The sequence below is a fragment of the Brevundimonas sp. LjRoot202 genome (genome assembly GCF_964253355.1).
Taxonomy (GTDB): Bacteria; Pseudomonadota; Alphaproteobacteria; order Caulobacterales; family Caulobacteraceae; genus Brevundimonas.
This window is the reverse complement of sequence record NZ_CAXUQW020000003.1, coordinates 273,416-315,456: the sequence shown is the minus strand read 5'-3', so window position 1 is coordinate 315,456 and position 42,041 is coordinate 273,416. Positions and strand designations below refer to the sequence as shown.

The 42,041-nt window shown below is 70.4% G+C and carries 40 protein-coding genes (1 of these 40 cut by a window edge); 20 read left to right on the top strand and 20 right to left on the bottom strand.

The window, feature by feature from the left end:
- Positions 1-398: hypothetical protein (locus ACSQ1L_RS09400; protein ID WP_435994240.1), on the top strand; the 398-nt coding region annotated here is incomplete at its 5' end.
- On the opposite strand, the gene ACSQ1L_RS09395 is transcribed toward ACSQ1L_RS09400, so the two are convergent.
- A complete protein-coding gene (locus ACSQ1L_RS09395; protein WP_435994238.1) occupies positions 395-1,483 on the bottom strand; it encodes a phosphotransferase family protein in 1,089 nt (362 codons plus the stop codon). The genes ACSQ1L_RS09400 and ACSQ1L_RS09395 overlap by 4 nt on opposite strands.
- Positions 1,480-2,973, bottom strand: coding sequence for a glycerol kinase GlpK (gene glpK / locus ACSQ1L_RS09390; protein ID WP_435994236.1), 1,494 nt, complete (start codon positions 2,971-2,973; stop codon positions 1,480-1,482). The genes ACSQ1L_RS09395 and glpK overlap by 4 nt, the downstream gene beginning before the upstream one ends.
- A gap of 45 nt (positions 2,974-3,018) precedes the next feature.
- Here glpK and ACSQ1L_RS09385 point away from each other — a divergent pair, with 45 nt between their 5' ends.
- Positions 3,019-4,026 carry a threonine ammonia-lyase gene (locus ACSQ1L_RS09385; RefSeq protein WP_435994234.1) on the top strand — a complete coding sequence of 336 codons (1,008 nt, stop codon included), beginning with the start codon at positions 3,019-3,021 and terminating at the stop codon, positions 4,024-4,026.
- Complete coding sequence (locus ACSQ1L_RS09380; RefSeq protein ID WP_435994231.1) at positions 4,023-4,502, top strand: MaoC family dehydratase; 480 nt, start codon at positions 4,023-4,025, stop codon at positions 4,500-4,502. The genes ACSQ1L_RS09385 and ACSQ1L_RS09380 overlap by 4 nt, the downstream gene beginning before the upstream one ends.
- Before the next feature lie 11 nt (positions 4,503-4,513).
- Here the strand turns inward: ACSQ1L_RS09380 and ACSQ1L_RS09375 are convergent, their stop codons facing one another.
- From ACSQ1L_RS09375 to ACSQ1L_RS09365, 3 genes are read right to left on the bottom strand one after another with little or no spacing between them, the layout of a single operon-like run.
- On the bottom strand, positions 4,514-4,684 hold the full coding sequence (locus ACSQ1L_RS09375; protein ID WP_435994229.1) for a hypothetical protein: 171 nt from the start codon (positions 4,682-4,684) through the stop codon (positions 4,514-4,516).
- Positions 4,685-4,715: 31 nt separating this feature from the next.
- Entirely contained in the window at positions 4,716-5,651 is a 936-nt protein-coding gene (locus tag ACSQ1L_RS09370; protein ID WP_435994227.1) for a Gfo/Idh/MocA family protein, read from the bottom strand.
- Positions 5,652-5,656: 5 nt separating this feature from the next.
- A complete protein-coding gene (locus ACSQ1L_RS09365) occupies positions 5,657-6,817 on the bottom strand; it encodes a DegT/DnrJ/EryC1/StrS family aminotransferase (RefSeq protein WP_435994226.1) in 1,161 nt (386 codons plus the stop codon).
- Between the two features lie 166 nt (positions 6,818-6,983).
- On the opposite strand from ACSQ1L_RS09365, the gene ACSQ1L_RS09360 reads away from it, so the two are divergent.
- The gene (locus ACSQ1L_RS09360; protein WP_435994224.1) at positions 6,984-7,496 is read left to right on the top strand and encodes a D-glycero-alpha-D-manno-heptose-1,7-bisphosphate 7-phosphatase; all 513 of its coding nucleotides are present in this window, start codon (positions 6,984-6,986) and stop codon (positions 7,494-7,496) included.
- Positions 7,497-7,547: 51 nt separating this feature from the next.
- Positions 7,548-8,423, top strand: a complete 876-nt coding sequence (locus ACSQ1L_RS09355) for an alpha/beta fold hydrolase (protein WP_435994223.1) — start codon at positions 7,548-7,550, stop codon at positions 8,421-8,423.
- Here the strand turns inward: ACSQ1L_RS09355 and ACSQ1L_RS09350 are convergent.
- Positions 8,420-10,519: an NAD(+) synthase gene (locus tag ACSQ1L_RS09350; RefSeq protein WP_435994221.1), complete on the bottom strand. Its 2,100-nt coding sequence runs from the start codon at positions 10,517-10,519 to the stop codon at positions 8,420-8,422. The genes ACSQ1L_RS09355 and ACSQ1L_RS09350 overlap by 4 nt on opposite strands.
- 194 nt (positions 10,520-10,713) lie before the next feature.
- Between ACSQ1L_RS09350 and ftsY the strand changes: the two genes are divergently transcribed.
- The 3 genes from ftsY (at position 10,714) to ACSQ1L_RS09335 (ending at position 12,993) form a co-directional block, all read left to right on the top strand.
- The gene (gene ftsY, locus ACSQ1L_RS09345) at positions 10,714-11,649 is read left to right on the top strand and encodes a signal recognition particle-docking protein FtsY (RefSeq protein WP_435994219.1); all 936 of its coding nucleotides are present in this window, start codon (positions 10,714-10,716) and stop codon (positions 11,647-11,649) included.
- A 3-nt stretch (positions 11,650-11,652) separates the two neighbouring features.
- Entirely contained in the window at positions 11,653-12,345 is a 693-nt protein-coding gene (locus ACSQ1L_RS09340; RefSeq protein WP_435994217.1) for an inner membrane-spanning protein YciB, read from the top strand.
- Positions 12,346-12,420: 75 nt separating this feature from the next.
- Positions 12,421-12,993: a MarR family winged helix-turn-helix transcriptional regulator gene (locus ACSQ1L_RS09335; protein ID WP_435994215.1), complete on the top strand. Its 573-nt coding sequence runs from the start codon at positions 12,421-12,423 to the stop codon at positions 12,991-12,993.
- A gap of 17 nt (positions 12,994-13,010) precedes the next feature.
- Here ACSQ1L_RS09335 and ACSQ1L_RS09330 read toward each other — a convergent pair whose 3' ends face one another.
- From ACSQ1L_RS09330 to ACSQ1L_RS09320, 3 genes are all read right to left on the bottom strand, one after another.
- On the bottom strand, positions 13,011-15,200 hold the full coding sequence (locus ACSQ1L_RS09330; protein ID WP_435994214.1) for a prolyl oligopeptidase family serine peptidase: 2,190 nt from the start codon (positions 15,198-15,200) through the stop codon (positions 13,011-13,013).
- Positions 15,201-15,205: 5 nt separating this feature from the next.
- A complete protein-coding gene (locus tag ACSQ1L_RS09325) occupies positions 15,206-17,404 on the bottom strand; it encodes a prolyl oligopeptidase family serine peptidase (RefSeq protein ID WP_435994212.1) in 2,199 nt (732 codons plus the stop codon).
- Positions 17,405-17,551: 147 nt separating this feature from the next.
- Positions 17,552-18,367: a potassium channel family protein gene (locus tag ACSQ1L_RS09320; RefSeq protein ID WP_435994211.1), complete on the bottom strand. Its 816-nt coding sequence runs from the start codon at positions 18,365-18,367 to the stop codon at positions 17,552-17,554.
- A gap of 59 nt (positions 18,368-18,426) precedes the next feature.
- On the opposite strand from ACSQ1L_RS09320, the gene dapF reads away from it, so the two are divergent.
- Positions 18,427-19,257 carry a diaminopimelate epimerase gene (gene dapF / locus ACSQ1L_RS09315; RefSeq protein WP_435994210.1) on the top strand — a complete coding sequence of 277 codons (831 nt, stop codon included), beginning with the start codon at positions 18,427-18,429 and terminating at the stop codon, positions 19,255-19,257.
- A gap of 235 nt (positions 19,258-19,492) precedes the next feature.
- Positions 19,493-21,775: an NADP-dependent malic enzyme gene (locus ACSQ1L_RS09310; protein ID WP_435994209.1), complete on the top strand. Its 2,283-nt coding sequence runs from the start codon at positions 19,493-19,495 to the stop codon at positions 21,773-21,775.
- Positions 21,776-21,782: 7 nt separating this feature from the next.
- Here ACSQ1L_RS09310 and ACSQ1L_RS09305 read toward each other — a convergent pair whose 3' ends face one another.
- The 9 genes from ACSQ1L_RS09305 to rdgB all read right to left on the bottom strand — a co-directional run bounded on the left by ACSQ1L_RS09305 (position 21,783) and on the right by rdgB (position 31,824).
- Complete coding sequence (locus ACSQ1L_RS09305) at positions 21,783-23,528, bottom strand: AmpG family muropeptide MFS transporter (RefSeq protein ID WP_435994208.1); 1,746 nt, start codon at positions 23,526-23,528, stop codon at positions 21,783-21,785.
- A 34-nt stretch (positions 23,529-23,562) separates the two neighbouring features.
- Positions 23,563-25,110 carry a response regulator gene (locus ACSQ1L_RS09300; RefSeq protein ID WP_435994207.1) on the bottom strand — a complete coding sequence of 516 codons (1,548 nt, stop codon included), beginning with the start codon at positions 25,108-25,110 and terminating at the stop codon, positions 23,563-23,565.
- Positions 25,111-25,194: 84 nt separating this feature from the next.
- On the bottom strand, positions 25,195-26,781 hold the full coding sequence (locus ACSQ1L_RS09295) for a YifB family Mg chelatase-like AAA ATPase (protein ID WP_435994205.1): 1,587 nt from the start codon (positions 26,779-26,781) through the stop codon (positions 25,195-25,197).
- A 65-nt stretch (positions 26,782-26,846) separates the two neighbouring features.
- Positions 26,847-27,800, bottom strand: a complete 954-nt coding sequence (gene gshB, locus ACSQ1L_RS09290; RefSeq protein ID WP_435994204.1) for a glutathione synthase — start codon at positions 27,798-27,800, stop codon at positions 26,847-26,849.
- A gap of 61 nt (positions 27,801-27,861) precedes the next feature.
- Positions 27,862-28,677 (bottom strand): SirB1 family protein, encoded by an 816-nt coding sequence (locus ACSQ1L_RS09285; protein ID WP_435994203.1) that lies wholly within the window; start codon positions 28,675-28,677, stop codon positions 27,862-27,864.
- Positions 28,674-29,129 (bottom strand): YraN family protein, encoded by a 456-nt coding sequence (locus ACSQ1L_RS09280; protein WP_435994201.1) that lies wholly within the window; start codon positions 29,127-29,129, stop codon positions 28,674-28,676. The genes ACSQ1L_RS09285 and ACSQ1L_RS09280 overlap by 4 nt, the downstream gene beginning before the upstream one ends.
- On the bottom strand, positions 29,126-29,998 hold the full coding sequence (rsmI, locus tag ACSQ1L_RS09275; protein WP_435994199.1) for a 16S rRNA (cytidine(1402)-2'-O)-methyltransferase: 873 nt from the start codon (positions 29,996-29,998) through the stop codon (positions 29,126-29,128). The genes ACSQ1L_RS09280 and rsmI overlap by 4 nt, the downstream gene beginning before the upstream one ends.
- 67 nt (positions 29,999-30,065) lie before the next feature.
- Positions 30,066-31,229: a radical SAM family heme chaperone HemW gene (gene hemW, locus ACSQ1L_RS09270; protein ID WP_435994198.1), complete on the bottom strand. Its 1,164-nt coding sequence runs from the start codon at positions 31,227-31,229 to the stop codon at positions 30,066-30,068.
- Positions 31,222-31,824 carry an RdgB/HAM1 family non-canonical purine NTP pyrophosphatase gene (rdgB, locus tag ACSQ1L_RS09265; RefSeq protein WP_435994196.1) on the bottom strand — a complete coding sequence of 201 codons (603 nt, stop codon included), beginning with the start codon at positions 31,822-31,824 and terminating at the stop codon, positions 31,222-31,224. The genes hemW and rdgB overlap by 8 nt, the downstream gene beginning before the upstream one ends.
- A 481-nt stretch (positions 31,825-32,305) precedes the next feature.
- On the opposite strand from rdgB, the gene ACSQ1L_RS09260 reads away from it, so the two are divergent.
- From ACSQ1L_RS09260 to ACSQ1L_RS09250, 3 genes are all read left to right on the top strand, one after another.
- Complete coding sequence (locus tag ACSQ1L_RS09260) at positions 32,306-32,848, top strand: DUF2975 domain-containing protein (protein WP_435994195.1); 543 nt, start codon at positions 32,306-32,308, stop codon at positions 32,846-32,848.
- Between the two features lie 147 nt (positions 32,849-32,995).
- Positions 32,996-33,256 carry a helix-turn-helix domain-containing protein gene (locus tag ACSQ1L_RS09255; protein WP_435994193.1) on the top strand — a complete coding sequence of 87 codons (261 nt, stop codon included), beginning with the start codon at positions 32,996-32,998 and terminating at the stop codon, positions 33,254-33,256.
- Complete coding sequence (locus ACSQ1L_RS09250; RefSeq protein WP_435994191.1) at positions 33,253-33,798, top strand: Smr/MutS family protein; 546 nt, start codon at positions 33,253-33,255, stop codon at positions 33,796-33,798. Before ACSQ1L_RS09255 ends, ACSQ1L_RS09250 begins: the two co-directional genes overlap by 4 nt.
- Before the next feature lie 9 nt (positions 33,799-33,807).
- On the opposite strand, the gene ACSQ1L_RS09245 is transcribed toward ACSQ1L_RS09250, so the two are convergent.
- Entirely contained in the window at positions 33,808-34,830 is a 1,023-nt protein-coding gene (locus tag ACSQ1L_RS09245; RefSeq protein WP_435994189.1) for an adenosine kinase, read from the bottom strand.
- Between the two features lie 116 nt (positions 34,831-34,946).
- On the opposite strand from ACSQ1L_RS09245, the gene ACSQ1L_RS09240 reads away from it, so the two are divergent.
- Together ACSQ1L_RS09240 and ACSQ1L_RS09235 are read left to right on the top strand one after the other, a co-directional pair.
- Complete coding sequence (locus ACSQ1L_RS09240; RefSeq protein ID WP_435994187.1) at positions 34,947-35,672, top strand: DUF3108 domain-containing protein; 726 nt, start codon at positions 34,947-34,949, stop codon at positions 35,670-35,672.
- The gene (locus ACSQ1L_RS09235; protein WP_435994186.1) at positions 35,669-36,538 is read left to right on the top strand and encodes an ATP-grasp domain-containing protein; all 870 of its coding nucleotides are present in this window, start codon (positions 35,669-35,671) and stop codon (positions 36,536-36,538) included. Before ACSQ1L_RS09240 ends, ACSQ1L_RS09235 begins: the two co-directional genes overlap by 4 nt.
- On the opposite strand, the gene nth is transcribed toward ACSQ1L_RS09235, so the two are convergent.
- A complete protein-coding gene (gene nth / locus ACSQ1L_RS09230) occupies positions 36,535-37,287 on the bottom strand; it encodes an endonuclease III (protein WP_435994184.1) in 753 nt (250 codons plus the stop codon). The genes ACSQ1L_RS09235 and nth overlap by 4 nt on opposite strands.
- Positions 37,288-37,472: 185 nt before the next feature.
- On the opposite strand from nth, the gene ACSQ1L_RS09225 reads away from it, so the two are divergent.
- The 5 genes from ACSQ1L_RS09225 to ACSQ1L_RS09205 all read left to right on the top strand — a co-directional run.
- Positions 37,473-38,579 (top strand): HlyD family secretion protein, encoded by a 1,107-nt coding sequence (locus ACSQ1L_RS09225; RefSeq protein ID WP_435994182.1) that lies wholly within the window; start codon positions 37,473-37,475, stop codon positions 38,577-38,579.
- Positions 38,579-40,171, top strand: coding sequence for a DHA2 family efflux MFS transporter permease subunit (locus tag ACSQ1L_RS09220; RefSeq protein ID WP_435994180.1), 1,593 nt, complete (start codon positions 38,579-38,581; stop codon positions 40,169-40,171). Before ACSQ1L_RS09225 ends, ACSQ1L_RS09220 begins: the two co-directional genes overlap by 1 nt.
- Entirely contained in the window at positions 40,171-40,764 is a 594-nt protein-coding gene (locus ACSQ1L_RS09215) for a TetR/AcrR family transcriptional regulator (RefSeq protein WP_435994178.1), read from the top strand. Before ACSQ1L_RS09220 ends, ACSQ1L_RS09215 begins: the two co-directional genes overlap by 1 nt.
- A gap of 68 nt (positions 40,765-40,832) precedes the next feature.
- On the top strand, positions 40,833-41,582 hold the full coding sequence (locus tag ACSQ1L_RS09210; RefSeq protein ID WP_435994176.1) for a creatininase family protein: 750 nt from the start codon (positions 40,833-40,835) through the stop codon (positions 41,580-41,582).
- 26 nt (positions 41,583-41,608) lie between these two features.
- A protein-coding gene (locus ACSQ1L_RS09205; protein WP_435994174.1) for a phasin family protein crosses the window boundary here: on the top strand, positions 41,609-42,041 show its 5' portion. Its footprint extends 29 nt past the window's final position; only the first 433 of its 462 coding nucleotides appear in the window; its start codon is at positions 41,609-41,611; its stop codon lies beyond the right edge, outside the window.

The following is a 42,041-nucleotide window of genomic DNA, read 5'->3' as shown; positions in this document are numbered from 1 at the left end:
GTCAGCCGGTCCCGGTTCCCGCGCCTCCGCCTCCGGCTCCGCCACCCCCGCCGCCGCCGCCGCCGCCGCCGCCGCCGCCGCCCGCGATGGTCGGGGTGCAGTCATCGCCGTTCGGCGACGGGCCGGTGTCGACGGTGAAGCGATTGGGCTCGCGGGAGAGCTGGAGTTTCGAGATCGACGCCCGCGGCGCCGAAATCCTGCGCGTGGCGGCGATCGGCGACGGCGACACCGACGTCGACCTCACCGTCCGCGACGCCTCCGGCAAGCTGCTCTGCGCCGACGGCTTCGGCGACCACTATCCGGTCTGCACCCTCGCGCCCGGCGCCCCGGCCCGGCTGCGGGTCCATGTCGTCAACCGCGGCGCGCTGTGGACCCGGGTTCAGGTGCTGACCAACTAGGCTCCGGCCTTCTTCGCGAAGGACAGCGCGCCTTCGGCCAGCATCGGGACCTGCGCCGCCATGGTCCTGGCATGGGCCGAGGCGGCGGTGCCGTCGCGCACCCGCCCGGCGATGCCCTGGCAGATGGCGCCCAGCCGGAACAGATTGTAGGCGAACAGCCAGTCGAGGTCCGCCGGCGCCGCTCCGGTCAGGCCGGCGTAGCGCTCGACCATCTGCTCGATGGTGGGGATGCCCAGCGCCGCGATGTCGGCGCCCGCCAGTCCGTTGCGCGCGGTGGCGGGGATCACCCAGGCGATCAGCAGATAGGAGAAGTCGGCCATCGGATCGCCCAGCGTCGACAGCTCCCAGTCCAGCACCGCCCGCACTCTCGGCGCGTCGGGCGCCAGGATCAGGTTGTCGAGCCGGAAGTCGCCGTGGACGATCCGCGTCGGCCCCTCGGGCGGCAGGGTCGCCGGCAGGAATTCGATCAGCCGGTCCATAGCCGGGATCGGCTCGATCTCCGACGCCCGGTACTGTTTGGTCCAGCGCCCGACCTGCCGCTCGAAATAATTGCCGGGGCGGCCGTAATCGCCCAGCCCGATGGCGGCGGGATCGAAGGCGTGCAGCGCCGCCAGGGCGTCCACCTGGGCGTCATAGATGGCGCGCCGCTGGTCCGGGCTCAGGCCGGGCAGCTTGAGGTCCCACAGCACCCGGCCCTCGACCTTGTCCATGACGTAGAACATCGAGCCGATCACGGCCTCGTCCGTGCACAGGGCCCAGGGCCGGGCCACCGGATAGCCCTGGGCGTGCAGGGCCGAGATGACCCGGAACTCGCGGTCCACGGCATGGGCCGAGGCCAGCAGCGTCCCCGGCGGCTTGCGACGCAGCACATAGGTGCGGCCCGGCGTGGTCAGCTCATAGGTCGGGTTGGACTGACCGCCCTTGAACTGGCGCACCCCCAGCGGGCCGGCGTAGCCCTCCACATTGGCCGCCAGCCACTCGCCCAGCCGCGCCTCGTCGAGGGCGTAGCGGGGATCGACCTCGCGCGTCCCGGAGAAGGTCGCCTGCGGATCGGCTTGGGCGTCGGCGGGGTCGGGCTGGCTCATTGCGCGGCGATGATGGCGGCCTTCACCGCGCCGCGCCACCCCTTCAGCAGCCGCTCGCGCTCGCCCGCCTCCATGCGCGGCGTCCACCGCGCCGGGGCCTCCACCGGATGGTCCTCGAGGTCGCCGATCAGGCCGACGCCCAGCGCCGCCAGCTTGGCCGCGCCCAGCGCGGTCATCTCCTGGAAGGCCGGCCGCTCCACCGTCACCTCGCAGATGTCGGCCACGAACTGCATGGCGAAGGCGTTGGCGGTGACGCCGCCGTCGACCTTCAGCACCTGGAGCTTCGGCGCCCCGTCCGCCGCCAGGGCGTCGAGCAGGTCGCGGGTCTGGTAGGCCAGCGATTCCAGCGCCGCCCGCACCATCTGAGCCGGGCCGCTGTCACGGGTCAGGCCGGTGATGGTCCCGCGCGCCTCCGGCTCCCACCACGGCGCCCCGAGTCCGGTGAAGCCGGGCACCAGATAGACGCCGCCGTTGTCGGCCAGCCCCTGGGCCATGGCCTCGGACTGGCGGGATTCGGTGATCACCTTCAGGCCGTCGCGCAGCCACTGGATCGCCGACCCCGCCGAGAAGATCGACCCCTCCAGCGCGTAGGCGACCTGGCCGTCCGCCGCATAGCCGAGCGTGCCCAGCAGGCGGCTGGTCGAGGCGACCGGCGTCGGGCCGACATTGGCCACCAGGAAGGCCCCGGTGCCATAGGTGATCTTGGCGTCGCCCGCCTTGAGCGCGCCATGTCCCACCAGCGCGGCCTGCTGGTCGCCCGCCGAACCGTGGATCGGCAGGGCCGCCCCCAGCACGCTCGGCTCGCAGTCGCCCAGATGATCGGCGCAGCCCCGGATCTCCGGCAGTCCCGCCAGCGGGACGTTAAACAGCGCCGCCAGATCCTCCCGCCACGCGCGGGTGGCGAGGTCCATCAGCGAGGTGCGGCTGGCGTTGGTGGCGTCGGTGACATGGCTGGCCCCGCCGGTCAGCTTCCAGATCAGCCAGGTCTCGATGGTGCCGAGCTTGACCTCGCCCCGCGCCGCCCGCTCGCGCGCGCCCGGAACCGCATCCAGCAGCCAGGCGAATTTGGAGGCGGAGAAATAGGGGTCGAGGATCAGCCCCGTCGCCGCCTGCACCCTCGGCTCATGCCCCGCCGCCGCCAGTCTCGCGGTCGCGTCCGCCGTGCGCCGGTCCTGCCAGACGATGGCGGTGTGCAGCGGCTCGCCCGTCGCGGCGTCCCAGATCACCGAGGTCTCACGCTGGTTGGTGATGCCGACGGCCGCGAACCGGCCGACCCCGCCGGCCTTGCGAATGACCTCGCGGCAGGTCTGCAGCGTCGCCGCCCAGATTTCAGCCGCATCGTGCTCGACCCAGCCGGGGCGCGGGAAATGCTGCGCCAGTTCGATCTGGCTGACCGCGACGGGCCGCAGGCCGCCCTCCGGCGCCGTCTCGAAGGCGATGGCCCGGGTCGAGGTCGTGCCCTGGTCGATGGCGAGGATCAGAGACTTCATGGGGGCCACCTTACGCAAGAACGAGCGATGCGGTTAAGTGCGCTCATGCACACCGCCTCCTTCGCCGGCGTTCAGGACGCCGCCCGCCAGATCGCCGGCCACGCCGTGCGCACCCCGCTGATCGAGAGCCCGGCCCTCAACGCCCGCCTCGGCGGCCGGATCCTGATGAAGGCGGAAACCCTGCAGGTGGCTGGCGCCTTCAAGTTCCGCGGCGCCTACAACCGCATCAGCCGGCTGACCGACGAGGAGAAAGCGCGCGGCGTGGTGGCCTATTCCTCGGGCAACCACGCCCAGGCGGTGGCGGCGGCGGCGCGCATGGTGGGAACCACCGCCATAATCGTCATGCCCGCCGACAGCCCGAAGGTGAAAGTCGAGGGCGTCATCGCCTTTGGCGGCGAGGTCCGCATGTACGACCGCTATGCGGAGAGCCGGGAGGCCATCGGCGAGGAGATCGCCGCCTCGAAGGGCTCGGTGCTGGTCCGCCCCTTCGACGATCCGTTCGTGATCGAGGGCCAGGGCACCATCGGGCTGGAGATCGTCGACCAGGCCAAGGCCGTCGGCGTCGCCCCGCTGGATCAGCTGATCTGCGGCGCCTCGGGCGGCGGCCTGATCGCCGGCGTCAACCTGACCATGGCCGCCCTGGCCCCGCACGCGCCGGTGATCGGGGTCGAGCCGCAGTATTACAACGACACCCAGTTGTCGCTCGCCGCCGGCGAACGCCGCACTCATGCGTCCGCGCCCGGCACCATCTGCGACGCCCTGATGACCGACCGGCCGGGCGAACTGACCTTCCCGATCAACCGCCGCCTCGACCGGGTCGAGACCGTCTCCGACGCCGAGGTGGCCGACGCGGTGCGCTACGCCTTCCGGGTCCTCAAGCTGGTGGTGGAGCCCGGGGGCGCGGTGTCGCTGGCCGCCCTGCTGGCGGGCAAGGTCGAGACCCGCGGCCGCGCCACGGCCATCGTCCTGTCCGGCGGCAACGTCGATCCGGCCCTGTTCTCGGCCATCATCGAGGATCGGTTCGATCCGGAAACCTGGGGGAAGACCGCATGAGCCGCACCGAACGCAAGGGCACGCCCACCCCCGTCGCCGACCTGCCCGGGCTGATCGGCCGGGAGATCGGCGTCAGCCGCTGGATCACCGTCGACCAGGCCCGCATCGACGCCTTCGCCGAGGTCACTGAGGATCGCCAGTTCATCCATATCGACCCGGAGGCGGCGAAGGCCACGCCGTTCGGGGGCACGATCGCGCAGGGGTTCCTGACCCTCAGCCTGCTGTCGGCCATGACCTATGACGCCGTGCCGCCGCTGGAAGGCGTGGTCATGGGCGTCAACTACGGCTTCGACAAACTCCGCTTCCTCGCCCCGGTGATGTCCGGGTCGCAGGTCCGCGGGCGGTTCAGACTGCTCTCGGCCGAGGACAAGGGCGGCGGCCGCTGGCTGCTCAATCACGAGGTCACCGTCGAGATCGACGGCGCCGAGAAGCCGGCGCTGATCGCCGAGTGGCTGGGCATGCAGGTGGTGGGTTAGGGGGAACGGGCCTATCCGCCGCCGATGCCCTCGACCACCCGGCCGGAGCCTTCGCACGTTGGACACGGCCGGTCGCCGACCAGACCCGTGCCGTTGCAGCCGGGGCAGATGTTCTCACCGGTCCCGGGCGTGCCGGGCTCGGCCTCGTCGCCGGGGGCGGGGGTGATGGGGACCTCGGTCATGCGACGGTAACGCGCAGACGCGGAGCCGGGTTCAGCCCTCGCCGAGACACCTCAGCGCCACTTCCAGGTTCCGCAGGCCGTCTTCGCCCGTCACCGCCGGCGGTTCGCCGGTGCGGATGGCGTGGGCGAAGGCTTCCAGCTCCTTCTTCAGCGGCTCGGCGGGCCAGCTGTTGACCGCCCGCGTCTGGTAGGAGCCGTCGGGCTGCTGGCCGAAATATTCCGTGACCTGCCGGGTGATCAGGTCGGCGACGACGAACCGGTTCAGGGTGGCCACCTGCAGGGTGCGGACCTTGTACGGGGTCACCCAGTTGGTGGTGATGTGGGCGATGGTGCCGTTCTCCAGCCGGAACTGCAGCAGGGCGGTGTCCTCGCGTTCAGCCTTGGTGCGGGCCAGCTGGGGCTGGACCTCAGCGATCTCGGAGTCCGTCAGGTGGCGGATGATGTCGATGTCGTGCACCGCCAGGTCGATGACCACCCCGACCTCGCCCATGCGCGGCGGGAAGGGGCCGACGCGGGTAATCTGGATCGAGATGATGTCGTCGCCGTCGATGGCCCGCTTGACCGCGTCCACCGCCGGATTGAAGCGCTCGACCTGACCGACCATCAGCACCCGGCCGTTGGCCTTCGCCGCGTCGATGATGCGCTGGGCGTCGGCCACGGTGGCCGCGATGGGCTTCTCGACCAGCACATGGACGCCCTTTTCCAGCAGGGCCACGGACAGGTCGGCGTGGGTGCGGTTCGGTGTCGCCACCACGGCGGCGTCGAGACCCGCCTCGACGAAGGCCTGCGCCGTCGTCACCGCCGCCGCGCCATAGGCGGCCGCGACACCCTCGGCCGTCACCGCGTCGGGGTCGAAGACATGAGTCAGCTCGACATCGCGGATGTCGGTCAGCACACGGGCGTGGTTGCGGCCCATGACGCCGACGCCGGCGACGCCGAACTTGAGGACGGGCTCGTGAGTGGTCATGCGGGTCAGGCCTTGAAGGAGGCGACGGCGGCGATGATGCGGTCCTGCGTCGCCTCGTCCAGATCGGAATGCATCGGCAGGCTGACGACCCGGTCCTTGAGCCGCTCGGTGACCGGCAGGCCCTGCGGGCCGCGGGGATACATCTCATAGGCCGGCTGCAGGTGCAGCGGGATCGGATAGTAGACCGCCGTCGGCACGCCCTGCTCTTTCAGATGGGCGGCCAGACCGTCGCGGTCGTCATGCTCGATGGTGTACTGGGCCCAGTTGGAGACATTGCCCTCCGGCACGTCCGGGACCGCCGCCACATGGGGCCGCAGGCCGTCGTTGTAGCGGGCCGCGATGCGGTTGCGCATGCCGATCTCGTCGCCGAACACCTTCAGCTTCTCGATCAGCACCGCCGCCTGGATGGTGTCGAGGCGGCTGTTCAGGCCGATGCGCATGTTCAGGTATTTGGGGTCGTGGTCGAAGGTCTTGCCCTCCAGGTCCCGCGCCACCGCCTTGCCATGCACGCGGATGGAATCGATCAGCTGGGCGAGATCGTCGTCATTGGTCAGCACCGCCCCGCCGTCGCCGTAGCAGCCCAGCGGCTTGGCCGGGAAGAAGCTGGTGGTGGTGATGTCGGCCCACTTCAGCGGATGCTCGCCGCCGATGGTGCAGCCGAAGCCCTGCGCCGAATCCGAGATCAGCTTCAGCCCGTGTTTGTCGCAGATGGCCTTGATCGCCGGATAGTCGGCCGGCTGGCCGAACAGGTCGACGGCGATGACCACGCGCGGCTTGAGCCGGCCTTCCTTCAGCGTCGTCTCGATGGCCGCCTCCAGATGGCCGGGATCCATGTTGTAGGTCCTGGCGTCGACGTCGATGAACACAGGCTCGGCGTCGAACCACGGCACGATCTCGGCGGTGGCGGCGAAGGTGAAGCTGGGCACGAAGACCGCGTCGCCGCGCCCGATTCCCCACGCCATCAGCGGCAGGGCCAGGGCGTCGGTGCCGTTGGCGCAGCCGAGGGCGTGCTTCGCCCGCCCGAAGGCGGCGAGGTCGGCCTCGAACTGGCGCACCTGCGGCCCCATCACCCAGGCGCCCCCGACCACGGCCGCCTGCACGGCCGCCTCGATGGCGCCGTTCAGGCGCAGGCGCTGGGCCTGCAGATCGATGAAGGGGATGGTCATCCGGGGCGGTCTCCGATCATGCGCGCGGGCGCCGGCGATGCGGGATCAACGCCTCGCCGAAGGTGGCGCTCCCTACCAAATCGGTCCCCACGGCGCCAAATGGCCCGGGGTCACTTCCCGTGACGGGTTGCAACGAAGCGGCCCGGCGGCGTATGCGCGGGGCATCATGACATCCGGCGTTCCAGCCGTCTTCCTCGATCGCGACGGCGTCCTGATCGAGGATACCGGCTACCCCCATCTCGAAGAGCATCTGCGCCTGATCCCCGGCGCGCCGGAAGCCGTGCGCCGTCTGACCGCGCTCGGCTATCTGTGCGTGGTGGTCACCAACCAGTCCGGCGTCGCCCGCGGCCTGTTCACCGAGGAACGGATGAAGGCCTTCAACGCCCAGCTGGTGCGCCGGCTGGCGTCGAAGGGCGCGGTGGTCAGCGCCGTCTACGCCTGCCCCTTCCACGCCGACGCCATCGACGAGCGCTACCGCCATCCCGATCATCCGGACCGCAAGCCCAATCCCGGCATGATCCTGCGCGCCATAGACGAGCACCACATCGATCCGGCCCGGTCCTTCCTGATCGGCGACCGGCCCTCGGACCTCGAGGCGGCCCGTCGCGCGGGCATCCCCGGCTTCCGCTTCGAGGGCGGAAACCTCGATGATTTCGTAAAAGACCTGCTGGGCCATTGAAGGAATTCGTCCGGCGGTGAATTACTCCGGACGACGCCCCGGAGCCGCCGCATGACCCAGACCTTCACCGAACGCCGCTGGACCAGTCCGGACGGGCTCTGCCTGTTCGCCCGCGACTACCCGGCCGCCTCCGGTCCAGCGAGGCTGCCGGTGATCGCCATCCATGGCCTGACGCGCAACTCGGCCGACTTCGGCGCCATCGCCCCGCTGATCGCCCAGAGCGGCCGAAGGGTGCTGGCCATCGACGTGCGCGGCCGCGGCAAGTCCGACCGCGCCACCGACCCGATGACCTACCAGCCCCTGAGCTACGCCCAGGACGTGCTCGCCCTGCTCGAACAGGCCGGCATCGCGAGGGCCGTCTTTCTCGGCACGTCGATGGGCGGACTGATCACCATGGCGCTGGCCGCCCTTCGCCCGAAGGTCATCGCCGCCGCCATTCTCAACGACATCGGCCCGGAGGTGGCGAAGGCGGGCCTGGCCCGTATCGCCGCCTATTCCGGCCAGCCGGTGGACACCCCCGGCTGGGCCGAGGCCGCCGCCTATGTGAAGGCGATCAACGAAGTCGCCTTCCCGCACTACACCGACGCCGACTGGGACGCGTTCGCGCACCGCACCTTCAAGATCGGGACCGAGGGAGCGCCGGTGCCCGACTATGATCCCGACATCGCCGTGCCGATCCGCGCCGCCGGCGCCAAGGCCCTGGTCCCGAACCTGTGGCCGATGTTCGGGCGGCTGACCAAGGGCCGCCCGGTGCTGCTGGTGCGCGGCCAGACCTCCGACCTGCTCAGCGAGGCCATCGCGGCGAAGATGCGCAAGCGCGCCCCGAAGATGGATTACGTCGAGGTCCCCGGCGTCGGCCACGCCCCCATGCTCGACGAGCCCGAGGCCAAGGCGGCGATCTTCCCGTTCCTGGGGGAACTGCCCTAGCCGTCCGGAACGTTCGCCTCCAGCTCGTCCAGCCACACCCGCGCCGTCGCGTCCGACGGCGCCCGCCAGTCGCCGCGCGGGGACAGCGAGCCGCCGGTGACCACCTTCGGCCCGTTCGGCAGGGCCGAGCGCTTGAACTGCGAGGTCTGGAAGAAGCGGACGAGGAATTTGCGCAGCCAGTGTTTGATCGTGGCCAAGTCGTATTCGACCTTCTCGTCGTCGGGCGTTCCCGCCGGCCAGTGGCCCGCCGAGGCGTCCTTCCACGCCTGATGCGCCAGCCAGGCCACCTTGGACGGCTTGAGGCCGAAGCGGGTGACGTAGAACAGGAAGAAGTCGTTCAGGGCGTAGGGCCCGACCATGCCCTCGGTCGATTGGAGCTTGCCGTCCACGGCCGGCACCAGTTCGGGCGAGATCTCGGTGTCGAGGATGCCGCGCAGCACGGGCACGGCCTCCGCCCCGACCACCTCGCGGTCGGCGACCCAGCGGATCAGGTGCCGCATCAGCGTCTTCGCGACGCCGCCGTTGACGTTGTAATGGCTCATGTGGTCGCCGACGCCGTAGGTCGACCAGCCCAACGCCAGCTCCGACAGGTCGCCCGTGCCGAGCACGAAGGCCCCGTTCTGGTTGGCCAGCCGGAACAGGTAGTCGGTCCTCAAGCCCGCCTGCACGTTCTCGAAGGTGATGTCGTGGACCGGCTCGCCCTTGGCGAACGGGTGGCCGATTCCCTCCAGCATGGTCGTGGCGGTGGGCCTGATGTCGATCTCCGCCCCGGTGACGCCCAGCGCCTTCATCAGCGCCCAGGCGTTCGACCTGGTCCCCTCCGAGGTGGCGAAGCCCGGCAGGGTGTAGCCGAGGATGCCGGTGCGCGGCAGGCCCAGCCGGTCGAAGGCCCGGCAGGCGACCAGCAGGGCGTGGGTCGAATCCAGCCCGCCCGAGACGCCGATGACGATGCGCTCGCCATTGGTCGCCTTGAGCCGCCGCATCAGCCCCTGCACCTGGATGTTGAAGGCCTCGTAGCAGTCCTGGTCCAGACGAGCCGGGTCGTCGGGGACGAAGGGGAAGCGGTCGAGCGGCCGGATCAGGTCGCCGGTCGCGCGTCCGGCGCCCACGTCGCGGATCGAGACCGGGACATAGGCCCCGCGCGTGGCGTCACGGCGGGGGGTGTCCTCAAAGTCGCCCTGCCGTAGCTCCCGCCGCGTGCAATCGGCGAAGGTGCCGGTGCGCAGCCGCTCAAGCCCGATCCGCCCGACGTCGATGTCGGCGACGGTCAGATGGCTGTCCATCGCGAACCGCTCGCCCTCGGCCAGCCGCGCGCCGAGCTCGTGGATGGTGGCCTGCCCGTCCCAGGCCAGGTCGGTGGTCGATTCGCCCCAGCCGGAGGCGGCGAAGACATAGCCGGCCATGGCCCGCGCCGACTGGCTGGCGCACAGCAGGGCGCGCTCCTCGGCTTTGCCGATGACGATGTTGGACGCCGACAGGTTGAGCAGGATGCGGGCCCCGGCCATCGCCTGGCGGGTCGAGGGCGGCAGCGGGGCCCAGAAGTCCTCGCAGATCTCGACCCCGAATACGAAGCCCGGACGGTCCTCAACGCTGAAGATCAGGCGCGGCCCGAACGCCGCGTAATATCCGCCCACGCCAACGCTGCAGCCCGAGCCGCGAAACAGCTCCTCCGAGGCGGCCGCGAACCAGCGCTTCTCGTAATATTCCCGGTAGTTGGGCAGATAGGTCTTGGGGACCACGCCCCACAGCCAGCCGTCCGACATCACCACGGCGGTGTTGTAGAGCCGTTCCTCGTGCCGCACCGGGGCCCCGACCACGGCGATGACGCCGGTTTCCTTGGTCGCCTGGCAGATGCGGTCGATCTGGCGCTCGACCTCCTCCAGCAGGGTGTCCTGTATCAGCAGGTCGTCGATGGCGTAGCCCGAGACGCTGAGTTCGGGAAACACGACCAGGTCCACGCCCTGCTCCGCCGCCTGCTTGATCAGGGCGATGTGCTCGTCGGCGTTGGCCACCGGGTCGGCGGTGTGGACCACCGGCGTGGCCGCGGCGACGCGGACGAAGCCATGGGTGTTCGGACTGTGGAAAGCTTCAGCCATCAATCTCTTCCGCTCATCCCGGCAAAAGCCGGGACCCAGTGCTGTCCAGCGTGACGCGGCTGGACCGCGACTTATGCTCATATAGGCGCAAACGGCTCATCCAAAGAACTGGGTCCCGGCTTTCGCCGCGATGAGCGGTTTCAGACTTTCAAGGACCGCGTGATTTTGCCGAACGAACCCGCTAAGCCCGCTGAATGAACGACGCGCCGAAAAAGGGCTGGCTTTCCCGCCTGAGCGAGGGCCTCTCCCGCTCCTCGAAACAGATGACCGAGCAGGTCGTCGCCGCCTTCGTCAAGGAACCGCTGTCCGAGGCCGCCCTCGAGGGGCTGGAGGAGCACCTGCTGGAGAGCGACCTTGGGCCCGCCGCGACCGACCGCATCGTCGCCCGCTTCCGCGACCTGCGCTTCGGCGCCGGGGCCAACGAGCGCGAGGTCAAGGAGGCGCTGGCCGAAGCCGTCGCCGCCGAACTGGTCAGCCACGAGGCCCGCTACGAGCCGCTGGACGGCCCGCGGCCGTTCGTGACCCTGTTCGTCGGCGTCAACGGCTCGGGCAAGACCACCACCCTGGGCAAGATCGCCGCCGACCTGACCGGTCAGGGGGCGAAGGTGATGATCGTCGCCTGCGACACTTTCCGCGCCGCCGCCCGCGAACAGCTCAAGGTCTGGTCGGAGCGCGCCGGCGCGACCTTCGAGAGCCGCCGCGACGGAGCTGACCCGGCCGGCCTCGCCTTCGACGCCTACACCCGGGCGAAGGCGGAAGGGTTCGACGTGGTCCTGATCGACACCGCCGGCCGGCTGCAGAACAAGACCGCCCTGATGGACGAACTGCTCAAGATCGTCCGGGTGCTGAAGAAGATCGACCCCGAGGCCCCGCACGAGACCCTGCTGGTGCTCGACGCCACCGTCGGCCGCAACGCCCTGGCCCAGGAGCAGATCTTCGGCCGCATCGCCTACGTCTCCGGCCTGGTCATGACCAAGCTGGACGGCACCGCCCGCGGCGGCGTCCTCGTACCCGTCGCCCAGGCGTCGGACGCCCCGATCAAGCTGATCGGCGTCGGCGAAGGAATCGAGGACCTGCAACCGTTCGACGCCCGGGCCTTTTCACGCTCTCTGGTGGGGCTCGAGGATTGACGCATGAGTGAGCCCGACGCCCCCCTTCCGCCCGCTCGCAAGGAGTCCAGCCTGCGCCAGCTGGTCGACTTCAGCGGCCTGCTGGCTTTCGGGCTGGCCTTCCTGATCTTCCGCCTGCGCGGCGTCGAGGGCGACGACGCCCTGGTCAACGCCACATGGTTCCTCGTCGCCGGCTCGGCGGTCGGCGTGGCCGTCGGCTTGATCGTCGAGAAGCGGCTGGCCCTGCTGCCGCTTCTCGTCGGCGGCTTTGCGCTCGTCTTCGGCCTGCTGACCCTGCTCACCGGCGACGGCCTGTGGGTCAAGCTGAAGGTCACCATCCTCAACGCCTCCCTCGCCGTCGCCCTGCTGGGCGGACTGGTGCTGGGCAAGCAGCCGCTGCGGGCCCTTCTCGGCACGGTCATCCCGATCAACGACCGGGCCTGGCGCATCCTGACGTTCCGTTACGGCCTGTTCTTCCTCTGCGTCGCCATCGTCAACGAACTGGTGCGCAGCGAGGCGCTGGTCGGCTGGGTCGCCGAACACATCGGTCGCGGCGACGTCGAGCCGGCCGACGTCTGGGTCAGCTTCCGGGGCGTGCTGTGGATCGCCTCGTCGGTCTTCGGCCTGTCGCAGATCCCGCTGATCATGCGCAACCTGACCTCGGCCGACACCCCGGTCGACCCGATGGCCCCCGCCGAGCCTGACCGCGCCCCCTGACCGGGCCCGGATCGTCCGTCGTCAAACCGTAAAACGCGGCTGCTAACTATGCCGGGCAGTCGAGGGGATACGTCGATGGTCAAGTCCGGCGCCAAGTCGAAACGGGGCCTCTCCGCCTCGCCCAGCCACCTGATGCACCGCGCGCTGCAACTGGCGCTCGACATCTATGCGGAAGAGGCGGGGCCGGGCGGCGTGACCCAGCGCCAGTTCGCCGTGCTCGAGGCGGTGTCGCACAGGTCCGGGCTGACCCAGACCGATCTGGTCCGCGCCACCGGCATCGACCGCTCCACCCTCGCCGACCTGGTCGCGCGGATGACCGCCAGGGGCCTGCTCGACCGCGAGCGCTCCACCGTCGACGCCCGGGCCAAGGCGGTGCGCCTGTCCGCCGCCGGCGAAGCCGCGCTGGAGGCCGCCCGCCCCCGCGTCGAGGCCGCCGACAAGCGCATCCTGGCGCTGCTGCCCAAGGGCAAGCGCGACGGCTTCCTCGCCCAGCTGGCCGACCTCGCGGGCGCGGCCGACGCGGCCCCGGACAAGGCGAAGGCCGAGCTCAAGGCCGCCAAGAAGGCCGCCCGCGAGGCGAAGAAGGCGGAGAAGCAGGCGAAGAAGTCGGCCAAGGCCGCGAAGCTGGTGCTCGTCGAACCGGCCTGACCCTCTCCACCCGGGCCTCAGTCCATCAGCTGCTGCGCCAGATAGACGTAGTGCCGCGCCCAGCGCCGCGCGTTGGCCACCGGGTCGGCGTCGTTGGAGTGGCCGCCCGAGGTCTCCTCGTAATAGAGGTGGTCGTGGCCCATCGCCTCCAACCGGGCCGCGAATTTGCGGGCGTGGCCCGGATGGACCCGGTCGTCGCGGGTGTTGGTGGTGATGTAGACGCGGGGATACTCCGTGTCCGGACGAAGCTGCTGATAGGCCGAATAGCGGGCGATATAGGCCGCCTCTTCCGGGACGCGCGGATCGCCGTATTCCCCGATCCACGAGGCGCCTGCGGGCAGCTCGTGATAGCGCAGCATGTCGATCAGCGGGCTCTCGATCACCGCCGCGTTGATCAGTTCCGGATGCTGGGTCATCGCCACCGAGGTCAGCACCCCGCCGTTGGAGCGTCCGTAGACGCCGGTCCGGCGCGGGCTGGTGATGCCGCGCTGATGCAGGTCGCGGGCGACCGCCGCATAGTCGTCGAAGGCCAGCTGCCGGTTCTCCTTCAGCACCGCCTGGTGCCAGGCCGGGCCGAACTCGCCGCCGCCGCGGATGTTGGCGTTGACGTAGACCCCGCCGTTCTCGAGCCACAGCTTGCCCATCTCGGGGATGTAGGCCGGCGGCTTCGACACCTGGAAGCCGCCGTAGCCGTAGATGATGGTCGGCGCCGATCCGTCCATGGCCAGATCGCGCGGGCGGACGACGAAATAGGGAATCTTCGTCCCGTCCGATGACGTCGCCTCGAACTGCTCGACCACATGGGTCGAGGCGTCGAAGCGGGCGGGGGCGGAGCGAAGAACGTCGGTCCTGCCCGTATTGGTGTCCGCGAGGCTCAGCGTCGACGGGGTCAGGAATCCTTCGACGGAATAGAAGAACCGGCCGCTCTTCTTGGACGAATCCCCGAGGTGCACCGAGACGTTGTCCGGCACGTGGACATTCCGCTCGTGCCACCGGGACGGCGTCGGCTCGAAGACCACCAGACGGCCCCGCACATTGTCGTAGATCGACGCGACGACGCCACGGTCGCCCAGCACCGCCACCTCTTCGATCGACTGGCGCGGCCCCGGGGTGAACACGACATCTCCCGTCATCGCGCCGCCGTTCGCCAGTGTGTCGAGATCGACAACGACCAGCGATCCGGCCTTGACGCCGTTGTTCAGCTCCGCCCAATCCTCCTCCGGCGTCAGGACCAGACGGCCGGCATGGGCGCCGCGCACCGAAATGCGGGCAGGCAGGTTCAGCCTGACCGTCCGATCGCCCACCAGCTGCCATGTTTCGCTCCGGAACGTATCGAGCGGACGGCTGATGAGGACCGCCTCCACCGCCCCGTCCTTGTCGCGATAGACCGAAGGACTCACCCCATACCCGCCGTCGCCGATGTCGCCGCGATAGACCTCGGTCGCCTGCGCCAGCGTCTGCCCGCGCTTCAGCGATTTGACGATGAAGGGATAACCGCTCTCGGTCAGCGTATTGGGCCCGAAGTCGGTGGCCACCAGCAGGGTGTCGCGGTCCAGCCATTCCAGTCGGTGCTTGCCCTCAGGCAGGACGAACCCTCCGTCCACGAACGATTTCGAGGGAATGTCGAACTCGCGCACCACCACGGCGTCCTTGCCGCCGTCGGAGAGGCTGACCAGGCACCGGGTTTCGTCCGGCGCCAGGCAGTCGGCGCCCTTCCACACCCAGTCCACGCCCTCGGCCTGCGCGAGGGCGTCGATGTCGAGCAGCGTCTCCCACTGCGTCGCCTCCGAGCGGTAGCCGTCCAGCGTCGTCCGACGCCAGATCCCCTTCGGATTGACCGCGTCCTGCCAGAAATTCGCGATCCCCTCGCCGAGGAAGCTGGGCCCCGGAATCCGATCGGTCGCCGACAGGATGTCGAAGGCCTGCTGACGGAAGGTTTCGTAGCGCCGGTCGCCCTCCAGCGCCGCCAGCGCCTTGCGGTTGGACTCGGCCACGAAGGCCATGGCCTCGGCCCCTTCGACCTCCTCCAGCGCCAGATGGTCGTCGGCGGCGCGCACCCCGGCGGGGCTCAGGTCGGCGGGGAAGTGCGGCGGCGCGGCGACCGTCCCCGCCTCCATAGGCTCGGCGTGGCCGGCATGCTGGGCGGTGACGGGCGTAGCCGCCAGCAGCAGGGCCGGGATCGCGGCCGAGAGGATCAGTCGGTTCATCACGCTCACTCTCCACCCGCTTCGGGCTGGGTCGCGGCCGGCTGATCCATCAGCCGCCGGCTCAGATAGGTGTATTCCAGCGCCACCCGCCGCGCCGTCTCGCGCAGGTTGGCTCCAGCCGCGTGGCCCCCGTCGGTGTTCTCGTAAAACAGCACCGGATAGCCCAGCGCCTCCAGCCGCGCGGCCGCCTTGCGGGCGTGGCCCGGATGGACCCGGTCGTCCTTGGTCGAGGTGTGGATGAACACCTCAGGGTACGGCTGGCCGGCGCGCAGGTTCTGGTAGGGCGAATAGGCCTCGATCCAGGCCCGCTCCTCCGGCACGTCCGGATCGCCGTACTCGGCCATCCACGAGGCCCCGGCCAACAGCTTGTGGAAGCGCAGCATGTCGAACAGCGGCACTTGGATGACCGCGCCGTTGATCAGGTCGGGACGCTGGGTCAGCATCGCCCCCATGAACAGCCCGCCCTGCGAGCCGCCCATGATCCCGAGGCGCGGCTGCGAGGTGATGTCGCGGGCGATCAGGTCCAGGGCCACCGCCTGGAAGTCCTCGTGCGCCCGCTGCCGGTTCTCCTGCAGCGCCGCCTGGTGCCAGCGCGGCCCGAACTCGCCGCCGCCGCGCGTATTGGCGATGACATAGACCCCGCCCCGCTCCAGCCACAGCTTGCCGACCGTGGCCGAATAGCCGGGCAGCAGCGAGTTCTGGAAACCGCCGTAGCCGTACAGCAGGGTCGGGTTGGAGCCGTCCATCGGCATGTCGCCCTTGTGGACGACGAAATACGGGACCTTCACGCCGTCGGCCGAGGTCGCCTCGAACTGCTCGACGACCATGCCGGTGGCGTCGAACTTGGCCGGCAGCGCCTTGACCACGTCCGCCGAGCCCGTCGCCGCGTCCGCCAGATACAGGCTGGAGGGGTTCAGATAGCCGGCCACGCTGACGAACACCTGGTCGTCGCGCTCGCTGGCCGAACCGACCCCGACGGTGACGTTCTGCGGCAGGTCGAGCCGGGTGCGGCTCCACTCGCCCGCCGGGTCGGGCTCATAGACATAGACCGAGCCGCGCACGTTCTCGTAGAGGGCGACGACCAGCGTGTTGCGGGTGTTGGAGATGCCCTCGATGGCCTCGCGCTCGCCCGGCCGGATGACCAGCAGGGCCGGCGTGGCCGGATCGGCCAGCCAGCGCTCGATATCCCAGGCGATGACGTCGCCGGTTTTGAATTCCTGCCCCGACGGCGCGGTCCAGTCCTGGTCCGTGGTCACCACCAGCTGACCCTGCACCAGGGCGTTGATGTTCGACTTGGCCGGCAGCTCCAGCTTCGTGGTCGTGCCATCGGCGTTGAGCCGGTGCGTCTCGCCCTCGTAGAAATTCACGCCGCGATTGATCAGCGTCGCCTGGATGACCCCGTCGGCGTCGCGCAGGGTGTAGCCCGATACCGACACGTCGGTCGGCTGGCCGGTGAACACCGTCTGCGCCTGGTCCAGCGTCTGGCCGCGCTTCAGCACTTTGACGATCATCGGATAGCCCGAGGTGGTCATCGAGCCGGGGCCGAAATCGCGCGACACCAGCAGGGTGTCTGCGTCCACCCACGACGCCCCGCCCTTTGATTCCGGCAGCACGAAGCCGTCCTCGACGAAGGTCCTGGTCGCCCGGTCGAACTCGCGCACCGTCACCGCGTCCTTGCCGCCGTCCGACAGCATCACCAGGCAGCGGGTTTCTTCGGGCGGCAGGCAGGTCGCGCCCTTGTAGACCCAGTTCTTGCCCTCGACCGCCGCCAGGGCGTCGAAGTCGAGAATGGTCTCCCATTGCGGCTCGGCGGTGCGATAGCTGTCCAGCGTGGTGGTCCGCCAGACGCCGCGCACGTGCTCGGCGTCCTGCCAGAAATTGTCGATGGAGCCGTCGCGGTTGAAGCCCGGCGAGGGGATGCGGTCGCGCGACTGGACGATCTCCAGCGCCTGCTGGTGCAGGGTCTCGAAGCGGGGATCGCCGCGCAGCACGCCGAGCGAATGCGCGTTGTGCGCCTCGACCCAGGCCATGGCCCGTTCGCCCTCGACCTCTTCAAGCCACAGGTACGGGTCGGTCGCATCGGACGTCGCGAAGCCGGCGCCGGACGACTCGCGCGGGGAATGGACGGGTGTGGTCTGGGCCATGGCGGCGCTCGAAAGGGCGGTGGAGGCGAGAAGCGCGGCGAGCGCGGCGGTGCGGATCATGGACGGGTCCCCGACGGATGGTCGGCCGGCACCTTACCCGGCGGCGGCCCCGTCACAAGGCGGGCGGGATGAGGTTACGGTTTTGTCATTTGGCGGCGGGCTGGGCGTCGCGCTCCATCAGCGGAGGTCCAGCGCCGTCGGCCGCCTCTAGTGATGTCCCTCGTCCGGAATGCACAGAATCTCGCCACAGGCCTTGCAGTGGACGGCGTCCGGATCGTGCTTCTGCAGGCCGCAGGTCGGACAGGGGAATTTGACCTTGTGGGGCCGGACCAGGGTCTGGGCCAGACGCACGAACAGGGTGATGCCGGTGAGCATGATGATGATCGACAGCACCCGCCCCCAGTTTCCCGGCAGGGTGATGTCGCCATAGCCTGTCGTGGTCAGGCTGGAGACGGTGAAATACAGCGCGTCCAGATAGCCGTGCAGATCCTCGTGACGGCCCCGGAACGTCGCGTAGACGAAGCCCGTGGCCACGAAGACGAAGGTGACCAGCGCGGCCAGCGCCCGGGTCACCTCCTCGACCCGGGTGTCGTCGTACTTCTGGCCGACCGTGCGCCAGAAGAAGTCCGAACTCAGCAGCGTCCACAGCCGCAGCATCCGCAGGAAGCCGAAATTGTACAGCGATTGCGGGAACATCAGGGTGGCGAGAATGAACAGGTCGATCCACGTCGACGGCCGTTTCAGCCAGTCCTTGATGTCGGTGTAGGCCATCGCCCGGGCGGCGAGATCGGCCGCCAGCACCAGGGCGACGATGACGTCGATGACGTAGAAGGCCCACCCCGCCTCCCGCAGGATCGGCGCGGCGAGGAAGAAGCCGATGATGGCGAAATCGACGACGATGACCGCCAGCCGGAACCGCACCGCCGCCGGCGACGAGCCGTGGTAGAGGTAGCGCATCCGCGCCCGCAGCCGCCAGCCCTGGCGGTTCGGATCGGTTCCGGGTTGGGTGTCGGCGCGGCTCATGGTCCAGCGATAACGCGCGTCGCTCGCGCAAGGAACCGGCAACCGCTATATCCGCCGGCATGACCCGTCCTTTCGTCCGCATGAATGGCGCCGGCAACGACTTCGTCGTCGTCAATGCGCTGGAGACGCCGTTCGCACCGACGGCGGACCAGGTGCGGGCCATCGCCGACCGGGAGACGGGTCAGGGCTGCGACCAGCTGATCGCCATTGAGCCCTCCGCGACCGCCGACGCCTTTATGCGCGTCTGGAACGCCGACGGCGGCGAGGTCGAGACCTGCGGCAACGCCCTGCGCTGCGTCGGCTGGCTGCTGATGCAATCGACCGGCAAGGACTCCGTGACCATCGACACCCTCGGCGGACCGACCACGGCGGCCCGGGCCGGCGATCACCGCGTGCGCGTGGACATGGGCGCGCCCGGTCTCGACTGGATGCAGGTGCCGCTCGCCGAGGAGATGGACACCCGCGGCATCGAGCTGCAGGTCGGCCCCATCGAGGCCCCGATCCTGCACACGCCGGGCGCGGTCTCGATGGGCAATCCGCACGTGGTCTTCTTCACCGACCGCCAGGACGACGCCTTCGTGCGCGGCTCCGGCTCGCTGGTCGAGCACCACCCGCTGTTCCCGCAAGGCGTCAACGTCGGCTTCGCCAATGTGCTGGCCCCCGACCGCATCCGCCTGCGCGTCTGGGAGCGCGGGGCCGGCCTGACCAAGGCCTGCGGCACCGGCGCCTGCGCCGCCCTCGTGGCCACGGCCCGCCGCGGCCTGACCGGCCGCCACGCAATGGTCGAGGCCGACGGCGGCGACCTGCTGATCGACTGGGACGAGGCCAGCGGCCACGTCTTCATGACCGGCCCGATCGAGATCGAGGGTACGGGGACGCTGGCGGTCTGAGAGCGGCCCCGGCGGCGCCTACGACCGGGTCCCGCCGGGCGGGCGGAAATCCGCCCAAAGCAGGCCCACGGCGTCACTTTTCCCGCACAGGCGGAGCGGAGCGGACGTCCGCGACGCCGGGACGACGGTCTCCGGTCTTCCCCGGCGTCAACGGTTGTCCCGCCGCCCCCCGCGCACTAGGAACGGGGACAGCCCAGCAGACGCGCGACCAAGCGCCCGGAAACGCCCCAGCGACATGCCCGACCTGACCGACAAACAGACCTTCTCCGACGAGGACGCGCTCGAGTTCCACCGCAGTCCCCAGCCGGGCAAGATCTCCATGGCGCCGATCAAGCCGATGGCGACGCAGCGGGACCTGTCGCTGGCCTATTCGCCGGGCGTGGCCGTGCCGGTGCTGGCCATCGCGGAGGACGTCGACAAGGCCTACGACTACACCTCCAAGGGCAACCTCGTCGCCGTCATCTCCAACGGCACCGCCATCCTCGGCCTCGGCAACCTCGGCCACATGGCCTCCAAGCCGGTGATGGAGGGCAAGTCCGTCCTGTTCAAACGCTTCGCGGACGTCGACAGCTTCGACGTCGAGGTGAAGACCACCGACCCGGACGAGTTCGTCACCGTGGTCAAGAACATCGGCGACACCTGGGGCGGCATCAACCTGGAGGACATCAAGTCCCCGGAATGTTTCGTCATCGAGAGCGAGCTGCAGGACCTGCTCGACATCCCGGTGTTCCACGACGACCAGCACGGCACCGCCATCATCTCGACCGCCGGCCTGATCAACGCCGCCCATATCGCCGGCAAGAAGCTGGAAGACCTCAAGGTGGTCCTGTCCGGCGCGGGGGCGGCGGGCCTGTCGTCGATCGGTCTCATGAAGGCCGCCGGCGTCCGCGCCGAAAACACCGTCATCGTCGACCGCGACGGCGTGGTCTACCAGGGCCGGCCCGGCATCGATCAATGGAAGGCCGCCCACGCCACCGACACGCCCCACCGCACCCTGGCCGAGGCCATGGTCGGCGCCGACGTGGTGCTGGGCCTGTCGGCCAAGGGCGCCATCACCAAGGAGATGGTGGCGTCGATGGCGGCCAATCCGATCATCTTCGCCATGGCCAACCCGGACCCGGAGATCACCCCGGAAGACGTGATGTCGGTGCGGACCGACGCCATCATCGCCACCGGCCGGTCGGACTACGTCAACCAGGTCAACAACGTCCTCGCCTTCCCCTATCTGTTCCGCGGCGCGCTCGATGTCCGCGCCCGGCGCGTCAATCACGAGATGAAGGTGGCCTGCGCCCAGGCGCTGGCCGCCCTGGCCCGCGAGGACGTGCCGGACGAGGTCGCCGCCGCCTATCGCGGCCGCAAGCTGAAATTCGGCCGCGACTACATCATCCCGACCCCGTTCGACCCGCGCCTGATCTGGTTCATCCCGCCCTTCGTGGCCCAGGCCGCCATGGACTCGGGCGTGGCCCGCAGACCGATCGCGGACATGGACGCCTACCGCGTCTCCCTGCGCTCGCGGCTCGATCCGTCGGCCGCGCTGATGCAGAACATCTCCGGCGCCGTGCGCGCCGCGCCGAACAAGCGCATCGTCTTCGCCGAGGGCGAGGAGACCGCCGTGATCCGCGCCGCCTGGGCCTTCAAACAGGCCGAACTGGGCACGCCGATCCTGCTCGGCCGTGAGGAGCTGATCCGCAAGAACGCCGCCGATGCGGGGCTCAATTTCGACGACATGGGCATCGACATCGTCAACGCCCGCATCTCGGAACACAACGCCGAGTACGTCGACTGGCTCTACGGGCGCCTGCAGCGCCGCGGCTATCTGAAGCGCGACGTGCAGCGGATGATCAACCAGGACCGCAACTATTTCGGCGCCGCCATGTGCGCCCGCGGCCAGGCCGACGCCATGGTCACCGGCGTGACCCGCAACTTCAACATGGTGCTGAAGGAGGTCCGCCGCGTCCTCGACGTCCGCGAGCGGATGATCGGCCTGTCGATCGTGCTGGCCAAGGGTCGCACCCTGTTCGTCGCCGACACCTCGATCCATGAGCTGCCCGACGCCCGGGACCTGGCCGACATCGCCTGCCAGGCGGCCGCCACCGTGCGCCGGCTGGGCCGCAATCCGCGGGTCGCCTTCCTCAGCTATTCGACCTTCGGCAACCCGCCGGGCGACCGGGGCGAGATGATCCGCGAGGCCATCCGCCTGCTCGACCAGCGCGGCGTCGATTTCGAATACGAGGGCGAGATGCCCGCCGAACTGGCGCTCGATCCCGAGGCCCGCGCCGCCTACCCCTTCATGCGCCTGTCCAAGGACGCCAACGTGCTGGTCATGCCGGGCATCCACTCGGCCTCGATCTCGACCCGGCTGGTCCAGGCCCTGGGCGGGGCCACGGTGATCGGCCCGCTGCTGGTCGGCCTCGAACGCTCGGTCCAGATCGTCTCGCTCGGCGCCTCGGTCAGCGAGATCATCACCGCCGCCACCTTCGCCGCCTACGAGGAAGGGGCGATGGGCGAGGAGGGCTGAAGCTTCGTCAGGAAGGCTGGGCTTCGGCGGCGGCTTCTTCTTCTCGCGCCTTCTGCGCCGCCATCACCGCCGGCTGCCGCCTGGCGACATAGAAGGCGAGCAGGATGGCGAAGATGCCGATGACGGTCGAATAGATGAAGAAGGTGAAATAGCCGGCTCCCAGTCCTGCGACGGAGACGCCGCTCTTGGCCGCGCCCTCGACCAGCGAACCCTCCGGCATGCGCGCGAACAGCCCCTTGAATGCGGCTGGCAGCCCGCCCGAGTCCGCCCAGCGCGCCGAAGCCTCGACGATCTTGCCGGACTGGGAGGCGATGATCTTGCCGGGCAAGGCGTACAGCGAGCTGAACAGCGCGTACTGGGTCGCAGTGAAGCCGATGGCCGTCAGGCTCGACATATAGGCGATCAGAGCGGTGCCCGCGTAGCCGGTGGCCACGTTGTCGATCCCGATCGAGACGAACAGGGCGTTCAGATCGTGACCCTGCGTGGCAAGCCAGGCGAAGACGATGTTGGACACCGGGCTCATGAAGGCGCCGATCACCATCGTGCGGATCAGGCCCAGTCGCGCTACGGACCATCCGCCCACTATGACGCCCGCCGACAGGGCCACCACGCCGAATACCTTCCTCACCTCGGCGATCTCGATCAGGCTGAAGCCAAGGTCGATGTAGAAGGGGTTCATGATGTTGAGCACGAAATCGGCCAGCCGGTAGACGCAGATCAACGCCAGTATCGGGCCGGCCAGACGGCCAAACCGGTTGAAAAAGTCCATCAGCGGTTCGCCGAACGATCCCGCCAGATAAGCGCCCGGCCGGGTCGCCATACCGGGCAGCGGCCAGCAGGCGGCCGTCAGCAGGGCGAAGCCGCCTCCGACGAAGGCGAACTGGATGAGAACGCCGACCAGGTCGCCCTGCTCGAGCCACGCAGTCACGACGTCCCGACCGCCCTCGCCGATCACGGCCCCGAAGGCCCAGAGCAGGGCATCCGGACGGTCGGTCAGGCCTGTGCCGATAATCAGGGCCGCGATGAAGATCAGCAGGATGCGAACGACCCATTCGACCTTTTCGGCCAAGGGGCGCGACGGCAGGTGCCCGACCGGGATCGCCCGGGCGACGTGGGTTTTTTCACGCGGGGCCAGCAAGACGCCCAGAACGCCGATCCCCATCAGGGCCGACATGACGGCGTAGGAGAGGTTCCAGTTGAACAACTGGGCGAGGATCAGCGGCACGGCGCCGGCCACGATCACGGCGACGCGGTAGCCCAGCTGGTAGGCCGCGGCCATGACGCCCTGACGGCTGTCATCCACCGCTTCGATGCGCCAGGCGTCGATGGCGATGTCCTGGCTGGCCCCGAAGAAGCCGACCATGACGGCGAACAGCGCGATCAGGCCGAGGTTCGACTGGGGATCGGAGCCGGAGATCAGCCACAGGCCGAGAATGATCACGGCCTGGGTCGCCAGCATCCACGACCGGCGATGGCCCAACCATTTGGTCAGCACCGGAATATTCGTCCGGTCCAACAGCGGCGCCCAGACGAACTTCAAGGCGTAGGTCAGGGTCGCCAGCGCGAAGAACCCGATCAGCTCCAGCGAGACGCCGTCGTCCCGCAGCCAGGCCGACAGCGTGTCGTAGACGAGAAGATTGGGCAGTCCGGCCGCAAAGCCGAGGAGCAGCATGACGAAGCTGGTGCGTTCGAAATAGGCGGCCAGCCCTCCGAGTCCGCGCGCGGGCTTTGCGGGCGTGTCGGCGTCGGTCATCAGGCGTCCCTCGTGTGACGCCCCCCGGCGTCTCCTATGCGACGGCGACCTTGGCGCGCTCCGCGCGGTTCGTCCAGCGGGCCAGAGAGGCGCGCAGGGCGTCGAGCTCCAGAGGCTTGACCAGATGGTCGTCCATGCCCGCCTCGAGACAGGTGCGGCGGTCCTCCGCGAAGGCGTGCGCCGTCAGGGCCACGATCGGGGTTTCGTCCCCCCGGGCGCGGATGGCGCGGGCGGCGCTGGGGCCGTCCATGCCGGGCATCCGCATGTCCATGAACACCAGATCGTAGCGGGCCCGCTTCAGCGCATCGAGTGCCTCATAACCGCTAGCGGCGGTCTCCACGGCGCAGCCCTCACGCTTCAGCAGGGTGGCGGCCAGCAGGGCCCCGACCGGATTGTCCTCGACCAGCAGCACCCGGATGCCCGAGAAGCGGGTCAGGGCGACGCGGTCGTCGTCGGGCGGCGGCGGCGGCGGTCCGGGCTGCATGGCCTGGCGCGCGCCGGACGCGGCCAGCACCCGCTCGGCCAGCGAGGCGCGCCGCAGCGGCTTGATCAGATAGCCGTGGAAGCCGGCCGAGCGGTAGCGGGCGATGAGGTCCCGCTCGCAGGGTTTCAGCAGCACGATGGCGCGCGCGTCGCCGGCAGGCCTGGGCGCGAGGCCGCAACCAGCGGGACGCCCGGCGTGGTCGATCAGCATGACCGGGGCCTTGGCGGCGACCCGGCCGCCCGAGGCCTCGATCTGGGCCGCGGCGGCCGCGCGCACGAAAGGATCCGGGCTGGCCACGGCGACGGTCTCGCCCACCAGCGACAACGACCGCTCCGGCGCATTCTTCACGGCGGGGAAGGCCGCTTCGAAACGGAAGCGCGCCCCCGGGCCGTCGGGCCGGTCGGCGACGGCGACCGTTCCGCCCATCGCCGCGGCCAGCTTGCGGACCACCGCGAGGCCAAGGCCCGCGCCGCCGAAGCGGCTGGCGTCCGAGGCGTCGACGTGGCCGAATTCCTCGAAGATGCGGGCGCGGGCCTCGACCGGGACCCCGGGCCCGGTGTCGTCGACGATGAAGGCCAGACGCGGCGTCTTCATCGAGCCACCGGACCGTTCGACCGAGATGCGGACGCCGCCGCTTTCGGTGAATTTCACCGCATTGCCGGCCAGGTTGAACAGCACCTGGCGCAGTCGGCCGTCGTCGGCCATGACGTCGACCGCCTCGGGCGCCACCGACCAGGCGATCTCCAACCCCTTGTCGTGGGCCTTCGGGCTGAGCAGTTCGGCCACGCCCCGAACCAGACCCTCGAGGTCCACCGGCGCGGAATCGAGCTCCAGCAGCGCCGCCTCGATGCGGGCGTAGTCGAGCAGGTCGTTGACCAGGCCCAGCAGGTGCTCGGCCGACGACCGGGCCGCGTCCAGATAGGCGCGCTGGGCCCCGTCGAGACGGGTGCGCGACAACAGGCCGAGCATGCCGATGACGCCGTTCAGCGGCGTGCGCATCTCATGGCTCATCAGCCGCAGGAACTGCTGTTCGGCCCCCTCGGCGACCGGAGCGTCGGCCTTGATCGTTTCCGGAACCATCCTCGTCTTGCGCGTCATCGCCCATCCCCCAACCCGGACGGTAACCATCGCCGACAATGTCTTAAGGCTGGTTCAAGCGGGTCGGTTAAGGAAGTCTGGCGATCAGTAGGCCGGCGCCCCGCCTTGATGCTCCGTCCGGCGGTCGAAATCGGCCTGGGCGCCGACGGTCGATCGGCGATGCACCAGGGCCTCGGCCACGTGCCGGCGCAGCACCCCGTCGCAGCCGTCGAGGTCGGCGATGGTGCGGGCCAGCCGCAGCGTCCGCGTCCAGCCGCGCGCGGTCAGGCCGCCGCCCTCCCCCGCCCGCATCAGCAGGGCCCGGCCCGCCTCATCAGGCCGGGCGAAGCGGTCGAGCGTCTCGCCCGAGGCGCGGGCGTTGACGGCCTGGTCCCGGGCCGTGTCCGGGTCGACGCCGGCGGCGCGCAGCCGGGCCTCCTGCAGCGCCCGGGCGGCGTGGACGCGGGCGGAAGCCTCGGCCGTACCCTCGGCCGGCGGCGGCAGGGCCATGTCGGCGGCGGTGACCGGCGGCGTCTCCACCGTCAGGTCGATGCGGTCGAACATCGGCCCGGAGATGCGGTTCTGGTAGTCGCGCTGGCAGCGCGGGGCCTTGCCGCACGCCCCCTTGCCGCCGCCGCCGAGACCACAGCGGCACGGGTTCATCGCCGCCACCAGCTGGAAGCGGGCCGGATAGCGGACATGGGCGTTGGCCCGGGCGACCACGATCTCGCCGGTCTCGAGCGGCTGGCGCAGCGAGTCGAGGGCCTGGGCGCTGTATTCGGGCAGTTCGTCGAGGAAGAGCACGCCGTTGTGCGCGAGCGAGGCCTCGCCGGGCTTGGCCCGCAGACCGCCGCCGGTCAGCGCCGCCATCGACGCCGAATGATGCGGCGCGCGGAACGGCCGGTCGCGGGTCAGGGCGCCGCGCTCGATCAGCCCGGCCACCGACCAGATCATCGAGGTCTCGAGCAGCTCCTTCGGCGTGAGCGGCGGCAGCAGGCCGGGCAGCCGCGCCGCCATCATCGACTTGCCCGACCCCGGGGGACCGACGAACAGCAGGTTGTGGCCGCCCGCCGCGGCGATCTCCAGCGCCCGCTTGGCGCTCTCCTGTCCCTTGACCTCGCGCAGATCGGGCACGCGGTCGCCCGAGCGCATGGCGCCCGGCTCGGGCCGGCGCAGCACCTGCACGCCCTTGAAGTGGTTGACCAGACCGATCAGCGAGCGCGGCGCCAGCACCGCCACCTCGCCGGCCCAGGCCGCCTCGGGCCCGTTGGCCTCGGGGCAGATCAGGCCCAGCCCCATGGCGTCGGCGGCCACCGCGGCGGGCAGGGTTCCGCCGACCGGGGCGATCTGTCCGTCCAGGCCGAGCTCCCCGACCGCCGCCCAGCCCGCCAGCGCGTCGGCGGGGATGACGCCCATGGAGGCCAGCAGGGCCAAGGCGATGGGCAGGTCGAAATGACTGCCCTCCTTGGGCAGGTCGGCGGGGGCGAGGTTGGCGATGATCCGTTTCGGCGGCATGGCCAGGCCGATGCCGGCGAAGGCGCCGCGCACCCGCTCGCGGCTCTCGGCCACCGCCTTGTCGGCGAGACCGACAATGACGAAGGACGGCTCGGCTGCCGACAGCTGCTGGACCTGCACGTCGACGCGCCGGGCGTCCACGCCCTCGAACGCCACCGTGACGACGCTGGCCACCATCGGCCTCTCCCGCTATCCGCGAGAGAACGAACCACGAACAAACAACTTTGGCAAGAGCGGCGTTGTCAGAACCCCTGCGCCGCCCGCTTCCTTTCGATCACGTCCCACATCAGCGCCGCCGCATCGACGCCGGTGAAGCGCTTCAGCTGCTGGGCGCCTGTGGGCGAGGTGACGTTGATCTCGGTCAGATAGTCGCCAATCACGTCGATGCCGACGAAAATCAGGCCGCGCTCCCGCAGGGTCGGGCCGATGGCGGCGCAGATCTCGCGGTCGCGGGCGGTCAGCTCGACCGCCGCCGCCGTGCCGCCCATGTGCAGGTTCGACCGCACGGCGCCCTCGGCCGGAATGCGGTTGATCGCCCCGACCGGCTCGCCGTCGACCAGCAGGATGCGCTTGTCGCCCTTCGACACCGCCGGGATGAATTTCTGGATCACCAGCGGATCGCGCGAGCCGACCGCGTGAATCTCGATCAGGGCCTCCAGGTTGGGATCGTCGGCCTTGAGCCGCACCACGCCCGAGCCGCCGGCGCCGTGCAGCGGCTTCAGCACCACGTCTCCGTGGCGGCGGTGGAAGTCCATCAGGGCGACGGGATCGGAACTGATCAGGGTCGGCGGCTGCAGGCCGGGGAAGCGGGTGACCAGCAGCTTCTCCGGCGCCGAGCGCACCTCGGCCGGATCGTTCACCACCAGCGTCTTCGGATGCACCGTCTCGAGCAGATAGGTGGCGGTGACGTAGGCCATGTCGAACGGCGGGTCCTGGCGCATCAGGATGACGTCGACATCGTCGGCCAGGTCGAGCCGGACCTCGTCGCCGAAGCTGACGTGATCCCCGGCCGTGGCCCGCAGCGTCACCGGGCGGGCGCGGCAGAACAGCCGTCCATCCTCCAGCGCCAGGGTCCGGAAGTCGTAGACCCAGACCGGGTAACCGCGGTTCTGGGCCTCCATGGCCTGCAGGAAGGTGGTGTCGGAGTCGATGTTGACCGCCTCGATGGGGTCCATCTGGATCGCGACTCTCAACATGCCCTGTCCTTCCAAGCGACGTCAGCTTGGCTAATGGGCAGCCGGGGAGGCCGGCGCAACCCTAGTTCAGCTGAAGCCTGACCCGGTCGACCGACATCCGGCGGTGGGCCTCGGTCGGGTCGTCGAGCGACCGGGCCCGCGACAGCGCCTCCAGCGCCCCGGCCAGGGCGCCCTGTTTCTCGCGGGCGGCGGCGACGTCGAGCCACGGGCGATGATCCTCGGGATCGAGCAGGGCCCGGCGCAGGGCCGAGCGTTCGGCGCCCTCGAAGTCCTCGGCGCGAAGGGCGCGGCTGAACAGCACATTCTGCAGGCGCAGCAGGGCCTGACGGTCGCTGACCGGGGCCATCAACACGTCGAGGCGGTCGGCGACGTGGGGGGTCAGCCCGGCCCGCAGCGCCCGGCGGGTCAGTTCCGACGGCAGCACCAGCCGTCCCTGGCTGAACGGGTCCAGCGCCACGGGCCCGTCCGGGGTCTCGACCCGCAGCAGGAAATGTCCCGGGAAGTCGACGCCCTGCGCCTTCACACCCGCCCGTCGGGCCGCGTCGAGGTAGAAGATCGCCAGCGTCGCCGACAGGCCGCGCCGGCGCTCGGCGACGTCGATCACATCGGTGTTGCCGGGATGGTCGTAGTTCAACAGGTCGCCGTTCAGCCGCAGGTCGGAGGCCATGGTCTCGGCCAGGGCCTCGTCGGGGCTCTCGCCGGCGATCCGCTCGGCCAGTCGCTCAGCCGCGTTTCGGGCCAGCGTCCGCACGGGTTCGGGATCGCGGAACGGATAGTCGTGGACGGCGCAGGCGATGGCCGCCTCCAGCAGCGGGAAAGCCTCGTCTCCGGCCTGACCCGCTTCGGTCAGGACAATTTCCGCCTCGTCACGCGTCACGCCCGCCCCCTGCCGAACGGCTCCACGCCACGACGATGGCGCGGAAGCCGGCGCGGAGCCAGCGCCACAATATCGATTCTGAGCAGATGTCCGGCCAAGCTGGGTCTTTGACGCAACACCGCGCGGCCCGCGGCCAGCAGCCGATCATACTGTTTCGCGGACAGGGCGGCGAGGGCCAGTTCCAGGTTGGCGCGGCGCTTGACCTCGACCACCGCCAGGGTGCGCCCGCGCCGGGCCAGGATATCGATCTCGCCGGCCCGGGTCTTGAGCCGGAAGCCGAGCACCTGATAGCCCCGGCACATCAGCAGGGCCGCGGCCAGCCACTCCGAGCGATGGCCCAGCCGATGCGAGGCGGCTCCGAGTGCAACCCGCCAGCCGCGCTTGGGCACGACGACCCTCGGCGCCTTGAGGCGCGCCGGGGGCAGGCGGGCCGGGGGCGCGGCGCGGGTCACCGGCCCTGCAGCTCCAGCGCCCGCTTGTAGAGCGGCTTGCGCGGCAGGTTGAGCGCCTTCGACACCTCCGCCGCCGCCTCGCCGGGCGGCAGCCGGCTCAGGGCCTCCCTCAGAGCGGTATCCGCATCGGCCTCCGACGCGGTCTCGGCCTCGCCCGGGCCGACCACGACGACGATCTCGCCCTTCGGCGACTGGCAGCGCGGGTCGACGGCCAGTTCGGGCAGGGCGCCGCGGATGCATTCCTCGTAGAGCTTGGTCAGCTCGCGGGCCACGGCGGCCGGGCGCGGCCCCAGCACCGCGGCCATGTCGGCCAGGCTGTCGGCGAGGCGCGGGCCGCTCTCGAAGAAGACCAGCGTCTGGCGGCCGGTGCGCAACTCTTCCAGAGCCGTGCGCCGCGCGCCCGACTTCGGCGGCAGGAAGCCGGCGAACAGCACCCGGTCGGCCGGCTGGCCCGCGATGCACAGGGCCGCCAGCAGGCTCGAAGCGCCGGGGATGGGATGCACCGGCAGGCCTTCGGCGATCACGGCGCGGGCGACGACGAAGCCCGGGTCGCTGACCAAGGGGGTGCCGGCATCGGAGACCAGCGCCACCACCGCCCCCTCGCGCAGCCGTTCGATGGCCAGCTCGGCGGCGCGGGCCGAGGCGTGGTCGTCGCAGCGCTCCAGCTTCGCCTTCAGCCCGTAGGCCGCCAGCAGCTTGCCGGTGACGCGGGTGTCCTCGGCCAACACCAGGTCCGCGGCGGCGAGGACATCGAGCGCCCGAAGCGTCATGTCGCGCAGGTTCCCGATCGGCGTCGCCACCAGATACAGGCCGGACGCGACGGGGCGCGGCGGCGGGGCGGTCGGCGGGAAGACGGAGGGATCGGGCATCGGCGGGACCGTGCCAGTCGGGGGAGGCGCACTCAAGGGCGGCGACGCTCCCGACCGGGGCGGCGGTTCAAGCCAGCAGGGCCTTCAGAACCGCGTCCAGCACGGGGCGGCCGCGGGGGGTGGCGGCGAGGCGGCCGGCGACGGGGGCGAGAAAGCCGTCGGCGAGGAGGTCGGCGAGCGGGGCTGAGGCGGGCGTGAGGCCGAGGGCGGCGAACACGGCCAGCGGGACGCCCTCGACGGTGCGCAGACCCAGCAGGACCTGCTCCTCGGCGGCCTCGACCGGGGTCTGGGGCTGGCGTTCGATCCATGGCGTCCCGGCCTCGACGCCGGCGAGGTATTCCCCGATCCCGCGCCGGGCGACGGTCGCGGTCCGCACCCCCTCCAGCGTCAGCCGCCCGTGCGCGCCCGGGCCGACACCGATGTAGTCGCCGCCGCGCCAGACGTGGAGATTGTGCGCTGACCGGGCCGCGACCCCGCGGGCGTGGTTGGAGACCTCATAGGCCTCGAAGCCCGCGCCCTCGAGCACCGACTGGGTGGTCTCGTAAAGAGCGGCTGCCGCATCCTCGTCGGGGGGCGTCCAAGCCCCGCGCGCCACCGCCCGGCCGAAGGCGGTCGTCGGCTCGATGGTCAGCTGGTAGGGCGAGACGTGCTCGAAGCCGAGGTCAAGCGCCTCCGTCAGTTCGGCGGTCCAGCCCTCCACCGTCTGGCCGGGGCGGGCGTAGATCAGGTCGATCGACAGCCGGTCGAAGGCCCGGCCTGCCACCGCCACGGCCCGCCGTGCTTCGTCGGCTGAATGGTTGCGGCCGAGGAACGCCAGGGCGGCGTCGTCCAGCGCCTGCACCCCCATCGACAGCCGGTTGACCCCGGCGGCGGCCAGCGCCGCGAACCGGTCGGCCTCGGCGTCGGTCGGGTTGGCCTCGAGGGTGATCTCGATGGGTCGGCGCGGCGGGAACAGGGTTTCCGCCCGCGCGATCACCGCCGCGACCGCGTCCGGGTCCATCAGCGAGGGGGTGCCGCCGCCGAAGAAGATCGAGGCCAGCCGGCGCGGACCGGTCAGGACGGCCTGCGCCTCCATGTCGGCAAGGATGGCTTCGACCAGCGCCGTCTGTTCGGCGGCCTTGCCCCGGTCGCGCACGACGTTGAAGTCGCAATAGGGGCAGATGCGGGCGCAGTACGGCCAGTGGACGTAGAGGGCGACGTCGGAGCCGGGATCGGGGACCGGATCAGTCAATCAGCGCCGCCTTGAGCTTCCCGAACGCCCGGGCCCGGTGGCTGATCGAATCCTTCAGCGCCGGATCCAGTTCGCCGAAGGTCTGGTCGTAACCATCGGGGATGAAGATCGGATCGTAGCCGAAGCCGCGGTCGCCGCGCGGCGGGAAGGTCAGCCGGCCCTCGACGCGGCCCTCGACCACCACGGCGGGGCCGTCGGGCCAGGCCACCGCCAGCGCCGAGGTGAACCAGGCCCGCCGGTCATCCGAGCCGATCTCCTCCAGCCGCTCCTCGACCTTGCGCATGGCCAGGGCGAAATCCTTGTCCGGCCCGGCCCAGCGGGCCGAGAAGATGCCCGGCGCCCCGTCCAGCGCCGCGACCGACAGGCCCGAGTCGTCGGCCAGCGCCACCTCGCCCGACCGGTCCGCCGCATGGCGGGCCTTGAGCAGGGCGTTGCCGGCGAAGCTCGACTCCGTTTCGTCGGGTTCGGGCAGGTTCAGCGCTCCGGCGGTGACCACCTCGTAATGTCCGCCGAGCAGGGCCTCGATCTCGGGCACCTTGCCGGGATTATGGGTCGCCGCGACCAGCCGCATCCCCTTGATAAGTCGAAGCTTCATACCGATCACGCGCCCTGTAACGATCCATTGCCAAAGTTTAATATCGTTAAACGATATGTAACATGACTTCCGGCCCTGCACGTCCTATCTATTGACCCAAGGACGGACGCCGCAACGTTCCCCGATACGGGCCATAACGGCAAGATCGATGCAGCGGCACAACGAAAGAGGGGTGAAAACATCCCTCACTCAGGATCGAAAGACACGACGATGAACACCATGAACGCTTCCTACTTCCTCGAAAAGGTCGGCCACGGCGTCCTGAACGCCTTCCTGCTCGCAGCCCTGCCGACCGCGCTGGTCGCCACGCTCGTCCAGGCCCTGTGATCCTGCTTCTGCTCACCGGAGCTTTGACGATCTGCATGACAACCGCGATGTATAAGACCGCGCGTGGGTTCGCCGGACCCCGCGCGGCGATCGCGCCTGGACTTCCGGCCTGAACGAGGCCCGCATGCGATTCCCGAAGACGACATCGCTCGGGATGATTCGCACCCCTTCCCTGCCCCGCCTGAGCCTGGTCTCGATCTCCAGCGTCGCGGGCACGGCCTGCACCGTCGCCTTCTGGGTCCTGACCGTGGGCGCCGTCCTCATCCCCGCCTCCGTCGTGGCGCTGAAGGTTTTCGGCACGCCCGTCGTGACCGCCGGGGCCGGCGAGGACGCCATCGTGATCCCCCTGCCCTGGGCCTATGTGCTGCTCGTCGCCACGGCCGCCTTCGCCTATCTGTCCATTTCCGCCCTGATCTTCCGCCTGCTGATCCATATCGTCGCGACGCTGCGGGTGGGCGACCCCTTCCATCCGCTCAACGTCCGCCGGCTGCACCAGATCGGCGCCGCCTTCGCCGCGGTCACCCTCGGCGTCTGGGCCGGCCAGTTCCTGGTCGCCCGTTTCGTGCGCGGGGCCATGGAGACCCCCAGCCTGTTCGATCTGATCACCCCGTCCTTCGCGGTCGTCATCATCGTGGTGATCGCCGAGGTCTTCCGCGAGGGCGCGCGTCTGCGCCACGAATCCGAGCTGACCATATGAGCGGGCGCGCGATCAGAAGGCTCCGCCTTCTCGACCCGACGCGCGCCGGAGGCGTGAGTGGCCGGGCGATCGAAACGCCCCACCTTTCCGCGCTTCGCCCCGCCCTTCGGGTCGACCCGGCGCGCACCGTTAGCTAGAGAAAGTCCCATGGCTATCCGCGTCCAACTCGATCGCATTCTCCTCGAACGGCGCATGTCGCTGACCGAGCTGGCTGACCGCGTCGGCGTGACCCTGGCCAATCTGTCGATCCTCAAGACGGGCAAGGCGCGCGCCATCCGGTTCACCACCCTGGACGCCCTGTGCCGCGAACTGAACTGCCAGCCCGGCGACCTGCTGATCCAGACGCCCGGCCCACAGGACGCCGGCTCGGACGAGGACCCGGACGGGAACGCGCCCGGCACGACATGAGCCGCCGCGACGACCTGAGCCCCGACGACCGCCGGATCTGGGCGCGGGTGGCGGGCTCGGTGACGCCATCGAGGCCGAAGAAGGCCGCCCGCATCATTCCGGGCGCCGCCGTCGTCGATCCTCCGCCCGCCCCGCTGCCGACGAAGCCGTCCCGGCCGCGCGGCGTCGCCCCGGCGTGGACGGCTCCGCCTCCGGGACCGGCCCGCCCACGCGGCCTGCCCGAGGAACTCGAACCCCGCCGCCAGCGCCGTCTGTCGCGTGAGCGCGATCCGATCGAGGCGAAGATCGACCTGCACGGCTTCGGCCGCTTCCAGGCCCAGGACGCCCTGACCGCCTTCCTGATCGGGGCGCAGGCGCGCGGCTATCGTTCGGTGCTGGTGGTGACCGGCCAAGGGCGGCGCGGCGGGACCGGCGTCATCCGCGCCTCGGTGCACGAGTGGCTGCAGAGCCCGGCGCTGCGGGGCGTGGTGTCAGGGTTCGCTCCCGCCGCTCGAAAGCACGGCGGCGACGGGGCGCTGTATGTGACGATCCGGCGAGGGTAGCGGGGCCGATCAGGCGAGCCTCAGCCCCGCGTCCGTCGCCAGCTGTTCCAGCGACACCATCGGCCGCGGACCCCAGTGGGTGATGACCTCGGCGGCGGCGAGCGAGCCGAGCTTGCCGGCCTCCTCGAGCGACAGGCCGCGGGCGAGGCCGAGCAGCAGGCCGGCGGCGTACTGGTCGCCGGCGCCGGTGGTGTCGACCACCTTGTCGACCGGGCAGGCGGCGACCTCGACCCGTTCGGCGCCGCCCTTGCCGAACACCACCGAGCCCTTCGGCCCGCGCGTGACGGCGGCGATGTCGACGATGCGGCCCAGGTGGGCGGCGGCGTGGTCGAAGTCCTCGGTCTCGAACAGGGCGTGCAGCTCGGCCTCATTGGCCAGGACGATGTCGGCCGAGGCCTCGATGAAGGCCAGCAGCTCGGCCCGCCAGCGATGCACCACGAAACTGTCGGACAGGGTGATGGCGACCTTGCGCCCGGCGGCGTGGGCGGCGGCGGCGGCGGCCTCGAAGGCGGCCCGGGCCGGAGCCGGGTCGAACAGATAGCCTTCCAGATAGACGATGGCCGACGACCCGATCACCCCGGCGTCGATATCGGCGATCTCCAGCTGGTTGGCCGCGCCGAGGAAGGTGCACATGGTGCGCTGGCCGTCGGGGGTGACGTTGATCATGCACACGCCGGTGGCCAGGCCGGCCGCGGCGCCGTTGGTCAGCGGCGGCGTCTCGAAGTGGACGCCGGCGGCGCGGATGTCGTGGGTGAAGACGCCGCCCAGGGTGTCGTCCGCCACCTTGCCGATATAGGCCGCGCGGCCGCCGAACGAGCCGACCCCGGCGACGGTGTTGCCGGCCGAGCCGCCCGAGGCCTCGACCCCCGCGGCCATGGCGGCGTAGAGGGCCGCGCTGCGGTCCGCATCGACCAGCTGCATTGAGCCGGCGGTGAGGCCCTGGGCCTCCAGGAAGGCGGGCTCGCAGGGGGCGAGCACGTCGACGATGGCGTTGCCGACGGCGCAGACGTCATAGGCGGGGGCTTGGGTCATGGGCGCGGCCATAGCGGGCGGCGGCGGCGAAGGCCAGAGCCGCCACCTTGCCGAAGCTTCACTTGAGCGCCACGCCCGGCGCGCGCAAATGGACAGCCCTTGAGCCGGAGCCGCCCATGCTGAGCCTTCTGATCGCCCTCGCCGCCGGTCCCGCCCAGGACCCGGCCGTCGTTCCCGACGGGACGCGTCTGGCCGAGAGCCGGACCTGCTACACCTTCAACATAAGCCGCGACGGGGTCAGCCGGCCCGCCGGGGTGACCTGGCAGACCGTGGAACGGACGGTGCGCGACGGGCGGCCCGTGCTCGAGATCGTGGCGCACCAGTCGATGAACGGCGGCGCCTTCGACATGCGTGACGAGTTCGTGCTCGACGCCGCGACCCTGCGCCCCCTTTCGCTGATCAACCGCCGCAAGGGCGAGGTCCATGTCCGCGTCAGCTACGCCGATGACCGCATCACCGGCGAGCGGATCGAGGACGGGGCGGTTCAGGCCATCGACGTGCCGCTGGACGGGCCGGTCTGGGAGGGCAATCTGTTCGGCCCGACCTTCGCCGCCCTGCCGCTGGCCGAGGGCGCGCGCTTCACCCTGCCCTGGTGGCAGTACGACAAGGGCTTCGGCGAGTTCTCGGTGCGGGTGACCGGCTCGCGCACCGTCGAGACCGAGGCCGGGCCCGTCGAGGCCTGGGCGCTGGCGGTCACGCCCGGGCTGGAGACCGCCCCCGGCGAGGAACAGCCGGTCACCTATCTGATCAGCAAGACGGCGCCGCGGGAGCTGTCCTACACCGTCGCCGGGTTTTCGCAGACGCCGGGCGGCGACTGCTCGGCGCTGGAGTCGGCGCAATGAGCCGGGTCGCCGTCCTGACCCCCGATCCCGCCGACGCCTCCTACGCCGGCCAGTGGCCCGGCGTGCTGGAGCGGCTTTCCGAAGCGCTGGCCGGGGTCGGCGTCACCGCCGGGCCGACGCCGTGGACGGAGCACGTCGAGGACGCCGCGGGCCTGACCGGCTATCCGCTGGTCCTGCCGCTGATCGTCTGGGGCTATCACCGCGACCATGAGCGCTGGATGCGGGCCTGCGCGACCTGGCAGGCGGCGGGGGTGCGGATGCTGAACCCGGCCGGGGTGATCGCCTGGAACTCCGACAAGGCCTACCTCGGCCGGCTGGCGGACAAGGGCGTGGCCATTCCGGAGACGGTGTGGGTCGAGGGCGTGACCCAGGCCGACGTCGACGCCGCCTTCGACCGCTTCGGGTCCGAGGTGATCATCGTCAAGCCGCGCGTCTCGGGCGGGGCGTGGAAGACGCTGCGGCTGTCGCGCGGCGAACGGCTGGCCGACGCTCCGGAGGGGCCGGCGATGATCCAGCCCTATCTGCCGTCGATCGAGACGGAAGGCGAGACCTCGCTGCTGTTCTTCGGGGGCCGGCTCAGCCACGTGGTCAACAAGCGGCCGGTCGCCGGCGAGTTCCGCATCCAGGTGCAGTTCGGCGGCCAGTATGTGGCGCTGGCCGAGCCGCCGGCGGGGGCGCTGGCGCTGGCGGAGCAGACCCTCGCCGCCATCGACGAGGACCTGCTCTACGCCCGCATCGACATGGCCCGGGGCCCGGACGGCGGGTGGCTGCTGATGGAGGCCGAGCTGATCGAGCCGGACTTCTACCTGGGCTCGGCGCCGGAAGGCGGGAAGCGGTTCGCGGAGGCGGTGAAGGCGCGGCTCTAGGCGGCCTCGCCCAGCGCCTGCAACCCCGCCCGCGACGGGCACAGGTCGCTGATCACGCAGCCGCTGCATTTCGGCCTGCGCGCCGTGCAGGTGTAGCGGCCGTGCAGGATCAGCCAGTGGTGGGCCTTGGGCAGCCAGTCCTCGGGCACGACGCGGAACAGTTGGGCCTCGACCTTGTCGGGCGTGCCGGCGTTGGCGAGGCCGAGGCGGTGCGAGACGCGGAACACGTGGGTGTCGACCGCGATGGCGGCCTCGATACCCAGTTCGTTGAGCACCACGCTGGCGGTCTTGCGGCCGACCCCGGGCAGGGCCTGAAGGGCGACGCGATTGAGGGGAACCTCGCCACCGTGCTGCTCCAGCAGGATGCGGCTGAGGGCGATGACGTTGCGCGCCTTGCCGCGATAGAGGCCGATCGAGGCGATGTACGGGGTCAGTCCGGCCTCCCCCAGCGCCAGCATCTTCTCCGGCGTGTCGGCGACCTTGAACAGCCTGTCGGTGGCCTTGTTGACCGAGACGTCGGTGGCCTGGGCCGACAGGGCCACGGCGACCAGCAGGGTGAAGGGGCTGGAGAAGTTCAGCTCGGTCTTCGGATCGGGCATGACCCGCGACAGCCGCTCGAAAACGGCCTCGACCCGGTCCTCGTCCGGGGGCCAGCCGAGCACGGGGACCATGGCCCCGGTCATCACGGCGGGGCGTTTCGGCGCGGGTGACTTTTGGCGGCCCTTTACCGGGGCCCGGGGCGGTTTCATGCCCCGTCGTCGCCGGGAGCCGGGCGCGGGTCAAGACCGCGCGGCCGGACCGCACTGCGCCGGGCCGGGCCGGTGACGGGCCGAAACAGTATGTGTTGCGACGCAACATATTGGGAGTTGATATTTGGACAGTGTTGTCCATTTTATGCGCCACTGCCTCCCGAACGTCCTTCATCGAGACCGAAATGGCCCTGAATCCCGTCCTCAGGAAACGCCTGCCCCTGATCATCGCCGCCCTCGCCGGCGTAGCCCTGATCGTCGGCGGCGGCGTGTGGTGGCAGGGCAAGCAACGCTGGGAGGCCACCGACAACGCCTTCGTCCAGGCCGACACCACCGAGGTCAGCCCGCAGATCGACGGCTATGTCGTCGAGGTGCTGGTCGCCGACAACCAGAGGGTTGAGGCCGGCCAGGTGCTGATCCGGCTCGACGACGGGGACGCCCGGGCTGAGCTGGCCCGGGCCGAGGCCGAGCTGGCCGCATTGCAGGCCGGCGTCCAGAACGTCGACGCCCGCGCGGCCCAGGAGGAGGCCATGATCGCCAGCCGCGCCGCCGCCGTCACGCAGGCCCAGGCCCAGGCCGACTTGGCTCGCCAGCAGGTCGCCCGTTACGGCGCCCTGGCCGAACAGGGCTGGGTGTCGCAGCAGCGCATCGAGACCGAACGGGCCGGGGTCCGCACCGCCCAGGCCTCGGTCGCCGAGGCCCAGGCCGCCCTCGTCGCCGAGCAGCGCACCGCCGGGGTGCTGGGCTCGACCCGCACCCAGTCGGTCGCCTCGGTCGAGCAGGCCCGCGCCGCCGTCGACAAGGCCCGCCTCGCGCTGGAGCGCACCGTCATCCGCGCGCCCGTCTCGGGCGTGGTCGGAGCGCGCGGCGCGCGCGTCGGCCAGTATGTGCGGCCCGGCGGGACCATCCTGTCGATCGTGCCGCTGGGCGACACCTATGTGGTCGCCAATTTCAAGGAGACCCAGCTGGGCCGTCTGCGCATCGGCCAGACCGTCGAGATCGAGGCCGACGCCTTCAAGGACCGGCCCCTGACCGGCCATATCGACAGCTTCGCCCCGGCCACCGGCTCGGAGTTCGCCCTCATTCCCGTCGAGAACGCCACCGGCAATTTCACCAAGATCACCCAGCGGGTCCCGGTCCGCATCCGCGTCGACCGGCGCGAGGGCGCGGCCCTGCGCCCCGGCCTGTCGGTCGAGGTCAAGGTCGACCTGAAAAGCGAGGGCACGCTGAGCTTCGCCGAGGCCGCCGTCGCCCCGGTGCAGACCGCCGCCGTCGGCTCGCCGGTGTCCTGATGACCGCCGCCGCCCCGCCCGTCGGCGTCGGCGAACCGACGGCCGAAGAGCCGCAGGTCAACTGGGCGATCCTGCTGCTCGGCTTCGCCGGCATGGTGATCGGCCAGTTCATGGCCATCCTCGACATCCAGATCGTGGCCTCGTCCCTGCCCCAGATCCAGGCCGGGGTCGGCGCCTCCGCCGACGAGATCAGCTGGATCCAGACCGCCTATCTGATCCCCGAAGTCGTGATGATCCCCCTGTCGGGGTATCTGTCGCGGCTGTGGGGGACGCGGAAGGTCTTCCTCGCCTCCTGCGCCGGCTTCATGTTGATGAGCGTGGCCGTCGGCCTGTCCGGCTCGGTCGAGCAGATGATCCTGTTCCGCGCCGTCCAGGGCTTCGTCGGCGGGGCGATGATCCCGACCGTCTTCGCCGTCGCCTTCACCGCCTTTCCGCCGAAGCACCGGGTCACCGCCAGCGTCATCATGGGCCTGATCGTCACCCTGGCGCCGACCGTCGGGCCCACGCTGGGCGGCCATCTGACCGAGCAACTCAGCTGGCGCTGGCTGTTCTTCATCAATGTGCCCCCGGGCCTGCTGGTGCTGTTCCTGGTCGGCCGCTACGCCCATTTCGACAAGGGCGATCCATCCCTGGCCAGGGGTTTCGACTGGTGGGGTCTTGGCCTGATGGCCACCTTCCTGATGAGCATGCAGTTCGTGCTCGAGGAGGGCTCGAAGAACGACTGGTTCGCCGACGATCACATCCTGTTGCTGGCCGTCGTCGTCGCCCTCACCGGCCCAGCCTTCGTGTGGCGGGCGCTGAGCTATCGCAATCCGATCGTCGAGCTGCGCGCCTTCGCCAACCGCAACTTCATGGTCGGGGTGGTGATGACCTTCACGGTCGGCGCCGCCCTGTTCGGCGGGACCTTCCTGCTGCCGCTGTTTCTCGGGCGCGTGCGCGGCTATTCGGCGGCCGAGGTCGGCACCACCATGGTCGTCTCGGGCCTGGCCATGTTCGCCACCGCCCCCTTCGCCGGCCGGCTGGTCCGGGTCGTCGATCCGCGCATCCTGATGTTCAGCGGCTTCATGATGTGCGCCTGGGCCATGTGGGACGCCCATGCGGTGACGACGGAATGGGCCTTCTGGGAGTTCGCGGGGGTGCAGGCCCTGCGCGGCGTCGGGGTCATGGTGGCCATGATCGCCTCGCAGCAGGTGACCATGTCGACCCTGCCGCCGCACATGGTGAAGAACGCCTCCGGCCTGGTGAACCTGTCCCGCAACGTGGGCGGCGCCTTTGGTCTGGCGATCCTGAACACCTCCCTGACCACCAACACCGCCCTGCACATGAGCGAGCTGACCCAGAACATCACCAACACGAACGCCGGCATGCAGGGCCTGCTGAGCGCGCTGCAGGAGCGGTTCGCGGGGTCGCTGGACCCCGCCGGCGCGGCGATGAAGGCCGTGTACGGGATGCTGAACCTGCAGGCGACGACGCTGGCGTTCGGGGACGCCTTCGCCATGCTGGCCATCGGCTGCGCCTTCGCCGCCTTCGTCACCCTGATGGCCCGGCCGGTGAAGGCCAGCCCGGACACCCCGCCGGTGGAGGCGCACTGATGGCTCGTCTTCGCGGACAGGTCGACGAGACCAAGACCGAGGCCATTCTCGAGGCCGCGCGGACCCTGTTCTCCGAACAGGGCGGCGGCGTCTCCATGGAAGCCATCGCCCGCCGCGCCGGGGTGTCGCGACAGACGCTCTACAACCGCTTTCCCTCGAAGCTTGAGATCGGTCAGGCGCTGGCGAGCCGCCGCTCGGACGCCATCAGCGCGCCCCTGCGCGACGGCGGCGATCCGGAGACGGTGCTGACCAGTCTCGCCGGCCTGTTGCTGGACAAGATCTGCAGCGACGACGGCAAGGCCTCGATGCGCGGCGTGGCCCTGATGTCGCCGCACGCGCCGGAGGTGGCGCGCGCCATCTATGCGGCGGGCCCGGGCGAGAGTCTGCGGCGGCTGTCGGCCTGGCTGGCCGAACAGGACCGGGCCGGAAGACTGTCGGTTCCCGATCCCGATGCGGCGGCCGAGATGTTCTCCGGCATGGCGCTGGGCCACGGCCATCTGCGCGGCGTGCTGGGCGTGCCGCATCCGCCGATCGATCGCGACGCCCGCGCGGCCGAAACCGCGCGGCGATTCCTCAGGGCGTTCGCCCGCTGAGGGCCGGCCCATGGTTGGTTCCGAACGCCAATCGGCCTAGACCCCCGTCGTCTGTCCCGGAGTTCCCCATGCTGATTCACCTGTCGTCCTGGCCCGAAATCGACGCGCGGCTGAAGACCGTGAAAACGGTCGTCGTGCCCATCGGCTCCAACGAGCAGCACGGGCCGACCGGCCTGCTGGGCACCGACTGGCTGTGCCCCGAGATCATCGCCCACGCGGCGGAGCAGCAGGACGGACAGCTGGTCGTCGCCCCGACCTTCAACATCGGCATGGCCCAGCACCACCTGGCCTTCGCCGGCACGATCAGCCTGCGCCCGTCGACCTTCATGGCCGCCATTACCGACTGGGTGAACTCGCTCAGCCGGCACGGCTTCGAACGCATCTATTTCCTCAACGGCCACGGCGGCAACGTCGCCACCATCGAGGCGACCTTCGCCGAGATCTACGCGGAGTGGAGCTTCCTCGAGGAGCGCGCCCCGTTCGTGCTGAAGCTGCGCAACTGGTGGGATCTGCCGGGCGTGACCTCGCTGTGCAACCGGATGTTCCCGACCGGCCACGGCATGCACGCCACCCCGTCCGAGATCGCCGTGACCCAGGCGGCCTATCCGGACCACATAAAGACGGCGTCGTACGAGCCGAAGATCGCCCCGGTCGGGCCGATCCGCGACGCCCTCGACTACCGCGCCCGCTTCCCCGACGGCCGCATCGGCTCCGACCCGGCCCAGGCCAGCCCCGGGAAGGGCCGCGAGATCATAGACGCGGCGGTCCCCGCCCTGCTCAAGGACGTCGCCGACTTCACCAACGAGGTGTTGCCGTAGGGCGCGGCGCGGCGCACGGTCGGGGCATGAGCCCCATCGATCAAGCCGCCCGCACCGCCCACGCCGGGCAGGAACTGCTGCAGGCGTCCGGCGACGTCATCGCCCGGCGGCTGGAGATCGTCGCCGACGCCCTGCGCGATCCGCTTAAGGCCGACCTGCGCGAGATGAGCCTGATGGGGTCCGAGAAGGTCGAGGCCCTGACCGCCTCGGCCGCCGCGGGCCTGAACGGCGCGATGAGCATGGCGGCCACAACCGCCGCCGCCGCCGCGCGCGAGACCGCCGCGGCGCAGGGCGCGCTGAACGCGGTCCTGACCGCCCGCAATCCCGCCGAGGCCGCGCTGGCCCAGGGCAGCTGGGTCACGGCCGCAATGGGCCGCGCGGTCAACAACAGCTGGGCCTTCGGCGCCACCATGCTGAAGCTCCAGGCCGACGCCTTGGCCCCGATCCACGCCGCCGCCG

Bases quoted from the DNA above. Each gene is read 5' to 3' on its own strand.
- ACSQ1L_RS09395 (WP_435994238.1), bottom strand. From the start codon at position 1,483: ATGAGCCAGCCCGACCCCGCCGACGCCCAAGCCGATCCGCAGGCGACC.
- glpK (WP_435994236.1), bottom strand. From the start codon at position 2,973: ATGAAGTCTCTGATCCTCGCCATCGACCAGGGCACGACCTCGACCCGG.
- ACSQ1L_RS09385 (WP_435994234.1), top strand. From the start codon at position 3,019: ATGCACACCGCCTCCTTCGCCGGCGTTCAGGACGCCGCCCGCCAGATC.
- ACSQ1L_RS09380 (WP_435994231.1), top strand. From the start codon at position 4,023: ATGAGCCGCACCGAACGCAAGGGCACGCCCACCCCCGTCGCCGACCTG.
- ACSQ1L_RS09375 (WP_435994229.1), bottom strand. From the start codon at position 4,684: ATGACCGAGGTCCCCATCACCCCCGCCCCCGGCGACGAGGCCGAGCCC.
- ACSQ1L_RS09370 (WP_435994227.1), bottom strand. From the start codon at position 5,651: ATGACCACTCACGAGCCCGTCCTCAAGTTCGGCGTCGCCGGCGTCGGC.
- ACSQ1L_RS09365 (WP_435994226.1), bottom strand. From the start codon at position 6,817: ATGACCATCCCCTTCATCGATCTGCAGGCCCAGCGCCTGCGCCTGAAC.
- ACSQ1L_RS09360 (WP_435994224.1), top strand. From the start codon at position 6,984: ATGACATCCGGCGTTCCAGCCGTCTTCCTCGATCGCGACGGCGTCCTG.
- ACSQ1L_RS09355 (WP_435994223.1), top strand. From the start codon at position 7,548: ATGACCCAGACCTTCACCGAACGCCGCTGGACCAGTCCGGACGGGCTC.
- ACSQ1L_RS09350 (WP_435994221.1), bottom strand. From the start codon at position 10,519: ATGGCTGAAGCTTTCCACAGTCCGAACACCCATGGCTTCGTCCGCGTC.
- ftsY (WP_435994219.1), top strand. From the start codon at position 10,714: ATGAACGACGCGCCGAAAAAGGGCTGGCTTTCCCGCCTGAGCGAGGGC.
- ACSQ1L_RS09340 (WP_435994217.1), top strand. From the start codon at position 11,653: ATGAGTGAGCCCGACGCCCCCCTTCCGCCCGCTCGCAAGGAGTCCAGC.
- ACSQ1L_RS09335 (WP_435994215.1), top strand. From the start codon at position 12,421: ATGGTCAAGTCCGGCGCCAAGTCGAAACGGGGCCTCTCCGCCTCGCCC.
- ACSQ1L_RS09330 (WP_435994214.1), bottom strand. From the start codon at position 15,200: ATGAACCGACTGATCCTCTCGGCCGCGATCCCGGCCCTGCTGCTGGCG.
- ACSQ1L_RS09325 (WP_435994212.1), bottom strand. From the start codon at position 17,404: ATGATCCGCACCGCCGCGCTCGCCGCGCTTCTCGCCTCCACCGCCCTT.
- ACSQ1L_RS09320 (WP_435994211.1), bottom strand. From the start codon at position 18,367: ATGAGCCGCGCCGACACCCAACCCGGAACCGATCCGAACCGCCAGGGC.
- dapF (WP_435994210.1), top strand. From the start codon at position 18,427: ATGACCCGTCCTTTCGTCCGCATGAATGGCGCCGGCAACGACTTCGTC.
- ACSQ1L_RS09310 (WP_435994209.1), top strand. From the start codon at position 19,493: ATGCCCGACCTGACCGACAAACAGACCTTCTCCGACGAGGACGCGCTC.
- ACSQ1L_RS09305 (WP_435994208.1), bottom strand. From the start codon at position 23,528: ATGACCGACGCCGACACGCCCGCAAAGCCCGCGCGCGGACTCGGAGGG.
- ACSQ1L_RS09300 (WP_435994207.1), bottom strand. From the start codon at position 25,110: ATGACGCGCAAGACGAGGATGGTTCCGGAAACGATCAAGGCCGACGCT.
- ACSQ1L_RS09295 (WP_435994205.1), bottom strand. From the start codon at position 26,781: ATGGTGGCCAGCGTCGTCACGGTGGCGTTCGAGGGCGTGGACGCCCGG.
- gshB (WP_435994204.1), bottom strand. From the start codon at position 27,800: ATGTTGAGAGTCGCGATCCAGATGGACCCCATCGAGGCGGTCAACATC.
- rsmI (WP_435994199.1), bottom strand. From the start codon at position 29,998: ATGCCCGATCCCTCCGTCTTCCCGCCGACCGCCCCGCCGCCGCGCCCC.
- rdgB (WP_435994196.1), bottom strand. From the start codon at position 31,824: ATGAAGCTTCGACTTATCAAGGGGATGCGGCTGGTCGCGGCGACCCAT.
- ACSQ1L_RS09260 (WP_435994195.1), top strand. From the start codon at position 32,306: ATGATTCGCACCCCTTCCCTGCCCCGCCTGAGCCTGGTCTCGATCTCC.
- ACSQ1L_RS09255 (WP_435994193.1), top strand. From the start codon at position 32,996: ATGGCTATCCGCGTCCAACTCGATCGCATTCTCCTCGAACGGCGCATG.
- ACSQ1L_RS09250 (WP_435994191.1), top strand. From the start codon at position 33,253: ATGAGCCGCCGCGACGACCTGAGCCCCGACGACCGCCGGATCTGGGCG.
- ACSQ1L_RS09245 (WP_435994189.1), bottom strand. From the start codon at position 34,830: ATGACCCAAGCCCCCGCCTATGACGTCTGCGCCGTCGGCAACGCCATC.
- ACSQ1L_RS09240 (WP_435994187.1), top strand. From the start codon at position 34,947: ATGCTGAGCCTTCTGATCGCCCTCGCCGCCGGTCCCGCCCAGGACCCG.
- ACSQ1L_RS09235 (WP_435994186.1), top strand. From the start codon at position 35,669: ATGAGCCGGGTCGCCGTCCTGACCCCCGATCCCGCCGACGCCTCCTAC.
- nth (WP_435994184.1), bottom strand. From the start codon at position 37,287: ATGAAACCGCCCCGGGCCCCGGTAAAGGGCCGCCAAAAGTCACCCGCG.
- ACSQ1L_RS09225 (WP_435994182.1), top strand. From the start codon at position 37,473: ATGGCCCTGAATCCCGTCCTCAGGAAACGCCTGCCCCTGATCATCGCC.
- ACSQ1L_RS09220 (WP_435994180.1), top strand. From the start codon at position 38,579: ATGACCGCCGCCGCCCCGCCCGTCGGCGTCGGCGAACCGACGGCCGAA.
- ACSQ1L_RS09215 (WP_435994178.1), top strand. From the start codon at position 40,171: ATGGCTCGTCTTCGCGGACAGGTCGACGAGACCAAGACCGAGGCCATT.
- ACSQ1L_RS09210 (WP_435994176.1), top strand. From the start codon at position 40,833: ATGCTGATTCACCTGTCGTCCTGGCCCGAAATCGACGCGCGGCTGAAG.